The sequence below is a fragment of the Pseudomonas sp. MF6396 genome, assembly GCF_002018915.1.
In the GTDB taxonomy this organism is placed as follows: Bacteria; Pseudomonadota; Gammaproteobacteria; order Pseudomonadales; family Pseudomonadaceae; genus Aquipseudomonas; species Aquipseudomonas palmensis.
The window spans coordinates 227,580-283,679 of the sequence record NZ_MVOK01000004.1 but is presented as its reverse complement, the minus strand read 5'-3'; the positions used below and the strand labels follow the sequence as shown (position 1 = coordinate 283,679).

51 protein-coding genes, 2 tRNA genes and 1 pseudogene (2 of these 54 running past the window's edge) are annotated in these 56,100 nt (G+C 64.6%); 23 read left to right on the top strand and 31 right to left on the bottom strand.

Annotated elements, in window-relative coordinates:
- From urtA to MF6396_RS06090, 6 genes are all read left to right on the top strand, one after another.
- A protein-coding gene (gene urtA, locus MF6396_RS06115; protein ID WP_043863487.1) for an urea ABC transporter substrate-binding protein crosses the window boundary here: on the top strand, positions 1-78 show its end. Its footprint begins 1,188 nt before the window's first position; only the last 78 of its 1,266 coding nucleotides appear in the window; its start codon lies beyond the left edge, outside the window; it ends in the stop codon at positions 76-78.
- A gap of 127 nt (positions 79-205) precedes the next feature.
- Complete coding sequence (gene urtB / locus MF6396_RS06110; protein ID WP_043863488.1) at positions 206-1,708, top strand: urea ABC transporter permease subunit UrtB; 1,503 nt, start codon at positions 206-208, stop codon at positions 1,706-1,708.
- Positions 1,708-2,787 carry an urea ABC transporter permease subunit UrtC gene (gene urtC, locus MF6396_RS06105; protein ID WP_043863489.1) on the top strand — a complete coding sequence of 360 codons (1,080 nt, stop codon included), beginning with the start codon at positions 1,708-1,710 and terminating at the stop codon, positions 2,785-2,787. The genes urtB and urtC overlap by 1 nt, the downstream gene beginning before the upstream one ends.
- Positions 2,784-3,644 carry an urea ABC transporter ATP-binding protein UrtD gene (urtD, locus tag MF6396_RS06100; RefSeq protein WP_167400197.1) on the top strand — a complete coding sequence of 287 codons (861 nt, stop codon included), beginning with the start codon at positions 2,784-2,786 and terminating at the stop codon, positions 3,642-3,644. Before urtC ends, urtD begins: the two co-directional genes overlap by 4 nt.
- A gap of 91 nt (positions 3,645-3,735) precedes the next feature.
- The gene (urtE, locus tag MF6396_RS06095) at positions 3,736-4,434 is read left to right on the top strand and encodes an urea ABC transporter ATP-binding subunit UrtE (protein WP_043863491.1); all 699 of its coding nucleotides are present in this window, start codon (positions 3,736-3,738) and stop codon (positions 4,432-4,434) included.
- 32 nt (positions 4,435-4,466) lie between these two features.
- Positions 4,467-4,988 (top strand): GNAT family N-acetyltransferase, encoded by a 522-nt coding sequence (locus MF6396_RS06090; protein ID WP_078479886.1) that lies wholly within the window; start codon positions 4,467-4,469, stop codon positions 4,986-4,988.
- A 99-nt stretch (positions 4,989-5,087) separates the two neighbouring features.
- Here MF6396_RS06090 and MF6396_RS06085 read toward each other — a convergent pair whose 3' ends face one another.
- Both MF6396_RS06085 and cbpA read right to left on the bottom strand, forming a co-directional pair.
- On the bottom strand, positions 5,088-5,393 hold the full coding sequence (locus MF6396_RS06085) for a chaperone modulator CbpM (protein ID WP_043863493.1): 306 nt from the start codon (positions 5,391-5,393) through the stop codon (positions 5,088-5,090).
- Between the two features lie 2 nt (positions 5,394-5,395).
- Positions 5,396-6,358 carry a curved DNA-binding protein gene (cbpA, locus tag MF6396_RS06080; RefSeq protein WP_043863494.1) on the bottom strand — a complete coding sequence of 321 codons (963 nt, stop codon included), beginning with the start codon at positions 6,356-6,358 and terminating at the stop codon, positions 5,396-5,398.
- Positions 6,359-6,524: 166 nt separating this feature from the next.
- Here cbpA and MF6396_RS06075 point away from each other — a divergent pair, with 166 nt between their 5' ends.
- Genes MF6396_RS06075 through MF6396_RS06065 form a run of 3 tightly spaced genes read left to right on the top strand, consistent with a single transcriptional unit; the run spans position 6,525 to position 9,667 of the window.
- Positions 6,525-7,790, top strand: a complete 1,266-nt coding sequence (locus MF6396_RS06075) for an Hsp70 family protein (protein WP_043863495.1) — start codon at positions 6,525-6,527, stop codon at positions 7,788-7,790.
- A gap of 27 nt (positions 7,791-7,817) precedes the next feature.
- The gene (locus MF6396_RS06070; RefSeq protein ID WP_078479885.1) at positions 7,818-8,732 is read left to right on the top strand and encodes a hypothetical protein; all 915 of its coding nucleotides are present in this window, start codon (positions 7,818-7,820) and stop codon (positions 8,730-8,732) included.
- Positions 8,729-9,667: a hypothetical protein gene (locus MF6396_RS06065; RefSeq protein ID WP_078479884.1), complete on the top strand. Its 939-nt coding sequence runs from the start codon at positions 8,729-8,731 to the stop codon at positions 9,665-9,667. The genes MF6396_RS06070 and MF6396_RS06065 overlap by 4 nt, the downstream gene beginning before the upstream one ends.
- Before the next feature lie 44 nt (positions 9,668-9,711).
- Here MF6396_RS06065 and MF6396_RS06060 read toward each other — a convergent pair whose 3' ends face one another.
- Positions 9,712-10,719, bottom strand: a complete 1,008-nt coding sequence (locus MF6396_RS06060; protein WP_054916161.1) for an AI-2E family transporter — start codon at positions 10,717-10,719, stop codon at positions 9,712-9,714.
- Positions 10,720-10,885: 166 nt separating this feature from the next.
- On the opposite strand from MF6396_RS06060, the gene MF6396_RS06055 reads away from it, so the two are divergent.
- Positions 10,886-11,437 (top strand): hypothetical protein, encoded by a 552-nt coding sequence (locus MF6396_RS06055; RefSeq protein WP_078479883.1) that lies wholly within the window; start codon positions 10,886-10,888, stop codon positions 11,435-11,437.
- Positions 11,430-12,374: a hypothetical protein gene (locus tag MF6396_RS06050; protein ID WP_043863500.1), complete on the top strand. Its 945-nt coding sequence runs from the start codon at positions 11,430-11,432 to the stop codon at positions 12,372-12,374. Before MF6396_RS06055 ends, MF6396_RS06050 begins: the two co-directional genes overlap by 8 nt.
- Before the next feature lie 14 nt (positions 12,375-12,388).
- On the opposite strand, the gene MF6396_RS06045 is transcribed toward MF6396_RS06050, so the two are convergent.
- Together MF6396_RS06045 and MF6396_RS06040 are read right to left on the bottom strand one after the other, a co-directional pair.
- Positions 12,389-12,673, bottom strand: coding sequence for a PsiF family protein (locus MF6396_RS06045; RefSeq protein ID WP_043863501.1), 285 nt, complete (start codon positions 12,671-12,673; stop codon positions 12,389-12,391).
- A gap of 75 nt (positions 12,674-12,748) precedes the next feature.
- Entirely contained in the window at positions 12,749-13,534 is a 786-nt protein-coding gene (locus MF6396_RS06040) for an AraC family transcriptional regulator (RefSeq protein ID WP_043863502.1), read from the bottom strand.
- A gap of 113 nt (positions 13,535-13,647) precedes the next feature.
- Here MF6396_RS06040 and MF6396_RS06035 point away from each other — a divergent pair, with 113 nt between their 5' ends.
- Positions 13,648-14,559 (top strand): DMT family transporter, encoded by a 912-nt coding sequence (locus MF6396_RS06035; RefSeq protein ID WP_043863503.1) that lies wholly within the window; start codon positions 13,648-13,650, stop codon positions 14,557-14,559.
- Here the strand turns inward: MF6396_RS06035 and MF6396_RS06030 are convergent.
- Entirely contained in the window at positions 14,519-15,409 is an 891-nt protein-coding gene (locus MF6396_RS06030) for an esterase/lipase family protein (RefSeq protein ID WP_078479882.1), read from the bottom strand. The two genes, MF6396_RS06035 and MF6396_RS06030, sit on opposite strands and share 41 nt — an antisense overlap.
- Positions 15,410-15,543: 134 nt before the next feature.
- On the opposite strand from MF6396_RS06030, the gene osmE reads away from it, so the two are divergent.
- Positions 15,544-15,888, top strand: coding sequence for an osmotically-inducible lipoprotein OsmE (gene osmE / locus MF6396_RS06025; protein ID WP_043863505.1), 345 nt, complete (start codon positions 15,544-15,546; stop codon positions 15,886-15,888).
- An 85-nt stretch (positions 15,889-15,973) separates the two neighbouring features.
- Positions 15,974-16,504 (top strand): ferritin-like domain-containing protein, encoded by a 531-nt coding sequence (locus MF6396_RS06020; protein ID WP_043863506.1) that lies wholly within the window; start codon positions 15,974-15,976, stop codon positions 16,502-16,504.
- A gap of 64 nt (positions 16,505-16,568) precedes the next feature.
- Here MF6396_RS06020 and MF6396_RS06015 read toward each other — a convergent pair whose 3' ends face one another.
- Positions 16,569-18,641 (bottom strand): AsmA family protein, encoded by a 2,073-nt coding sequence (locus MF6396_RS06015; protein ID WP_043863507.1) that lies wholly within the window; start codon positions 18,639-18,641, stop codon positions 16,569-16,571.
- Between the two features lie 177 nt (positions 18,642-18,818).
- Between MF6396_RS06015 and MF6396_RS06010 the strand changes: the two are divergent.
- From MF6396_RS06010 to MF6396_RS06000, 3 genes and pseudogenes are all read left to right on the top strand, one after another.
- Positions 18,819-19,094, top strand: a pseudogene (locus MF6396_RS06010) (phage infection protein); the annotation flags it as partial.
- Between the two features lie 112 nt (positions 19,095-19,206).
- On the top strand, positions 19,207-19,839 hold the full coding sequence (locus MF6396_RS06005) for a TetR family transcriptional regulator (RefSeq protein ID WP_043863508.1): 633 nt from the start codon (positions 19,207-19,209) through the stop codon (positions 19,837-19,839).
- Between the two features lie 90 nt (positions 19,840-19,929).
- Positions 19,930-21,039, top strand: a complete 1,110-nt coding sequence (locus MF6396_RS06000) for an AGE family epimerase/isomerase (RefSeq protein ID WP_054916168.1) — start codon at positions 19,930-19,932, stop codon at positions 21,037-21,039.
- Between the two features lie 66 nt (positions 21,040-21,105).
- Here MF6396_RS06000 and MF6396_RS05995 read toward each other — a convergent pair whose 3' ends face one another.
- From MF6396_RS05995 to MF6396_RS05970, 6 genes are all read right to left on the bottom strand, one after another.
- A complete protein-coding gene (locus tag MF6396_RS05995; protein ID WP_043863510.1) occupies positions 21,106-21,870 on the bottom strand; it encodes an SDR family oxidoreductase in 765 nt (254 codons plus the stop codon).
- A gap of 804 nt (positions 21,871-22,674) precedes the next feature.
- Positions 22,675-23,391: an ABC transporter ATP-binding protein gene (locus MF6396_RS05990; protein WP_043863511.1), complete on the bottom strand. Its 717-nt coding sequence runs from the start codon at positions 23,389-23,391 to the stop codon at positions 22,675-22,677.
- Positions 23,388-24,263: an ATP-binding cassette domain-containing protein gene (locus MF6396_RS05985; RefSeq protein ID WP_054916169.1), complete on the bottom strand. Its 876-nt coding sequence runs from the start codon at positions 24,261-24,263 to the stop codon at positions 23,388-23,390. The genes MF6396_RS05990 and MF6396_RS05985 overlap by 4 nt, the downstream gene beginning before the upstream one ends.
- Positions 24,260-25,543 (bottom strand): high-affinity branched-chain amino acid ABC transporter permease LivM, encoded by a 1,284-nt coding sequence (gene livM / locus MF6396_RS05980; protein ID WP_043863512.1) that lies wholly within the window; start codon positions 25,541-25,543, stop codon positions 24,260-24,262. The genes MF6396_RS05985 and livM overlap by 4 nt, the downstream gene beginning before the upstream one ends.
- A gap of 2 nt (positions 25,544-25,545) precedes the next feature.
- A complete protein-coding gene (locus MF6396_RS05975; RefSeq protein ID WP_043863513.1) occupies positions 25,546-26,460 on the bottom strand; it encodes an ABC transporter permease subunit in 915 nt (304 codons plus the stop codon).
- A 162-nt stretch (positions 26,461-26,622) separates the two neighbouring features.
- Positions 26,623-27,759 carry a branched-chain amino acid ABC transporter substrate-binding protein gene (locus MF6396_RS05970; protein ID WP_043863514.1) on the bottom strand — a complete coding sequence of 379 codons (1,137 nt, stop codon included), beginning with the start codon at positions 27,757-27,759 and terminating at the stop codon, positions 26,623-26,625.
- A gap of 458 nt (positions 27,760-28,217) precedes the next feature.
- Here MF6396_RS05970 and pncB point away from each other — a divergent pair, with 458 nt between their 5' ends.
- Together pncB and nadE are read left to right on the top strand one after the other, a co-directional pair.
- Positions 28,218-29,420, top strand: a complete 1,203-nt coding sequence (gene pncB, locus MF6396_RS05965; protein ID WP_043863515.1) for a nicotinate phosphoribosyltransferase — start codon at positions 28,218-28,220, stop codon at positions 29,418-29,420.
- Positions 29,421-29,423: 3 nt separating this feature from the next.
- Complete coding sequence (gene nadE, locus MF6396_RS05960; RefSeq protein ID WP_043863516.1) at positions 29,424-30,251, top strand: ammonia-dependent NAD(+) synthetase; 828 nt, start codon at positions 29,424-29,426, stop codon at positions 30,249-30,251.
- Between the two features lie 101 nt (positions 30,252-30,352).
- Here nadE and azu read toward each other — a convergent pair whose 3' ends face one another.
- From azu to rnr, 11 genes are all read right to left on the bottom strand, one after another.
- Entirely contained in the window at positions 30,353-30,799 is a 447-nt protein-coding gene (gene azu, locus MF6396_RS05955; RefSeq protein ID WP_043863517.1) for an azurin, read from the bottom strand.
- A 295-nt stretch (positions 30,800-31,094) separates the two neighbouring features.
- A complete protein-coding gene (locus MF6396_RS05950) occupies positions 31,095-31,997 on the bottom strand; it encodes a transglutaminase family protein (RefSeq protein ID WP_058541585.1) in 903 nt (300 codons plus the stop codon).
- Positions 31,997-34,468: a circularly permuted type 2 ATP-grasp protein gene (locus MF6396_RS05945; RefSeq protein WP_078479881.1), complete on the bottom strand. Its 2,472-nt coding sequence runs from the start codon at positions 34,466-34,468 to the stop codon at positions 31,997-31,999. Before MF6396_RS05945 ends, MF6396_RS05950 begins: the two co-directional genes overlap by 1 nt.
- A gap of 180 nt (positions 34,469-34,648) precedes the next feature.
- A complete protein-coding gene (locus MF6396_RS05940) occupies positions 34,649-36,952 on the bottom strand; it encodes a YgiQ family radical SAM protein (RefSeq protein WP_043863520.1) in 2,304 nt (767 codons plus the stop codon).
- Positions 36,953-37,053: 101 nt separating this feature from the next.
- The gene (dnaB, locus tag MF6396_RS05935) at positions 37,054-38,451 is read right to left on the bottom strand and encodes a replicative DNA helicase (protein WP_043863521.1); all 1,398 of its coding nucleotides are present in this window, start codon (positions 38,449-38,451) and stop codon (positions 37,054-37,056) included.
- Positions 38,452-38,561: 110 nt separating this feature from the next.
- Positions 38,562-39,008: a 50S ribosomal protein L9 gene (rplI, locus tag MF6396_RS05930; protein ID WP_043863522.1), complete on the bottom strand. Its 447-nt coding sequence runs from the start codon at positions 39,006-39,008 to the stop codon at positions 38,562-38,564.
- A 21-nt stretch (positions 39,009-39,029) separates the two neighbouring features.
- A complete protein-coding gene (locus MF6396_RS05925; RefSeq protein WP_043863523.1) occupies positions 39,030-39,920 on the bottom strand; it encodes a hypothetical protein in 891 nt (296 codons plus the stop codon).
- Positions 39,921-39,956: 36 nt separating this feature from the next.
- Positions 39,957-40,187 (bottom strand): 30S ribosomal protein S18, encoded by a 231-nt coding sequence (gene rpsR / locus MF6396_RS05920; protein ID WP_003171373.1) that lies wholly within the window; start codon positions 40,185-40,187, stop codon positions 39,957-39,959.
- A gap of 28 nt (positions 40,188-40,215) precedes the next feature.
- Positions 40,216-40,641 (bottom strand): 30S ribosomal protein S6, encoded by a 426-nt coding sequence (gene rpsF / locus MF6396_RS05915; protein WP_043863524.1) that lies wholly within the window; start codon positions 40,639-40,641, stop codon positions 40,216-40,218.
- A gap of 264 nt (positions 40,642-40,905) precedes the next feature.
- The gene (gene rlmB / locus MF6396_RS05910; protein WP_043863525.1) at positions 40,906-41,658 is read right to left on the bottom strand and encodes a 23S rRNA (guanosine(2251)-2'-O)-methyltransferase RlmB; all 753 of its coding nucleotides are present in this window, start codon (positions 41,656-41,658) and stop codon (positions 40,906-40,908) included.
- On the bottom strand, positions 41,655-44,294 hold the full coding sequence (gene rnr, locus MF6396_RS05905) for a ribonuclease R (RefSeq protein ID WP_078479880.1): 2,640 nt from the start codon (positions 44,292-44,294) through the stop codon (positions 41,655-41,657). Before rnr ends, rlmB begins: the two co-directional genes overlap by 4 nt.
- 264 nt (positions 44,295-44,558) lie before the next feature.
- Here rnr and MF6396_RS05900 point away from each other — a divergent pair.
- The 4 genes from MF6396_RS05900 (at position 44,559) to MF6396_RS05885 (ending at position 47,616) form a co-directional block, all read left to right on the top strand.
- Positions 44,559-44,645, top strand: a tRNA-Leu gene (locus MF6396_RS05900).
- Between the two features lie 83 nt (positions 44,646-44,728).
- Positions 44,729-44,815: transfer RNA gene (locus MF6396_RS05895), tRNA-Leu, on the top strand.
- Positions 44,816-45,037: 222 nt separating this feature from the next.
- Positions 45,038-46,051, top strand: a complete 1,014-nt coding sequence (locus MF6396_RS05890; protein WP_043863527.1) for an extracellular solute-binding protein — start codon at positions 45,038-45,040, stop codon at positions 46,049-46,051.
- The gene (locus MF6396_RS05885; RefSeq protein WP_078479879.1) at positions 46,051-47,616 is read left to right on the top strand and encodes an ABC transporter permease; all 1,566 of its coding nucleotides are present in this window, start codon (positions 46,051-46,053) and stop codon (positions 47,614-47,616) included. Before MF6396_RS05890 ends, MF6396_RS05885 begins: the two co-directional genes overlap by 1 nt.
- An 87-nt stretch (positions 47,617-47,703) precedes the next feature.
- On the opposite strand, the gene MF6396_RS05880 is transcribed toward MF6396_RS05885, so the two are convergent.
- The 7 genes from MF6396_RS05880 to hfq form a co-directional block, all read right to left on the bottom strand.
- A complete protein-coding gene (locus MF6396_RS05880; protein ID WP_043863529.1) occupies positions 47,704-49,638 on the bottom strand; it encodes a methyl-accepting chemotaxis protein in 1,935 nt (644 codons plus the stop codon).
- A 199-nt stretch (positions 49,639-49,837) separates the two neighbouring features.
- Positions 49,838-51,127, bottom strand: coding sequence for an adenylosuccinate synthase (locus MF6396_RS05875; RefSeq protein WP_058541589.1), 1,290 nt, complete (start codon positions 51,125-51,127; stop codon positions 49,838-49,840).
- 54 nt (positions 51,128-51,181) lie between these two features.
- Complete coding sequence (locus tag MF6396_RS05870; RefSeq protein WP_043863531.1) at positions 51,182-52,369, bottom strand: ATP phosphoribosyltransferase regulatory subunit; 1,188 nt, start codon at positions 52,367-52,369, stop codon at positions 51,182-51,184.
- 278 nt (positions 52,370-52,647) lie between these two features.
- Positions 52,648-53,517: a protease modulator HflC gene (hflC, locus tag MF6396_RS05865; protein WP_043863532.1), complete on the bottom strand. Its 870-nt coding sequence runs from the start codon at positions 53,515-53,517 to the stop codon at positions 52,648-52,650.
- Positions 53,517-54,683: an FtsH protease activity modulator HflK gene (hflK, locus tag MF6396_RS05860; RefSeq protein ID WP_043863533.1), complete on the bottom strand. Its 1,167-nt coding sequence runs from the start codon at positions 54,681-54,683 to the stop codon at positions 53,517-53,519. Before hflK ends, hflC begins: the two co-directional genes overlap by 1 nt.
- 66 nt (positions 54,684-54,749) lie before the next feature.
- Entirely contained in the window at positions 54,750-56,081 is a 1,332-nt protein-coding gene (gene hflX, locus MF6396_RS05855; protein WP_043863534.1) for a ribosome rescue GTPase HflX, read from the bottom strand.
- A gap of 12 nt (positions 56,082-56,093) precedes the next feature.
- On the bottom strand, positions 56,094-56,100 hold the 3' end of the coding sequence (gene hfq, locus MF6396_RS05850; protein ID WP_043863535.1) for an RNA chaperone Hfq. The gene runs 254 nt beyond the window's last position; only the last 7 of its 261 coding nucleotides appear in the window; its start codon lies beyond the right edge, outside the window — the gene reads right to left on this strand; the stop codon is at positions 56,094-56,096.

The following is a 56,100-nucleotide window of genomic DNA, read 5'->3' as shown; positions in this document are numbered from 1 at the left end:
CCGCTGCGCGCGCAGCCGTGGAGCCCGTTCATTCCGGGCAACGACAAGCGGCCGGATTATGCCGTGAAAGGCAACTGAGGCAGGGGGCCGCCGTGCGGCCCATCGCGGGTCAAGCCCGCTCCCACAGGGATCACCGAACTCTGTAGGAGCGGGCTTGACCCGCGAAGAGGCCCTGACAGTCACCTAACCTTTCGAGGAAGCCGCCATGCCCAAGGCACTCCACTCGCTGTTGCTCGCCCTGCTCCTGCTGCTGCCTCTGGCAGCCCGGGCCGCTGGCGACGCCGACTACTTCATCGCCGCCAAGCCCAACGAGCAGGCCAGCCTGCTGCAGGGCTGGGCGGCGCAACCCGACCCCGCGCGCCTCGAACTGCTGAGTTCGCTGCAGCAAGGCCGCCTGGGCCCGGACGACAGCCGCAAGCTGCGCCTGAACAACCGCCTGCGCGGCCTGGTGGACAACGCCCTGGCCAGCCATCGACTGCTCAGCGATGACGCCAGGGTCCGCCTGGCCGCCGCCCAGCAACTGCAGAAAAGCGCGCAGCCCGCTCAGGTCGCCTTCCTCGACCGGCGCTTTGCCAGCGAGCCCGACGCCGCCGTGCACGCAGCCCTGGGCCTGGCCCTGGCCAACCTGCAACTGGTCGCGACAGACCCCGCCGTACGCCTGGCCGCCGTGCGCCTGCTGGGCGAAACCGGCGACCCGATGGCCCGCACCCGCCTCGAAAGCCTGCTCGACCCCAGTGTGGAAACCGACCCCACGGTGCGCACCGCCGCCGAAACCAGCCTGGCCCAGGTCAAGCGCAAGCTGCTGATCGGCGAGCTGCTCGGCCAGGCCTTCAGCGGGCTGTCGCTGGGTTCGATCCTGCTGCTGGCAGCCCTGGGCCTGGCGATCACCTTCGGCCTGCTGGGGGTGATCAACATGGCCCACGGCGAAATGCTGATGCTCGGCGCCTACAGCACCTACGTGGTGCAAGTGCTGGTGCAGCGCTACGCCCCCGGCGCGCTGGACTTCTACCCACTGCTGGCACTGCCGGTGGCCTTCGGTGTGAGTGCCGGGGTCGGCATGCTGCTCGAACGCACGGTGATCCGCCACCTGTACGGGCGCCCGCTGGAAACCCTGCTGGCCACCTGGGGCATCAGCCTGATCCTGATCCAGGCCATCCGCCTGCTGTTCGGCGCGCAGAACGTCGAGGTGGCCAACCCGGCCTGGCTCTCCGGCGGCCTGCAGGTACTGCCCAACCTGGTGCTGCCCTACAGCCGCCTGGTGATCATCGGTTTCGCCCTGTGCGTGGTGCTGCTCACCTGGCTGCTGCTCAACCGCACCCGCCTGGGCCTGAACGTGCGCGCCGTCACCCAGAACCGCAACATGGCCGCCTGCTGCGGCGTGCCCACCGGGCGCGTGGACATGCTCGCCTTCGGCCTGGGTTCGGGTATCGCCGGCCTTGGCGGCGTGGCCCTGAGCCAGATCGGCAACGTCGGCCCGGACCTGGGCCAGAGCTACATCATCGACTCGTTCCTGGTGGTGGTGCTCGGTGGCGTCGGGCAACTGGCCGGCAGCCTGTGGGCCGCGTTCGGCCTGGGCATAGCCAACAAGTTGCTGGAGCCGCAGATCGGTGCGGTGCTAGGCAAGATCCTCATCCTTGCGCTGATCATTCTGTTCATCCAGAAGCGTCCGCAAGGCCTGTTCGCCCTCAAGGGACGGGTAATCGACTGATGAACCAGCCACTGCTTGTCACTGCTACACAAAAGGCCGGCCCGCGCCTGACCCTGGCCGTCGGCGCCCTGGTGCTGCTGGTGCTGATCGCCCTGCCACTGCTGTCGTTGCTGCCAGCCGGCCACAGCCTGCAGGTGTCGGCCTACACCCTGACCCTGGTGGGCAAGATCCTGTGCTACGCCATCGTTGCCCTGGCGCTGGACCTGGTGTGGGGCTACGCCGGGTTGCTGTCGCTGGGCCATGGCCTGTTCTTCGCCCTGGGCGGCTACGCCATGGGCATGTACCTGATGCGCGAAGCGGCCGGCGACGGCCTGCCGGCGTTCATGACCTTTCTGTCGTGGAGCGAGCTGCCGTGGTACTGGGCCGGCACCCAGCACTTTGCCTGGGCACTGTGCCTGGTGGTGCTGGCGCCGGGGCTTTTGGCGCTGGTGTTCGGCTACTTCGCGTTCCGTTCGCGGATCAAGGGCGTGTACTTCTCGATCATGACCCAGGCCCTGACCTTTGCCGGCATGCTGCTGTTCTTTCGCAACGAGACCGGCTTTGGCGGCAACAACGGCTTCACCAACTTTCGCAGCATCCTGGGTTTCGAGATCACCGCCCAGGGCACCCGCGCGGTGCTGTTCCTGCTCACCGTGGCCTTGCTGGCGGGCAGCCTGTACCTGGGCTGGCGCCTGGCGCGCAGCAAGTTCGGGCGCGTGCTCACGGCGCTGCGCGACGCCGAGAACCGCCTGATGTTCTGCGGCTACGACCCGCGCGGCTTCAAGCTGTTCGTGTGGGTGCTGAGCGCCGTGCTGTGCGGCCTGGCGGGTGCGCTGTACGTGCCGCAGGTGGGCATCATCAACCCCAGCGAGATGTCGCCCACCAATTCCATCGAGGCCGCCGTGTGGGTAGCCCTGGGCGGGCGCGGCACGCTGATCGGGCCGCTGCTGGGCGCCGGCGTGGTCAATGGCATGAAGAGCTGGTTCACCGTGGCGTTCCCCGAGTTCTGGCTGTTCTTTCTCGGTGCGCTGTTCATTCTGGTAACGCTTTACCTGCCCAGAGGCGTGGTCGGCCTGCTGAAGAAAAGGGGTGAACAATGAGAAGCGTACCGCTGCCTGCCGTACACCCCGAGTTCATGCTCGAACCGATCATCGACGCCGGCAGCGGTCGCGATGCCATCGGCCTGGGCCAGGCACGCCAGCCGGGGCTGGACGTGCGCCACGGCACGGTGCTGACGCTGGAGGACATCAGCGTGAGCTTCGACGGCTTCAAGGCGCTGAATGCGCTGAACCTGTACATCGGCGTGGGCGAGTTGCGCTGCATCATCGGGCCCAACGGGGCGGGCAAGACCACGCTGATGGACGTGATCACCGGCAAGACCCGCCCCACCACCGGCAAGGCCTGGTTCGGCGAGACCCTGGACCTGACGCGCATGAGCGAGGTGCAGATCGCCCAGGCCGGCATCGGGCGCAAGTTCCAGAAGCCGACGGTGTTCGAGGCCTTGAGCGTGTACGAAAACCTGGAACTGGCGCAGAAGGCCGACAAGTCGGTGTGGGCCAGCCTGTGCGCGAGACTCGGCGGCGAACAGCGCGACCGTATCGACCAGGTGCTGCAGACCATTCGCCTGACCGGGTCGGCGCAGCGCCCGGCGGGGTTGCTGTCCCATGGGCAGAAGCAGTTTCTGGAGATCGGCATGCTGCTGATGCAGGACCCGCAGTTGCTGCTGCTGGACGAACCGGTGGCGGGCATGACCGACGCCGAGACCGAATTCACCGCCGAGCTGTTCAAAAGCCTGGCCGGCCGGCATTCGCTGATGGTGGTGGAGCACGACATGGGGTTTGTCGGCAGCATTGCCGACCATGTGACGGTGCTGCACCAGGGCAGCGTGCTGGCAGAGGGTTCGCTGGAACAGGTGCAGGCCGATGATCGGGTGATCGAGGTTTATCTGGGGCGCTGAAAAGCTTCGCCGGCAACGCCGGCTCCTACAGAGACACCGCGGTTCTTGTAGGAGCCGGCGTTGCCGGTACAGACAAAAAAGGACAAGGTACATGCTGAAAATCGACACCCTGCACCAGTACTACGGCGGCAGCCACATCCTGCGCGGCCTGTCGTTCCAGGCCAAGGTCGGTGAGGTAACCTGCCTGCTGGGCCGCAACGGCGTGGGCAAGACCACCCTGCTGCGCTGCCTGATGGGCCTGCTGCCCGCCCGCGAAGGCAGCGTGCACTGGGAGGGCCAGGCCATCACCACGCTCAAGCCGCACCAGCGCGTGCACGCCGGAATCGCCTACGTGCCCCAGGGCCGCGAGATTTTCCCGCGCCTGACGGTGGAGGAGAACCTGCTGATGGGCCTGTCACGCTTCGGCGCCAGCCAGGCGCGGGAGGTGCCGGCCTTCATCTACGAACTGTTCCCGGTACTGCTGCAGATGAAACACCGCCGCGGCGGCGACCTGTCCGGTGGCCAGCAACAGCAACTGGCCATCGGCCGCGCCCTGGCCAGCCGCCCGCGCCTGCTGATTCTCGACGAGCCCACCGAAGGCATCCAGCCATCGGTGATCAAGGAGATCGGTGCGGTGATCCGCCAACTGGCCGCGCGTGGCGACATGGCGATTCTGCTGGTGGAGCAGTTCTACGACTTTGCCGCCGAGCTGGCCGACCAGTACCTGGTGATGTCCCGCGGCGAGATCGTGCAGCAGGGCCGCGGGGAAAACATGGAGGCCGAAGGTGTACGCGGCCTGGTTACGATTTAATCTGTGCGCCTGTCCCGTTTCGAGAGCCTGTCATGAACCACATCCGCGACGCCGTGCACGCCGACCTGCCGGCCATCCGTGATATCTACAACGATGCGGTGCTCAACACCCTGGCGATCTGGAACGAGCAGACGGTCGACCTGGGCAATCGCCAGGCGTGGTTCGCGGCGCGCCAGGGGCAGGGTTATCCGATTCTGGTGGCGGTGAATGAGGCAGGGGACGTGCTGGGCTATGCCTCGTTCGGCGACTGGCGCCCGTTCGAGGGGTTTCGCCACACCGTGGAGCATTCGGTGTACATCCGCAGCGACCAGCGCGGCCAGGGCCTGGGGCCGTTGCTGATGCAGGCGCTGATCGAGCGTGCCAGGGGCTGTGGCAAGCATGTGATGGTGGCGGCGATCGAGAGCGGCAATACGGCGTCGATCCGCCTGCACGAGCGGCTGGGCTTCACCCTGAACGGACAGATGCCGCAAGTGGGGGTGAAGTTCGGCAAGTGGCTGGACCTGACCTTCATGCAACTGATGCTGGCACCGGGGGCGCAGCCCCCACAGGGCTGAGGGCCTCATCGCGGGTCAAGCCCGCTCCCACAGGTACAGCGCTGGCTTGGAGGCCAACGGCGTATCGGTGGGAGCGGGCTTGACCCGCGATTGGGCCGGTCAGCCCTGCACAAACCTTCCCAGGCGCTGCTTCAACATCGAGTTCTCACTGCGCAACTGCTTCACTTCCTCCAGCAGCTCCAGCGCCAGCGCCACCCCTTCCCACTCCAGTTCCAGCTCCTGGTGCAGCTTGGCCGCGCGCTTGGCCAGCACCGGGGCACGGTCGTCGAACACCCATTCCTCCGGCGTTCGCCCCGAAGGTTCAACGATGCCGTGCTCGACGATCTCGATCACGTAGGCTGCCGGTACATCGGCCTCCTGACAAAGGGTTCGCATGTCCAGTTGAACGATCAGGGTACTGCTCATGGTCACTTACTCCATTGAGTTCGCGGGTTGAACCCGGCCTTCTCCGACAGTTTGGTCCACAGTTCGCGGGCTTCGGCGCTCGATTGCGTCGGCATCACCACCTTCAGCTGCGCATACAGGTCGCCACGCTGGCCTTGCTTGTTGCTCAGGCCCATGCCCTTGATGCGCAGGCGCTGGCCGCTCTGGCTGTCGGGGCGGATGGTCAGGTTGACCTTGCCGGTCAGGGTCGGCATCTCGACCTTGGTGCCCAGCGCAGCCTCCCACGGTGCCAGCGGCACGGTGATGATCAGGTCATGACCTTCGACATCGAACAGCGGGTGGGGTGCCAGGCGAATGATCAGGTACAGGTCGCCATTGGCGCCGCCGCCCACGCCCGGTGCACCCTGGCCCTTGAGGCGGATGCGCTCGCCGTCGGTCACCCCGGCAGGGATCTTGACGTTGAGGGTCTTGGTGGTGTCGCCCGTGCGCTGCCCGGCCGCGTTGTACTGCGGCACCTGGAAGCTGATCTTCTTCGACTCGTTGGCCAGGGTTTCCTCGAGGAAAATCGCCAGTTCCATTTCCACGTCCTGCCCTCGCCGACCGGCACTGCGTTGCTGGCCACGGCCAAAGGGGTTGCCGTTGCCACGTCCGGCCGAGCCGAAAATGGAACTGAAGAAGTCCGAGAAGTCGCCGCCGCCAAAGTCGGCACCGCCACCGCCACCGCCACGGCTTTCCCAGCCCGGCGGGCCCTGGAAGGGCCGGCCGTGCTGGCCGTACTTGCGCAGCTCGTCGTATTCGGCGCGCTTTTCAGGGCTGCTCAGGGCCTCATAGGCCTCGTTCACTTCCTTGAAGTGGTTTTCGGCGTCGCGCTCTTTGCTGACGTCCGGGTGATACTTGCGCGCAAGCTTGCGGTAGGCGGTCTTGATCGCCTTTTCATCCGCCGTGGGCTCTACGCCAAGGATCTTGTAATAGTCTTTGAAGTCCATCTTTACGATTCACCATCGGTTATCGAATGCATCACTGCTGTGAAGATTGGGGTCAAGCATAGCCTTTCAAGTCGGACAAAGGATTGCTGTCGAGCAGATATTCGGTCTTGATTCTGCCGATGGCTGGCATAAACTGCGCGGCCGTTTTTCCCCCGGAAGCACACCCATGAGTCACGCATCCCCGGCCCGCGCCTGCGGTATCGACTTCGGCACCTCCAATTCCACCGTCGGCTGGCACCGTCCCGGCGTGGATTCGCTGATTGCCCTGGAAGACGGCAAGATCACCTTGCCCTCGGTGGTGTTCTTCAATATTGAGGAGCGGCGCCCGGTCTATGGCCGGCTGGCCCTGCACGAGTACCTGGAGGGCTACGAAGGCCGCCTGATGCGCTCGCTCAAGAGCCTGCTGGGCTCCAAGCTGATCAAGCACGACACCAGCGTGCTGGGCACCGCGCTGCCGTTCAAGGACCTGCTGGGCATGTTCATCGGCGAGCTGAAGAAGCGCGCCGAGGCCAATGCCGGGCGCGACTTCGACGAGGTGGTGCTGGGCCGCCCGGTGCATTTCGTCGACGACGACCAGGCCGCCGACCAGGAGGCCGAAGACACCCTGGCCGAGGTGGCGAAGAAGATCGGCTTCAAGGACGTGTCGTTCCAGTACGAACCAATCGCCGCAGCCTTCGACTACGAGTCGAGCATCCAGGGCGAAGAGCTGGTGCTGATCGTCGACATCGGCGGTGGTACCTCGGACTTCTCGCTGGTACGCCTGGCCCCCGAGCGCCACATGCTCGATGACCGCCACGCCGACATCCTGGCCACCGGTGGCGTGCACATCGGCGGTACCGACTTCGACAAGCAGCTGAGCCTGCAGGGCGTGATGCCGCTGTTCGGCTATGGCAGCCGCATGAAAAGCGGTGCCTTCATGCCCACCAGCCACCACATGAACCTGGCCACCTGGCACACCATCAACTCGGTGTACTCGCAGAAATCCCAGCTGGCGCTGGGCAGCATGCGCTACGACATCGAGGACACCGACGGCATCGACCGCCTGTTCAAGCTGATCGAACAGCGCGCCGGGCACTGGCTGGCGATGGAAGTGGAAGCCACCAAGATCGAGCTGACCCACAGCGACAGCCGCCTGGTCGACCTCAAGCGCGTGCAGCCCGAGCTGAGTGTGGAGTTGACCCGTGCGCTGTTCGAGGCGTCCATCGACAGCCTGCTCGAACGTGTGCGTGGCAGCGTCGGCGAGCTGCTGAACAAGGCCGGTGTAGGGGTGGCGCAGGTCGACACGGTATTCTTCACCGGCGGCTCCAGCGGCATCCCTGCCCTGCGCCAGAGCGTGGCGGCCATGCTGCCCAACGCGCGCCACGTCGAGGGCAACATCTTCGGCAGCATCGGTAGCGGCCTGGCGATCGAAGCCCGCAAGCGTTACGGCTAGCCCGCCGCCCCACAAGGACGTGAACAGATGAGTTTCAAACCCCTGGCGCTGATCAGCGCCTTGCTGCTGGCCGGTTGCAACGACGACCTGATGACCCTGCGCTTCGAGGACTCGGCCGGCTCGTCGGGCACCGGCCTGGACGCGCGCAAGCAGCAGATGATCTACGAGGCCCTGGTGCAACGCCAGATCGACCCGAAAAGCCTGCGCTGGCGGGTCGACCTCGAAGACCAACACCTGGTGTACGTGAGGGAACTGCAGCCGCTGAGCGAGGCGCAGCGCAAGGCGTTGCGCGAACCATTCGACGAGATCCTGCAGGCACGCGCGGCGAACACGCTGCAGATCGAACTCACCCTGGACATCACCCCCGAGCAACGCCAGGCCCTGAGCGCGGCAGAGCGCCAGCGGATCGACGCGCTGCCGCAACCGTTGTTGATCCCGCTGGAGCTCAGCCCGACGGTGCTGACCATGGCGCTGATGCCCAGGGACGACGACAACGTGCCGCGGGACGTGACCGAACGCATCAACTCCAAGGTCACCTGCCAACTGCAGGCGCTGCCGGTAAAGCCGTTGCCGGAAGGCATCACCGGCCTGTGGCAGATGACGCTGGACACGGCCAATCAGGTCAGCGTCGAGCTGGGCGAAGCGCACTACCCGGCGCATTACCGGCTGACCGACGCCGGCCTGCAAGGCAGGATCGACAAAGGCGAACTGTGGCTCGTCGAGCCGAACTACCTGTCGGTGGACCCACTGGTGGTGATGCTGGGCTTTTCGGACCTGGGGCAACAGCGGCTGTACCGCAGTTTTCCGTTGCAACCCAATGCTTCGCAGCTGATCCATTCGTGCGAAAGCGCTGCCAACCACTTGCCACGCCCCCTGAGCTTTCGGGTCGGGGACGGCCTGGACCGGCTCGAATCGGTGACCTACAAGGAAGAAACCCAATGAACCTGGCCAGAACCCTGGCACTGTCGAGCGCGCTGCTGCTGGGCGGCTGCGGCGATGAAACATTCATGAGCGTGCGCTTTCAGACCGACGTCGGCACCGCCCGCTGGGGGCTGGACCCGATCAACCTGCAGATGATCGGCGAGGCCCTCGAACAGCGCCAGGTCGACCCCAAGCGCCTGCGTTTCGACGTGGATGCCGAGGACAAGCGCCTGGTGCATGTGGTGCTGCTGCAACCGCTGGATGAACAGCAGCAGGCCGCCTTGCGCGGGCTGTTCGAGGACATCGTGCAGGCGCGCAACGCTGTCACCTTCGCTATCGAAGTCACCCTGCAACCCACCGCCGCCGAGCGCCAGCGCCTGACCCCAAGCCAGCTGCAGGCCCTGGAGGCGATGCCCGCCTCGTTCACCCTGCCCGCCGAACCGGGCGACGAAGTGAGCACGGTGGCCGCGATGCCGGAGCAATGGCCGGGCACCACGATGGATGTCAACGAACAGGTGCAGGCCGAGGTCAGTTGCCTGCTGTACATCAGCCCGCGCCAGTATTACCCGGGCATGACCGACGTCTACGCGGCCAAGGGCGATGACCCGCAGCGGGTGGTGCTGGAGTTTGCCGAAACAGGCGAAGCGAATGCCTTCAGCCTGTGGAAGGTGAGTGCCCGCTACCGCTTCAAGCAGGCCAGCCTGCAGCAGCAGGTCGACAAGGGTGAACTCGCGCTGCTGCCGGCTGACGAGCAGAACCGCAAGAGCCTGAGCATCGCGTTCAAGCTGGCGGACCTGGGCGAGCACGAGCTGATGCGTGCCTACCAGATCGACTATCGGGTCAAGGCGCTGAACAGCCAGTGCTACGCCGAGCAGATGAAGCTCGGGCGGCCGTACACCTTCTTCATGGGTGCGGGGCTGGATCGGGTGGAAGCGGTCACTTATCCACAGAAATGAGTTGGCCTCTTCGCCAGCAAGGCTGGCGAAGAGGCCCGTCGGCCTTACACCAGCTCGGCCCGGCGCAACTCGCTCTTCAGGTACGCATAGTAGATCGGCCCCGCGACCACGCCCGGCAAGCCGAACGCCGCCTCGAACACCAGCATCGCCAGCAGCAGCTCCCACGACTTGGCGCGAATCTGCCCGCCCACGATGCGCGCATTGAGAAAGTACTCGACCTTGTGGATCACGATCAGGTAGCCCAGCGCCGCCACCGCCACCCAGATCGACAGCGACAGGCCGACGATGGTGATCAGCGTGTTGGACATCAGGTTGCCGATCACCGGCAGTAGCCCCAGCAGGAAGGTCAGCACGATCAGCGTCTTGGTCAGCGGCAGGTGCACCCCGAACAGCGGCAGCACCACCGCCAGGAATACCCCGGTAAAGGCGGTGTTGAGCAGCGAGATCTTGATCTGCGCGAACACGATGTTGCGAAACGCCTGCACCAGCAGCGACAGGCGCTCGAACAAGGCCGCGGCCAGCGGTTTGCGCTGGGTCAGGTCGGGGATGCGCTGCAAGGCCACGATGGCGCCCAGGATCATGCCGATCAGCAAGGTCACGAACATGTGCGCCGCGCCCTTGCCCACCAGTTGCAGGTCGGCCAGGTGGGTGCGCAACCATTCGCCGATGGCCACCTTGAACTCCGCCGCACTGGCCGGCAGGTAGGCGTCGATGAACGGCGGCAACTGCCCGCGCGCCTGGTCCACCAGCAGCATGAACTTGTCCAGCGACGCGCCGGGATTCTCCGCCTCGTGCAGCAGAAAGCTGATGGCCCCGGCAAACAGCAGGCTCAGCACGCTCACGATCAGCGTGCCCAGCAACGCCACCGCCACCCAGCGCGCACGCTGCCCGGCAATCAGGTGCTGCAGCTTGGGCGTGAGCATGTTGACCAGCTCGAACACCAGCAGGCCGGCCAGCAGGCTGGGCAGCAGCTTGAGCGGCAGCGCCAGCAGCAACCCGGTGAACACGATGAGCCAACTCGCCAGGACGATCTGGCGCTGGGTAAATGTCATACAACCTCGGAGGCAGAAAGACCACAAAGACGGCAGTCTGCCAGCCTTCTACGAGCAGGCATAGGGGCACGCGGGGCGCGGCGCGCTGGCGTTGCCAGGGCAATCTTTCTATGATGCCCGCCCTCACGGAATGACCGCGCGCCCATGCGCAATCGCAGGAGCGTGCATGCGCGAAAAAGATATCCTCGAAATACTGGTGCCGATTCTCTGCGTGCTGATTGTCTGGCGCATCACGCCGATCTTCTGGACGTTCTTCATGACCTGGCTCAACCGCGTCAGGTACCTGCGCCGCGCCACCCCGATACGCCAGCTGAACGACGGCGAGCGCGAGGCCCTGGCGTTTCTCGGCGGCCCGGCCTACATGCTGCGCAAGCTGGTCGGCACCACCGACCTGCCCTGGAAGAAACTGGCCCACGTCACCGGCAAGCGCGCCGCGGTGTACCGCCTGCAAGGCCCGCTGGACACCTGGGGCTACTCGCTGCAGCACTTCGGCGAAATACACCACCGCATCCAGGGCATCGCGGTGCACATGCCGCTGGAGGACATCGAGGAAAAGACCGACCCGCACAACGAGGTGGAGGTGATGTTCAGCCGGGGCGTGGCCATCATTCTTAGCGTCAATGGTCGGCCCACCCTCATCGAAACCCTGCGCCTGTGGCAGCCTCGCCTGCTGCCGCAGCAGGAACACGCCGACACGGCCAAGGAACCCCATGCGTAAGGTACTGCTGTGCGCGCTCGCGCTGTTGCTCGCAGGCTGTGACAAGGACTTTCTGGTGCTGCACTTCCAGGCGCCGGTGGGCGACCTGTACTACAGCCGGGACGTGCATTACAGCTACCGCGAATCGATCTTCGCGCTGCTGGCCGCGCACCACATCCCCACCGACAGCCTGGTGATGGAGATGGACGAGTACAACGACAAGGTGGTGCACCTGCGCCTGACGGACGACTCACTGAGCCCACAGCAGCTGGACGAGATTCGCGAGGTGTTCGAAGCCATCATCCCGGCACGCAATGCGGTGACCCTGAACATGAAGCTGCGGTTCGACGCCGACCAGGCCCAGGGGCTGACCGGCCAGCGCCAGGGCACCGGCGCGCCGCCGCGTCACTTCGACACCACCGTGCTGACCCCGCAGAACCTGCACATTGCCCTTGGCCAGGGCATCGGTACCCCGCCGCACAGCAACCCCTACCTCAAGGTGCTGCCGCAGGCCGATGACCAGATGCTCTGCACCCTGGAGGCCGGCATGACTCCGACACTGCCGTTCTACATGCTCGCCACCGGGCCAGGCGAGCTCGGCTCGGGCCGTCAGGGCCTGCTGCACGTGCGCAACCGCGACTTCCAGGCTGCCCAGGTGCCAGTGCACCTGCAGTTCGAAGACGCGGCGCTGCGCCGACTGGTCGATAACGGCACCCTGCAGGTGGCGTTCAGCACCCGCAACTGGCTCGACTACCTGAACCCCGACAACATTCACCTGCACTTCGTGATCGGCCCGCCACTGGTATCGGCGCCGATGGCCGAGATGACCCATGCGCGTGCCCGGGAACTGCACGCCGAGTGCAACCAGCGCATGGACGCACTGGGGCGGCCGTTCTCGTTCTTCTTTGGCGAGGGCGTGGACCGGCTGGTGTATGTGGGCCTGCCGGCACGCGACTGAGCCTCAGCGGGGGCTCATTTCTTCTTCAGGCAGGTACTCATGAACGCCTTGCGCTCGTCGCCCTTGAGCGCCTGGGTGGTGGCGTCGGCATTGCAGGTCTTCATCTTCTCCTGCTGGGTCGCGGGCTCGGCCTTTTTCAGGCAGGTGCTCATGAACGCCTTGCGCGCGTCACCCTTGAGCGCCTGGGAGGTGGCGTCGGCATTGCAGGTCTTCATCTTCTCCTGCTGCGCGGTGGCGGCGAACCCCTGCGAACACATCAGGACGCCAAGCAGCAGCAACGGCACACGCAACATTTTCATGGGGCATTCTCCTGGTCGCCACGCCATCCGCGCAGCCTCGACACCAGTGTAGACAAGAATTTTTACAAACCCCTGTCAGCCGCGGCGCGCCTGGCGTCGGTACTGCTCCGGGGTGCACTGGGCCTGGCGCTGGAACATCGCGATAAAAGCCGATGGGCTGCCGTAGCCCAGGTCGAAGGCGATCTGCTGGATGCTCTGCTCGCCCTCCAGGGCCTCGATGGCCCGCAGAAACCGCAGGCGCTGGCGCCATTCACCAAAGCTGATACCCAGCTCGCGGATGAACTGGCGGGCCAGGGTGCGCTCGCTCACGTGCACGCTGGCCGCCCAGTCGCCCAGCGGACGGTTGTCCCCAGGGTTGCGCTGCAGGGCCTGCAGCACGCTGCGCAGGCCCGGGCCCTGGGCATACGGCAGGTAGCCGGTGTGCACCGGCGCGCAGTGCAACTGGTCCACCAGCACCTGGGCCAGGCGCTGGTCGGCATCGGTGCGCGGCACCTTGACGTCACGCCGGGCAAAATCGCCGAGGATGGCCTTGAGGATGTCGCTGATCACCAGGCTGCACGGCTGCGCAGGCAGGCTCTGGCTCAGCTCGCGGGTGATGTACACCGAGCGGTACACCACGGCCTGGGGGTTGTAGCAACCATGCTCGGTGTCCGGCGGCACCCATACCGCGTAGTTGGGCGGCGAGAAAAAGCGCCGACCGTCGATCTCCAGCTGCATCACCCCGTGGGCGGTGTAGTTGAGCTGGCCCCAGGCGTGACGGTGCGCGGCGCTGTGGGTATCGGCGCCGAACTCGTCATAGCGGAAGTACACCGGTGCCGGTAGCGCGTCCAGCTGCGGGATGTCGAGGTATTTGCGTGCCATGCTGTCGGTCGAATGCTGTCTGGATCAATGGGCGGGTTGTCTGGATCGCAGTATAAACATCCAGACAGACAGGCGGATAATGACCGCCGTCATCTTCAAAGAGTCCCTGTTGCATGAATTATGCGTTCCCCCTGCTGGCCATTCTGATCTGGGCCGGCAACACCGTGGTCAACAAGCTGGCCGTCGGCGCCATCTTCCCTGCCGAGATCGGCTTCTACCGCTGGGTGCTCGCCGGCCTGCTGCTCAGCCCGTTCCTGCTGCGGGCAGTGCTGCGCAACCGCGCGGCGATCCGCCCGCACCTGGGCAAGATCGTCATCCTCGGGGTGCTGGGCATGGCGGTGTACCAGAGCCTGGCGTACTTTGCCGCCGCCATCACCAGCGCCACCAACATGGGCATCATCCTGTCGCTGATGCCGCTGATGTCGCTGGCCCTGGCCATCGCCACCCTGGGCCAGCGCCTGAGCGCCGGCGCGCTGCTGGGTGCACTGGTGTCGTTCGCCGGGGTGCTGGTGGTGGTGTCCGGCGGCGACCCGGCCGCGCTGCTGGCCCACGGCCTGAACCTGGGAGACGCGATGATGCTGATCGCCACCCTGGCCTATGCGGTGTACAGCACCCTGCTGAAAAAGTGGCAGCTGCGCCTGCCGCCGCTGCAACTGCTGTACCTGCAGGTGCTGGTGGCGATCGTGGTGCTGTTGCCGCTGTATCTGTTCTCGCCCAAGGCCGGGCTGAGCGTGGACAACATCGGCCTGGTGCTCTACGCCTGCGTGCTGGCCTCGATCGTGGCGCCACTGGTGTGGATGCAGGCGGTGGTGCGCCTGGGGCCCAGCCGCACCACGCTGTTCTTCAACCTGCTGCCGGCGCTGACCGCGGTGATCGCGGCACTGGTGCTCGACGAACGCCTGGCGCCGTATCACCTGGTGGGCGGCGTGCTGACCCTGGCCGGGGTGATTCTGGCCGAACGCTGGACCACCCCGCTGCGCCGCCTCAAAGCCCCGCCGCCTTCAGACGCGCCGCGTGCTCGGTAAACAGCCGTACCGGGTCGGCGCCCTTGCCCACCGCGCCGAGTGACTGGTTGACGATATCCAGGTGATCCAGCGGGTAGTCGTCGCCGATCACCTGGCCCAGGTGCGAGCTGAACCGCCCGACCATGCCGTCGCACTGGCCCGGTTCACGCACGAAGGTGCGCGCGAACAGGCGGCAGAAGCGGTTGCTGCCATCGAAGCGGTTGCGCCCGCTGTCGGTGATGCCCGGCTGCAAGGTGCCCGACCACGAGTAGTAGCGCACCCCGTCGACCTCGGCTGGCCCCTGGCCACCCCAGGTCAGCGGCAGGCCCTGTGGATAACGCTGGTTGAACAGGGCCACGCCCTCGAATGTCAGCGACTGGTGCGAGGCGTGCACGTCGATGGGCAGGCCTGCCCCGCGCCAGCCGGTTTCCAGCCAGCCCATCAGCCGTGCCAGCCCGTGCAGCACCAGTTTGAGAAGGCGCCCGCGGACGGAATCGCCGGGGTAGTGCTTGTCCAGGTAGTCGGCCAGTTCGGAGCCGTGGTTGGGGCCCGCGATGGAGGTGACCGAGGCCACCCATTCCGGGCGCCTGGCCGCCGCATAACGGGCGGTCAGCGCACCCTGGCTGTGGCCCAGCAGGTGAACCTTGTCGGCGCCGGTGCGGCGGCGCAGGTCGTCGATGATGCGCAGCAGCTGTTCACCGCGCACCTCGTTGCCGTGGATCGGCGAGACCTGCACCGGGAACACCGTGGCCCCGCCCCGGCGCAGGGCCGCGACAATGCCGAACCAGTACGGGTACAGAACCAGGCGCACGAAGCCGAGCATGCCCGGCACCAGTACCAGTGGATAACGCGTTGCAAGCGCTTGCGACATGGCGGCCCCTCCCGATCCGTGGCAGTGCGCACCACCCTACAGGCACAACAATGGCAACTGCAATCGAACTCCCGGCGTGCGCTGCGGTTCCAACCCTTATCAGGCCATGACGGCCTTCACAAGGGAGCGAGACCATGTACAAGCACGCCCTGGCAGCCCTGCTGGCAAGCGCCACCCTGGTAGGCTGCGGCAGCAACCGCCCTGAAAACCCTGTGGACTACGTGACCTACCGCGAACAGCCGCTGGTCAAGCAGGTGGGCAACGGCATGACCATGCAGCAGGTGATCGCCATCGGCGGCAGCCCTTCCTCCGTCATCGACCTGCCCCACGGCGGCACATGCAACAACTACGTGCTAAACCATGAAGGCAAGCAACAGGCTTACTACGTGCGTTTCGATGCCACCGGGCATGTGGATGCCAAGGGCTTCAAGACGTGCGAGCAACGCCAGAAGGACGAACAGGCCCTTCCCGGCGCGTAAAACTTTTAGCGCGCCAATCAATCACACACTGTGCACCCGACGCGCCGTCAGAGCGTGAAACCCCGTTTTCAGCTTGGAGAACATGATGAGCAACGTTGAACTGACCGATGTACAAACCCTGCGCCACCGCGCCCGCCAGCACGTGGAAGACGGTGCGGTGACCGAAGGCTACACCGCCGACCGCGAAAAGATCCTGCGCCTGCTGAACGAGTCGCTGGCCACCGAGTGGGTGTGCGTACTGCGCTACAAACGCCACTACTTCATGGCCGAGGGGATCAAGGCCAACGTGGCCGCCGAAGAGTTCCTGGAGCACGCCAACCAGGAGATGGAGCACGCCGACAAGCTGGCCGAGCGCATCGTGCAGCTGGGCGGCGAACCGGACTTCAACCCCGACAACCTGAGCAAGAACTCCCACGCGCAGTACGTGGCAGGCAAGACCCTCAAGGAAATGGTGCTCGAAGACCTGGTCGCCGAGCGCATCGCCATCGACAGCTACCGCGAGATCATCCAGTACATCGGTGACAGCGACCCGACCACCCGGCGCATCTTCGAAGACATCCTGGCCCAGGAAGAAGAGCACGCGGACGATATGGCGGATCTGCTCAAAGGGCTGTAAACGTAGCGCCCCCTTCGCCGGCAAGGCCGGCTCCTACAGGAGCCGCCTTACCGGCAAAGCTTTTTCAGCCAGCCTTGACGGTCTTGGGCGCCTTGCCCGAACGCATCTGCTCCAGCAACGGCGTGCACTGGTTCTCGTCCCCGCCGCTGGGCGCCACCAGCGCCAGCAACGCCGCCGCCGGCGCTACCGCCACCCCCAACGCCACCATCCCGGCCCCGCGCAACGCCAGCGGAATCGCCTGCACGCCCGCACTCGGCTTGGCGAACGGCCCGCGCACGTACAACGGCGAGCGCAGCGAGAACAGGCGCAGGCCCTTGGACTCGGGGTTGATCTTCAGGTCCAGTTGCTCGGTGGCGAAGTTGGCCGTGCCATCGATGTAGATGATCGCGTTCTCGGTGTCGAACACGAACAGGCGCGTACTGGCCAGGCCGTCCTTGATGCCGAAGTCCGCCGCCGCGCAGTTGATCTTCACCTCGTTGTCGCCAAACAGCTTGCCCACCACGTAGTTGCCCACGTTGAGCCCGGCGATCTCCATCAGGCCACGGCTGATCGCGCCATCGTTGATCAGCAGCCGCAGGTCGCCATTGGAGGTGCCCAGCAAGGCCGCCACCGAGTTGCCGCGGCCACTGATGTCGGCATCGCCATTGAGCGCACCGAAGCTGGTCTTCATCGGTTCGAAGGTGGGGAACAGCTGCTTGAGCTTGAAGTTGCGCGCACTCAGGCGCGCACGCCCCTGCATCGGCACCGCGCGGCCATCCAGGCGGATCTGCGCATCCAGCTTGCCGCCGGCCACGCCGAAACTCAGCGGCTCCAGGCGCAGCACGCCGTCATCGAGCACGAAGTGCGCGGCCAGGTCCTTGAAGGGCAGTTCTTCGCTGTGCACGATGCGCTTGCCGCTGAAGCTCACGTCGGCGTCCATGGTGCGCCAGCGCTCGGTGCGAAACTCCTCCACCGGCAGCACCTTGCCGGCCGGCTGCTTGCTCGCGCCACCACGGGCCTTCTGTTCGGCGTTGGAGTCGGCGCCGATCAGCGGGCCAAGATCCTTGAACAGCAGTTGGTTGGACACCAGCTTGCCGGTGAGCTTTGGCCGCGGCTGGCTGGCGACGAAGGCCAGGTCGCCATGGATATCGCTGTCGCCGATCTTGCCGTTGAAGCCCTCGTAGCGGAACACCGCCCCGCCCGGCTCGTGCAGCTTGGCGATCAGGTGGCCGTCGGTGGAATAGGCCGGCGAGTCGGGCAGGGTCACGCCGGTCAGTGGGTACAGATTGCCCAGGCTTGCGCCCGACAGGCGCAGGCGCAGGTCGAGCGCGCCAAGGTTGCGCGGGTCGGTCAGGGTGCCGGCCACCGCGACGCGCGTGTCGGCGATGCGCACGTCAGCCTGCAGCGGAAACGGCTGCGTGGCGTCCTGCAGTGCCAGCAGCCCGCCGATCTTGCCGCTGCCATTCAACGGCTGGCCCTTGTAGCGGCCGTCGACCTTGAAGCCGAAGGCGTAGTCCTGGGGCGCCGAACCCTGGCTCGCCGCCTTGTCGGCGCTGGCCTTGCCGACGATGTCAGTGAACGGGATGGGCTTGCCCAGCGGGTCGACCTGCACCTTCACCACGGTCTTGAGGGTCTGGTCGTCGAAGGCCACCTCGCCCTTGTCGAAGCCGATGGCGCCGATATCCAGCACCCATTTGGACGGCTCGGCGTTCTCGTCCTTGGGCCCGAAATCGAAGGTCCAGTTGGCGCGGCCATCGGCCAGGCGCTTGAGGCTGGCCACCGGCAGGGTCAGGTCGATACGCGGGATCACGATGCGCTGGGCCAGCAGCGGCAGCGGCGAGAGGCGAAACTCCACGCGCTGCAGGCCGACCATCTGCGGCGCCTTGAGCCACTCGGGGTTGCCCAGGGTCAGGTCCTGGGCGATGAAGCGCGGCCATGGCACCCAGGCGCGCCAGCCGCCCTCGTCGCGATCGCGCTGCCAGCGCACGGCCAGGTCGCCATTGATCGCAAAAGGTCGGTGCAAGGCCTCGGAGACCTTTTCGTTGAGGGTGGGCTTGATGCGGTTCCAGTCGAAGGTGGCGATGACGATGATCAGGACCGCCAGCAACAACAGCACAGTGGCGAAGGTCCAGGTGAGAATTTTGGCAGGGCGCGTCATTGCACGAATCTCCTGATGACAGCATGGCGAACAGCCATGCCCGTTGAGGGCACTTAACACTTCCGACTATCAATGCCGTCGATTGTTACCATTATCTTTATGAACTTCTTTATCTGACCCCCAAGCGTAGCATTGGCGCCGTACTCACTTACCAGCCCTCCCAAGGAGCGCCAGATCATGAAACGCCCATTGCTGCTCAGTTTTGCCCTCAGCCTGCTGGCTGCCAACGCCTTCGCCGTACCCGCCACCGAACAGAACCTCTCGGCCGAAGCCCGCGACAGCGACAGCGTCATTGCACAGCCCCTCAAGACCCTGGCCGAAGGCGGTTCTGACCGCCTGATCGAGCGCAGCAACCGCGTTGCCGAAGGTGGTTCCGACCGCCTTGTCGAACGCAGCACTCGCATCGCCGAAGGCGGCTCGGACCGTCTGATCGAACGCAACAGCCGCGCGAGCTGAGCCCATGCGCCAGTGCCCGCGCCCACAGCCCGGTCCATCGACCGGGCTTTGTTTTTTGCGGCCCAGGCCCTAGAGTGCAGGGCTGTATGACTGTGAACCGATACTCGCCATGCTGCCGCGCGCCGAACAAAAGCTACAGACCCGACAGGCCCTGCTGGATGCCGCCCGCCACCTGATGGAGAGCGGCCGAGGCTTCGGCAGCATCAGCCTGCGCGAGGTAGCCAAGACCGCCGGCATCGTGCCCACCGGCTTCTACCGCCACTTCTGCGACCTGGACCAGCTGGGGCTGGCACTGGTCAACGAGGTGGACGAAACTTTCCGCCAGACCATCCGCCTGGTGCGCCACAACGAATTCGAACTGGGCGGCATCACCGATGCTTCGGTGCGCATCTTTCTCGATGTGGTGGCGGCCAACCGGGCGCAGTTCCTGTTCCTGGCCCGCGAGCAGTACGGTGGCTCGCAGCCGGTGCGCCAGGCCATCGCCAAGCTGCGCGAAGGGATCAGCTCGGACCTGGCGGCGGACCTCAAACGCATGCCGCGCTGGCGGCATCTGGACGACGCGGCACTGGGGGTGATGGCCGACCTGGTGGTCAAGACCGTGTTCGCCACCCTGCCCGAGCTGATCGACTCGCCGGCCGAGCCGGTACCGGGGCAGTTGAGCGCGCAGGCGAAGATCACCCAGCAGTTGCGCTTCATCTTTGTCGGGGCCAAGTACTGGCAAGGGCTCGGCGATCTGCGCTGAGCCCTTGGCTTGCCAGCGAAGGGGTGCTCAAGCCGAACCGCAATTCCTGCTACCATGCGCCACAAACGCCCACCGCGACGACGCCTCTCCATGCCCGACCTTCGTACCGCCCAGCCTGAACTCCCTGCCCTGCTCGACAGCGTCCAGCAGCACTTCGCCCAGCGCATCGTGCCGCTGTGGCAAGGCCCGGGCTGGAACGCGGACATGGCCCTGCCATTCGAAGCCCTCGACCCGCAGCACCGGCCCCTGCCGGTACAGCGCTACCGTGCCATGGCCTGCGCGCGCCAGCTGTACCTGTTCAGCAGCCGCATCGAGCAGCCTGGCGCCGCGGAACGTGCCGCCGCCCTGCTGCGCACCCTGCAACGCCACTTTCACGACGCCGAGCACGGTGGCTGGTTCTACAGCATCGACGCCCAGGGCAACCCGCTGGACCGCACCAAGGACCTCTACACCCACGCCTTCATCGTGTTCGCCTGCGCGCATTACTGGGGCAAGGTGAACGAAGCAATGGCCGAGTCGACCTTGAATGCAGCCCTTGAAGTGGTGCTGGAGCGCTTTGCCACCGAGCACGGCCTGTACGAGGCGAGCCTGGCCGAAGACTGGTCGACGCTGGGCAGCGGGCCGTTGCAGAACCCGCTGATGCACCTGGCCGAAGCTTTCCTCGCCACCCTGTCGGTGCGTCACGACGCGGTGGTACAGGACGCGCTGGTGAACCTCACCGAGGCCATGCAGGCGCACTTCATCGACCCGGCACATGGGGTGATGCTGGAGAAACCGCGCGGGGCTGTGGATAACTGGTTCGAACCCGGGCACCAGTTCGAGTGGTTCTATCTGCTCGAATCCTCACCGCTGCTGCGCGGCGGCGCGCTGCATGGCTCGTTGAGCCGCGCATTCGGCTATGCCGAGCAACAGGGGGTAAAGAACGGTGCGGTGCTGGCGATGCTCAATGTCGACGGCAGCGTGCGTGACGCCACCCAGCGCATCTGGGCCCAGGCCGAATACCTGCGTGCGTTGGCGCTGCGGCCCGACAGCGCGGGCAAGGTGCTGGCGCAACTGCAGGCATTGCAGCAGAACTTTCTGCATGACGGCGGCTGGCATGAATGCCGCGACGCCAGTGGCGCGGTGAGCCGGCACGATATGCCGTCGACCACGCCGTACCACCTGGCGACCTGCCTGGAAGGGTTGCAGCGCGCCCTCTGACGCCTTCGCCAGCAACGCTGGCTCCTACATGAGTTGCAGGAGCCGGCCTTGCCGGCGAAAGTGCACTCAGGCCTTCGAACGATCGATCGAGAACCCCGCCCACGCCTGGCTCACCGGCATCAGCTCGAGGCTGTTGATGTTGATGTGCGCCGGCTGGTTGAGAATCCAGAAGATGGTCTCGGCAATGTCCTGCGGCTGGATCGGCTCGGCACCGGCATAGGTGGCGTCGTAGCGCGCCTTGTCACCCCCGAAGCGCACCAGCGAGAACTCGCTCTCGCACAGCCCCGGCTCGATGTTGCTGACCCGCACGCCCGTGCCCTGCAGGTCGCAGCGCAGGCTCAGCGAGAACTGCCCGACGAACGCCTTGGTACCGCCATACACATGGCTGCCCGGGTACGGATAGTTGCCCGCCACCGACCCGACGTTGAGGATCGTCGCGCCACGCCCGTGGGCGATCAGGCGCGGCAGCAGCAGGCGGGTGCTGTACATCAGGCCCTTGATGTTGGTGTCGACCATGGTCTCCCAGTCGTCCAGGTCGCACTTGGGCGCCGGGTCGGCACCCAGGGCCAGGCCGGCGTTGTTGATCAGCCCGCGCAGCTTGGCAAAGGTCGGCGGCAAGCCTTCGATGGCCGCTTCCATGGCCTTGCGGTCACGCACATCGAGTACCAGGCCATGCACTTCGGTCTGCTTGGACAGCTCCGCACACAGCGCCTCCAGGCGCTCCTGGCGCCGACCGGTCAGCACCAGCGACCAGCCCGCTTCGGCGAAGCGACGTGCGCAGGCTTCGCCAAAACCGGAGGTGGCGCCCGTGATGAATACGGTGGAAGTCATGGAAAATCTCCTCGGGAAAACGTGCCCACGGGCAACTGATCGACAGGGCGTGCAGCATGCCCCGCCACGGCGCTGCGCAGCAAGCCGAAAATCAACTGTACAAAAAACGATCAAAACCCTGAAAGCCTTGCCCCGCAAGGCCCGGCGCGAGCTGTACGCACGTTATCCACAGGCCCTTCCACACAGACTGGGGGCAACTGCACAGGCTGCGGCCCACGGTTTGAGCGGGCTGTGGCCTGGCGTGGGAAGTATTTCGCTTGACCTGGCGGCCGCCCCTTGAACAACGCGACAGTCAGAGATGCAAAAGGATAACTGCAGTGATGGCCCGAGGCCTTTGATCTCGCTGCCTGCGCCAGTCTTTCCAGTGCTTGCCCACAGAGTTATCCACAGGCTGCACAGGTGAAATGAGGGGCAATCGACCTCGCCATAAAAGCCTTGACAAATGCCCGCTGCAGCGTCAGAAAAACCGCTGCTCAAAAAACAACCATACCTCTGTAAGCCTTGTATTACATGGTCTTCAGCCATGTACTACCAAGTTACCCACAGTCGGTTCCACACGAATCGGGGACAACTTCAATGCCTTTGAAAACAAGTGCCTGGAGCGACGTTGTGTCGCGTTACCTGCACACCTTCAAATAACTTTTCCACAATCTGCCGCAAGGCCGATCTGCGGCCCGATCGCGGGTCAAGCCCGCTCCCACAAGGTTCACCGCTACCCCTGTGGGAGCGGGCTCGACCCGCGATTGGGCCGTAATACGCACAGAAAAAACCCCGGCAAGCCGGGGTCTTCTTTAATGTTCGCCGTCAGTGCCCACCCAGATACGCGTTGCGCACCTCCTCGTTGACCAGCAGTTCCTGGCCGGTGCCGGTCATGCGGATCTGCCCGTTGACCATCACGTAGGCGCGGTCCGACAGCTTGAGCGCATGGTTGGCGTTCTGTTCCACCAGGAAGATGGTCATGCCGGTCTTGGCCAGCTCGCGCAAGGTCGAGAAGATCTGCTTGACCACGATCGGCGCCAGCCCCAGCGACGGTTCATCCAGCAACAGCAACTTGGGCCGGCTCATCAGCGCCCGGGCAATCGCCAGCATCTGCTGCTCGCCACCGGACATGGTCATCGCCCGCTGGTTGCGCCGTTCCTTGAGCCGCGGAAACAGCTCGAACATGCGCTGCATGTCCTCGCCGGCGAACTTGTCGCCAATCGGGATGGTGCCCATCATCAGGTTCTCTTCCACCGACATGTCCGGGAACACCCGGCGCCCCTCCGGCGACTGCGCGATGCCGTTGGAGGCGATGTAGTGGGACGACTTGTGGGTGATATCGGTGCCCCGGTAGAGGATCTGCCCCGACGCCGCGCGCGGCTGGCCGAAGATCGACATCAGCAGCGTGGACTTGCCCGCGCCGTTGGAGCCGATCAGGCTTACCGTCTCGCCTTCGTCGATGTGCATCGAGACCTTTTTCAGCGCCTGGATCGGGCCGTAGAACACGTCCAGGTCCTTCAGTTCGAGGATCGGTACGCTCATGCCAGCTCCTCTTCATCGGCGCCCAGGTAGGCCGCGATCACCGTCGGGTTGTTGCGGATCTCCTGCGGCGCGCCCTCGGCGATCACGTTGCCGTGGTCCAGCACCACGATATGGTCGGAAATGCTCATTACCATGCCCATGTCATGTTCGATCAGTACCACCGTCAGGTCATGCTCGTCGCGCAGCACGCGGATCATGCGGCTGAGCGCTTCGGTTTCCTGCGGGTTGAGGCCGGCGGCGGGTTCGTCCAGGCAGATGATCTGCGGGCGCGTGCACATGGCCCGGGCAATTTCCAGGCGGCGCTGCTGGCCATACGAGAGTTCGCCGGCCAGGCGGTTGGCGCAGTCCACCAGGTCGACCACCTCCAGCCAGTAGAAGGCATGGTCCAGGGCGTCGCTCTCGGCCTGACGGTAGGCCTTGGTGTTGAGCACCCCGGCCAGCAGGTTGCGGTTGACCCACATGTGCTGGGCCACCAGCAGGTTCTCCACCACCGACATTTCCTTGAACAGGCGAATGTTCTGGAAAGTACGCGCCAGCCCCGCCCGGTTGACCAGGTGGGTGCCGCCGAACATCTTGTAGTACAGGCGGCTGGCAAAGCTTCTGGGCGACACGAAGTCGGCCGCCTGGAAGCGTTCGCCCAGCAGCTGGATGACATTGGTGCGGGTGCCGCGCAGGTTCAGCTCGATCTTGCCGCCGCTGGCCTTGTAGAACCCGGTAAGGCAGTTGAACACGGTGGTCTTGCCCGCGCCGTTGGGGCCGATAAGCGCGAAGATGGCGTTGCGCCGGACCTTCAGGCTCACGTCGCTGAGCGCCTTGATGCCGCCGAACTGCATCATCAGGTTGTCGACCGAAAGAATCACTTCGTCGCTCATGGCGCCACTCCTTTACGCGGGACCACACCGGTGCGGCTGATGCGGATCAGCCCACGCGGTCGCCAGATCATCATCAACACCATCAGCACGCCAAACAGCAGCACGCGGTACTCGGAGAAGCTGCGCAGCAGCTCCGGCGCCACGGTGAGCACGAAGGCGGCGATCACCACCCCGACCGTCGAGCCCATGCCGCCGAGCACCACGATGGCCAGGATCAGCGCCGACTCGAAGAAGGTGAACGAGGACGGGTTGACGAAGCCCTGGTAGCTGGCGAAGAACACCCCGGCCAGGCCTGCGGTGGACGCACCCAGGGTGAACGCCGAGAGCTTGACCAGCACATGGTTCAGGCCCATCGAGCGGCAGGCGATCTCGTCCTCGCGCAGTGCTTCCCAGGCGCGCCCCACCGGCATGCGGGTGAGCCGGTGCTTGATGTACAGCACCGCCAGCACCACCAGGAACAGCACGATGTAGATGAACAGGAATTTCACGTTGGGGTTGTAGTCGATGCCGAAGAACTCGTGGAACGGCACCCCGCCGTCCTTGGCCCGGCGCCCGAATTCCAGGCCCATGAAGGTCGGCGACGGCACCGGCATGCCGTTGGGCCCGCCGGTGAACGACAGCCAGTTGTTGAGCACCAGGCGGATGATCTCGCCAAAGCCCAGGGTCACGATGGCCAGGTAGTCCCCGTGCATCCTCAGCACCGGAAAGCCCAGTATGCAGCCGGCCAGTGCCGCGGCGATCGCCGCCAGCGGCAGCACCGTCCAGAAGCCCAGCCCCAGGTACTGGTAGCCCAGCGCCAGGCCATAGGCACCGATGGCGTAGAACGCCACGTAGCCCAGGTCGAGCAGCCCGGCCAGGCCCACCACGATGTTCAGCCCCAGGCCCAGCAGCACGTAGATCAGCCCCAGGATGACCACGGTAAGCAGGTACTTGTTGGCGAAGAACGGGAACACGATGGCAATCACGATCAGTGCCGGGATGATCCAGCGCAGGCGCGACTTGTAGTCCGGCGCCAGCACATGCACACCCGAGCCACTGCTCTCGAAGCCCTGCAGGATGGCCTGGCCCTTGCTGGTCTGCAGGAACAGGCTGAGCACGAAGCGTCCCAGCATCACCCCCGCCACCAGCCAGGCGACACGCGCGGGCTGCATGTTGAAGCTGTAGCCGTCGAGCACCACGCCGACGATGGGGCCGAACACGATCAGGGAAATCAGCCCGGCGAGAACCATATCGACCAGGCTGCGCTTGATATCGATGGAAGCGTTTTTGGCAGCAGACATACTTACACCTTGGCCACGAGTGGGCGACCCAGCAGGCCTTGGGGACGGAAGATCAGGATCAGTACCAGCAGCGAGAAGCTGAACACGTCCTTGTAGTCGGAGTTGATCAGCCCGGAGAACAGCGACTCGGAAATCCCCAGGATGATGCCCCCGAGCATCGCGCCCGGCAGCGAGCCGATACCGCCCAGCACCGCCGCGGTGAAGGCCTTGATGCCGATGATGAAGCCGGCATAGAAGTCGAAGGTGCCGTAGTTCATGGTGATCAGCACGCCGGCCAGCGCGGCCATCACCGCGCCGATGACGAACACGTAGGAGATCACCCGGTCGGTGTTGATGCCCAGGATCGAGGCCATCTTGCGGTCCTGCTGGGTGGCCCGGCACATGCGCCCCAGCTTGGTGAACTTGATGATGTAGGTGAGCGCGGCCATGCCGACGAAGGCTGCCACCAGGATGAAGATCTTGGTGTAGGTCAGTTGCACGAAGCCGGTGCCCACTTCAAGGCGCCAGGCGCCTTCGAGCAGGGTCGGTACGCCCTGTTGGCGGGCGCCCTGGCTGATCTGCGCGTAGTTCTGCAGGATCAGCGAAATGCCGATGGCACTGATCAGCGGTGCCAGCCGGGTGGAGTTGCGCAGGGGTTTGTAGGCGATGCGTTCGATGGTCCAGCCATACACGCCGGTGACCACCACCGTGAAGATCAGCGTCCCGAGCATCAGCAGGGGAAAGGACTCGATACCGAAATACGCCAGCAATGCCAGGCTGATAGCCGCCAGGTAGGCGGAAATCATGTACACCTCGCCGTGCGCGAAGTTGATCATGCCGATGATGCCATAGACCATTGTGTAGCCGATGGCGATCAGACCATAGACCGACCCCAGGGTCAGACCATTGATCAGTTGCTGCAGGAAAATACCATCCATAACGCAATCTCACGTATTTGAGATTGCACAAGCGCCGACCACGTTGCACTGCCGTTGAGGCGGTACAAGCGGCGCCGGGTTGTGCAGATCTACGAGAAAAGACAGGTACGGCAAAAACCGGGGCGCGCCCCGGGCAGCGAGTGCCCGGGGTGCCGGCCGTTGTTATTTTTGTTTTTCCAGTTGGTGATACTTGCCGTCCTTGTCCCACTGGTAGACCACGTAGTCGGACACGGTCAGGTCACCCTTGGCGTCCCACTTCTTCTCGCCCATCACGGTCTGCACCGGGTTGGCCTTGAGCCACTTGGCAGCGTCTTCACCCTTGTTCGACTTGGAACCGTTGAACGCGGCGGCCAGGGCCTGGATCGAGGCGTAGGCGTACAGGGTGTAGCCTTCGGGCTCGGTACCGGCCTTGCGGAACTCGTCCACCACCGCCTTGCTGTCGGGCAGCAGGCGCGGGTCGGCGCCAAAGGTCATGTACACGCCATCGACGTACTGCTTGCCGCCGGCGGTCGACACCAGTTCGTCGGTGACGATGCCGTCGTCGGACATGAACTTGACGTCCTTGAGCCCCTGCTCGCGCAACTGGCGTACCAGCGGGCCGGCTTCGGGGTGCAGGCCGCCGAAGTAGACCACGTCGGCACCGGTGGAGCGGATCTTGGTGACCACGGCGCTGAAGTCCTTCTCACCACGGGTCAGGCCCTCGTACAGCACCGGGGTGACGCCGCGCTTGGTCAACTGCGCCTTGGTGGCGTCGGCCAGGCCCTGGCCATAGGTGTCCTTGTCGTGCAGCACGGCAACCTTCTTGCCCTTGAGCACATCGACGATGTAGTCGCCGGCCACGATGCCCTGCTGATCGTCGCGCCCGCACATACGGAACATGGCGCTCAGGCCACGTTCGGTGACCTGAGGGTTGGTCGAGCCGGGGGTGATGGCGATGACCCCGGCCTCGTCGTACACCTCCGACGCCGGGATGGTGTTGGACGAGCAGAAGTGCCCGACCACGCCGATGACCTTGTCCTGGTCGACCAGGCGGTTGGCCACGGCCACCGCCTGCTTGGGCTCGCAGGCATCGTCGCCCTTGACCAGCACGATCTTCTCGCCGTTGATGCCGCCCGCGGCATTGATCTTGTCGGTGGCCGCCTGCGCACCTTTCATGTATTGCTCGCCAAACGCCGCGTTGGCACCGGTCATCGGGCCCGCTACACCGATCTTGACGTCGGCCTGTACATACGAAGACACGCCCATCGCCGTGGCAACGGCGAGGGCCAGAAAGCCTTTCTTGTAAAACGTCTGCGACATGAGGTGGTGCTCCTGAGTTTTTTTGGTTGGCACTACAACGTTCAGCAATTGCGATGAGCAAGGGCCGTGCCATTGGATTTTTATTCTGTAAAAACTCGCGATCAGGTTCGGCAGGCGCCGCTTCCGCGCCTTTTCCACGGGCCGTGCAACCTCCTGCCCTGCACCTGGCGCCACCCACGAACCGCTTGAAGCGCAACCCTTGAGTGCCATCATTGCAACCCTGACCTGTGTTTACGTGCAACCAGCCTGTAACAAGATACGTAACCGAACTGCACATCCTTGGTGCGCATCTGCTACAGCGGGCACCATAAGAGGCTAGCTGGCCAATGCGAAAACCGCCGCTACCCATAGCCTGCTACCGAATAACCCCGTCGGCGCCGGCCTCAGCGGCAAAAAGACTGGCACAATGGGCTGCATTGGCGGCCCCGGATGGGCGCACGCCCGACCTGGAGTCCTTTATGAGCGAAAGTGCCTTCGCCAACCGCATCGTGCAGAGCCTGCTCGATACCGATTTCTACAAGCTGACGATGATGCAGGCGGTGCTGCACAACTACCCCAACGTGGATGTGGAGTGGGAGTTCCGCTGCCGCAACGGCGAAGACCTGCGCCCCTATCTGGCGCAGATCCGCGCACAGATCGAGCGCCTCAGCGAGCTGAGCATCAGTGCCGAGCAGTTGGGCTTCCTGGAGCAGATCAGCTTCATGAAGCCGGACTTCCTGCGCTTTCTGGGGCTGTTTCGCTTCAACCTGCGCTACCTGCACCTGGCCATCGAGCACGACGAACTGGTATTGCGCCTGCACGGTCCGTGGCTGCACGTGATCCTGTTCGAGGTGCCGCTGCTGGCGATCATCAGCGAGGTGCGCAACCAGCACCGTTATCCACAGATCAAGCTGGTGGATGCACGCGACCAGCTGTACCGCAAGTTCGACTGGCTGCGCGCCAATGCCAGCAGCGAGGAGCTGGCCGAACTGCAGGTGGCCGACTTCGGCACCCGCCGACGCTTCTCCTACAAGGTCCAGGAACAGGTGGTGAAGGTGCTGACGGCGGAGTTCCCGGCGCGCTTCGTGGGCACCAGCAACGTGCACCTGGCACGCAAACTGGATATCAAACCGCTGGGCACCATGGCCCACGAGTGGATCATGGCCCACCAGCAGCTCGGCCCGCGGCTGATCGACAGCCAGATCGCCGCCCTGGACTGCTGGGTGCGCGAGTACCGCGGGCTGTTGGGAATAGCACTGACCGACTGCATCACCATGGATGCATTCCTCGGCGACTTCGACCTGTACTTCGCCAAGCTCTTCGACGGCCTGCGCCATGACTCCGGCGATCCGGTGCAATGGGCAGAGAAGGCCATCGCGCATTACCGCAAGCTGGGGATCGACCCGATGACCAAGACGCTGGTGTTCTCGGACGGGCTGAACCTGACCAAGACCCTGGAGATATTCCGCGCCTTGCGCGGGCGCATCAATGTCAGCTTCGGCATCGGCACCAACCTCACCTGTGACATTCCCGGGGTGGCGCCGATGAGCATCGTACTTAAAATGACCGACTGCAACGGCCAGCCGGTGGCGAAGATTTCCGATGAAGCGGCCAAGACCCAATGCCGCGACGCCAACTTCGTCGCCTACCTGCGCCACGTATTCAAAGTGCCCAAGGAGTAACCCATGCAAGCCGTCCAGCGAGAGATTGCGCAGCAGCTCAAGGTTCAGCCGCCGTTCGCCGACGCGGCCGCGCTCGAGGCCGAGAAGGCCCGGCGCGTGGCCTTCATCCAGCAATGCCTGAAGAACGCCGGGCTCAAGACCCTGGTGCTGGGCATCAGCGGTGGTGTCGACTCGCTGACCGGCGCCCTGCTCGCCCAGCGCGCGATCAACGAGCTGCGCGAACAGACGGGCGATGTGCATTACCGCTTCATCGCCGTACGCCTGCCGTATCAGGTGCAGCATGACGAGCATGACGCCCAGGCGTGCATCGATTTCATCCAGCCTGACGAATGCCATACGGTGAACATCGCGCCGGCGGTGCAGGCGCTGGCGGCCGAGGTCGAGGCGCTCAGGGACGGCAAGCCGGCGCTGGTGGATTTCGTGGTGGGCAACACCAAGGCGCGCATGCGCATGGTGGCGCAGTACACCATTGCCGGGGCACGTGGCGGGCTGGTGATCGGCACGGATCACGCGGCCGAGGCGGTGATGGGGTTCTTTACCAAGTTCGGTGACGGGGCCTGCGACCTGGCGCCGTTGAGCGGGCTGGTGAAACATCAGGTGCGCGACATTGCACGCAGCTTTGGCGCGCCGGAATCACTGGTGGAGAAGGTGCCGACCGCCGACCTGGAAGACCTGGCGCCGGGCAAGCCGGACGAGGCATCGCATGGGGTGACCTATGCGCAGATCGATGCGTTTCTGCACGGCGAGGCAGTGAGCGAGGAAGCGTTCGAGATCATCAGGCGCACGTACGAGAAGACGCATCACAAGCGCGAGATGCCGTTCGCCCCGTAAAAGCATCGCGGGTCAAGCCCGCTCCCACAGGTACATCACTGCCTTCAAGACCAGTGTTGTACCTGTGGGAGCGGGCTTGACCCGCGATTGGCAACGCCGCGTTACTTCAGGGTAACAGTGCCTTTCATCATCGAGATGTGGCCAGGGAACGAGCAGAAGAAGCCGTACTTCTCGTCAGCCTTGAGCTTGGAAACATCGAAGGTCACCGAGTCCTTCTCACCAGCACCGATCACCTTGGTGTGGGCGATCACGCGGTCATCACCTTCCTTCAGGTAATCCTTGTCGATACCGGCGCTCAGGCCGTCGGTGGCGATTGGCTGCATGTCAGCTTCTTTGCTGATCACCAGGTTGTGGCCCATGACGTTCTTCGGCAGGTTGCCCGAGTGGGTCAATTCGACGGTGAAAGTCTTGCAGCTCTTGTCGATCTCAATGGCCTTGGTGTTGAAGGACATCTGGTCGGTGGAATCGACCGTGACCTTGCAATCGGCAGCGAAGACCTGGGCACTGGCGAGGGTCAGCAGGGATACCGCAACAGCTTTGGCAAACATCGTGAATCTCCTTGGCAGGGGTTTTTTATCCGTTTCTATACTGCCCCAGAGCGTCCCCCACCGGCCTGATATGAGTCAAGGGGCAGGTTAGGCGCGCTGGTAGTAAATTTTCGCTATGGATTGTATACACAAAATCCGCGGGACCATCATGCGCCATTCAGGGACGATGAGACAACCTCTCAATTAGGAGTACAGGACATGTCCCTTGGTAGTCTGATGCGCAGCCTGCTGGCTGCCTATGCCTGCGGTGCCACTGGCAGCAACGTCGAATTCGCGCGGCCGGAGTGATGAGCCGTCACGCCGGGCCTTCATCCAGCGGCAACACCGTCACCTGCACCTGCGGGTCATGGCTGCCCCCGCCCAGAATCACCCCACGCAGCGGTGACACATCGGAAAAATCCCGGCCCCAGGCCAGGGTGATGTGCTCCAGCGCCGGCAGCAGGTTGTTGGTGGGGTCGAAATCCACCCAGCCGTTGACCGGGCAATACACCGACACCCACGCATGCGAGGCATCGGCCCCGATCAGCCGGGCCTGCCCGGGCGGCGGGCGCGTCAGCAGGTAGCCGCTGACATAGCGCGCCGCCAGCCCGCGCGAGCGCAGGCACGCGAGCATCAGGTGGGCGAAGTCCTGGCACACGCCGCGGCGACGCTGCAGCACCTCAACCAGCGGGGTGGCCACCTGGGTGGCACCGGCATCGAAGGTGAACTGGCTGAAAATCTGCTGCATCAGGGCCTGCACGCACAGCAGCAACGGCTGGCCCGGGGCGAAACACGGCTCGGCAAACACGACGAAACGCTGCTTCAGCCGCACATACGGCGATTCGAAACGAAAGCGGCACGCCTCCAGCGTGGCCGCAGTCAGCGCCTGCCCCGAATACGCCAGCGCCTGGCACACCTGTTCCCACGGCGGCGAGGCAGCCAGCACCGGCGCGGCGCGCGACAGCACGTTCACCTGCACCCGCGTCACCACGCGCAGTTGATCATGCTGGCGCTCCAGCGCCAGCCGGGTCAGCGGGTTGCCGAAGCCGTCGAGCTCGTCGCGCCGCCGGGTCGGCAGCGGGTCGACCTGCAATTGCCGGTCTTCGCACTGCTGCCAGGCACAGGCCCGTGGCCACAGATGCACCAGTTGCTGGGCCAGGGACACCGGGCTGTCATAGCGGTAATGGGTGTCGTGCAGTACCTGGTAGCGCGCGCTCATCAGGCCGACACCGTCTGCTGGCTGATGTCATCGACATGCACGAAGTGGCGCAGCGCCAGTCGCTCGGAGGCCTGCAGGCTGGCCTTGGCGATCTCGCCCAGCAACTCGGCCAGGCCATCGAGCACCGCGCGTACGCTGGCCTTGCCGAACAGCGCGTGCTCCAGGCTGCCCAGGTCGAAGTGGTACAGGCGCTCGGCCAGCAGGGCCAGGGTCGGGTCTGGCGGGCTGCCGAACTCATCGCTGGATCGCTCCAGGGCACGCACCAGCAGCTTGAGCTGGAACAGCACCGCATGGGGGTTCTGCTGGTCGAGCAGGAGCAGGTCCAGCACCGGGATCAACTGCGCCACCGCCAGGTAGCGCGAGCGGTAGGTGATGCTGCTGTTGCCCAGTTCAAGCAGCCATTCCAGGCCCGCCTGGTCGAAGGCGCCGGGGCCGCGCAGAAAACTGGCCAGGCTCAGGCTCAAGCCCTGCAGGCGCTCGATGCGCCGCCCGATCATCAGAAAGCGCCAGCCTTCATCGCGGGTCATGTCGTCCAGGGCAAAGCCGGACAGCGCCGCCAGCGACATCACCAGGCGGTTGAGAAAATCCAGCAGCTCGCCGAAGTCTGCCGTCTGCCCGCCCAGCGCCTGGGCTTCGTGCTGCAACTCCACCAGCGCCTGCCAGTTCTCCCGCGAGAGCTTGCCGCGCACCTGGGCGGCGGTCCACTGCAGGCGCTGCAGGTTGGCGCGCAGGCTGAACGCCCAGTCGGCATCGAGCAAGGCGGCGCGCAGGCGCTCGGCCAGGGTGCCCTCGGGGGGCAGCAGCTCAAGCTCTTCGGCCAGGGCCACCGCCGCCTGCCAGGTGGACGGATGTTCGCCATCCAGGTAGCGGCTGAGCAGGATGCGCAGCAGGCGCGCGCTGGTGTCGCAGCGCTCGCAATAGCGGCCGAACCAGAACAGGTTTTCCACGACCCGCGACGGCAGGTACGGGTCCTGGCGGATCAGATCGGCCACGCCAAGGGTGCGGCTGGCCTGCCACTGTTCGCCGACCGGGGCCGCCTCGCCGAGTACCCAGGTGTCCTTGCTGGCCCCGCCGCGCTGCATCGACACCACCTCGGCATCGGCCAGGGCGGCCACCCGGGTCAAGCCGCCGGGCAGCACCCGGTAGCCATCGGCGGTGGCCACCGCATACACCCGCATGCCGCTCGGCCGCGCCTGCAGCGTGCCCTGCCATACCGGCGCCTGGGACAACTGCGCCAGTTCCTGTGCCACGTAGGCATACGGGCGTGCACGGATGCGCCCGGCCAAGGCATCGCGCGCCGCCTCGTCCAGGTCGCGCCCGAACAGCGCAGCGAAACTCTGCGAGGGGAACGCCGGCTTGATCAGCAGCTCCGGCAGCCTGGCCAGGGCCTGCTCCAGCGCAGGCGGCTCGCCGCACCACCAGGTGGCGATCGACGGCAGGCTCAGGGCCTCGCCGAACAGGTGCTGGTTGATGGCCGGCAGAAAGCCGAGCAGGCCGGGAGATTCGAGCACCCCGCTGCCCAGCGCATTGGCCACCAGCACGCGGCCCTGGCGTACCGCGTCGAGCAGGCCGGGCACGCCGAGGGCCGAGTCGGTACGCAGTTCCAGCGGGTCGCAGAAATCGTCGTCCAGGCGGCGCATGATCGCGTGCACCCGGCGCAGCCCGCCCAGGGTCTTGAGGTAAACCGTGGCATCGCGCACGGTCAGGTCGCTGCCTTCGACCAGCGGGTAACCCAGCGGGCGGGCGAGGAACAGGTGCTCGAAATAGCTTTCGTTGAAGCGCCCCGGGGTCAGCAGCACCACCAGTGGCGGTTCCTGACCGCTGGGTGCCAGGCGCAGCAGGCTCTGTTGCAGGTTGCGAAAGAAGCCGGCCAGGTGCTGCACGTGCAGGTCGCGGTACAGGTCCGGCAGGGTGCGCGTGACCAGCGTGCGGTTCTCCAGCGCGAAGCCGGCCCCGGAGGGCGCCTGGGTGCGGTCGGCGGTGACCCACCAGCGCCCATCGGGGCCGCGGGCAAGGTCGGCAGCGTACACATGCAGGAAGGTCGAGCCGGGCGGCGTGATGCCCTGGCACGGCCAGAGAAAATTGTTGTGGCCGAACACCAGCTCGGACGGCAGCAGGCCTTCGCCGATCAGGCGCTGCGGGCCATAGATGTCGGCCAGTACCGCGTTGAGAAGGTGCGCGCGCTGGGCGATGCCCGCCGCCAGCGCCTGCCACTCCTGCGCGGGGATCAGCTGCGGCAGCAGGTCCAGCTCCCACGGGCGATCGGTGCCGTCGGGGTCGGCGTAGATGTTGTAGGTGACGCCGTTTTCCTGCAGATGGCGCGCCAGTTGGGCCTGGCGCTGGGCCAGCTGGGTGGGGCCGCTGCGTTGCAGGTGCTGGTGCAGGCGCTGCCAATGCGGGCGCACGCTGCCATCCGCCGCGAACATCTCGTGGTAGGAGGCAGGGCTTGGTGAGGCCAGCGGGTCAGCCATGGGCGTGCTCGGTGACGGCAGGTGATGCAGGGTAGCGTGTGGCGGGGATGGGGAGAAGGATGGATGTGGCCTTGTGGGCCTCATCGCGGGTCACGCCCGCTCCCACAGGATAGTCAGTGGCCTATGGATCTGCACTGTACCTGTGGGAGCGGGCTTGACCCGCGATGGACGCGACGCGTATCAGCGTGGCAACACCGGCTCGCGGGTCTTCTTGCCCTTGCCCTTGCCACCCTTGGCGGCATCCTTGCGTGCCTTGGCCGCTTCCTGGTTACGCGCAAAGGCGGCCGCCTTGGCCTGCTCGCGCTTGTCCCACGGCTTGGCACCGTCGCTGGCACGCGGCGGCAAGCCGGTGTGCTGGGTCAGGATCTTGGTTTCCTTGGCCACCTTGTGGCTGCCCGCCGGCGTCGAGTTCTTGCGCCGCGCACTCTGATAGCTGTCGGTCGCCGGCTGGTGCAGCGGGATCAACTGGTGCTTGGCCGGCCCGATCAGGTCGGCACGCCCCATGCGCTGCAGGGCCTCGCGCAGCATCGGCCAGCCCTTGGGGTCGTGGTAACGCAGGAACGCCTTGTGCAGGCGGCGCTGCTCCTCGCTCTTGACGATGGTCACCGCGTCGCTCTTGTAGGTGACCTTGCGCAGCGGGTTCTTGCCCGAGTGGTACATGGCAGTGGCCGAGGCCATCGGCGACGGGTAGAACGCCTGCACCTGGTCGGCGCGAAAGCCATTGCCCTTGAGCCACAGGGCCAGGTTCATCATGTCTTCGTCGGTAGTGCCCGGGTGCGCCGCGATGAAGTACGGGATCAGGTACTGCTCCTTGCCCGCCTCCTTGGAGTACTTCTCGAACATGCGCTTGAAGCGATCGTAGCTGCCGATACCAGGCTTCATCATCTGGTTCAGCGGGCCTTCCTCGGTATGCTCCGGGGCAATCTTGAGGTAGCCGCCCACGTGGTGGGTGACCAGCTCCTTGACGTACTCCGGCGACTCGACTGCCAGGTCGTAGCGCAGGCCCGAGGCGATCAGGATCTTCTTCACCCCCGGCAGGTCACGCGCACTGCGGTACAGCTGGATCAGCGCCGAGTGGTCGGTGTTCAGGTTGGGGCAGATGCCGGGGAACACGCACGACGGCTTGCGGCACGCAGATTCGATTTCCGGGCTCTTGCAGGCAATGCGGTACATGTTGGCGGTCGGCCCGCCCAGGTCGGAGATGACCCCGGTAAAGCCCGGCACCTTGTCGCGGATTTCTTCGATCTCGCGAATGATCGAGTCGTGGGAACGGTTCTGGATGATGCGGCCTTCGTGCTCGGTGATCGAGCAGAAGGTGCAGCCACCGAAGCAGCCACGCATGATGTTCACCGAGAAGCGGATCATGTCGTAGGCCGGGATCTTCTCCTTGCCATACGCCGGGTGCGGGACGCGCGCATAGGGCATGCCGAACACGTAGTCCATCTCTTCGGTGGTCATCGGGATGGGCGGCGGGTTGAACCACACGTCCACCTCGCCGTGCTTCTGCACCAGCGCACGGGCGTTGCCCGGGTTGGTTTCCAGGTGCAGCACGCGGTTGGCGTGGGCGTACAGCACCGCATCGCTGCGCACCTTCTCGTAGGACGGCAGGCGGATCACGGTCTTGTCGCGGGTCATGCGCGGGCTGGCCAGAATCTGCACCACCTTGGCTTCCTGCGGGTCTTCGACCGGGCCCTTCTCCTGCTCGATGGCGCAGGCCTGGGTGTCCTGGGTGTTCACGTACGGGTTGATGATCTTGTCGACCTTGCCCGGCCGGTCGATACGCGTGGAGTCCACTTCGTACCAGCCCTGCGGGGTATCGCGGCGCACGAAGGCGGTGCCGCGGATGTCGGTGATGTCTTCGATCTTGTGGCCGTAGGACAGGCGCTGGGCGACTTCGACGATCGCGCGTTCGGCGTTGCCGTACAGCAGGATGTCGGCGCAGGCGTCGATCAGGATCGAGTGCCGCACCTTGTCCTGCCAGTAGTCGTAGTGCGCGATGCGGCGCAACGAGGCCTCGATGCCACCCAGCACGATCGGCACGTGCTTGTAGGCTTCCTTGCAGCGCTGGCTGTAGACCAGGCTGGCACGGTCGGGGCGCTTGCCGGCCAGGCCGCCCGGGGTGTAGGCGTCGTCCGAGCGGATCTTCTTGTCGGCGGTGTAGCGGTTGATCATCGAGTCCATGTTGCCGGCCGCGACACCGAAGAACAGGTTCGGCTCGCCCAGCTTCATGAAGTCGTCTTTGCTCTGCCAGTTCGGCTGGGCAATGATGCCCACCCGGAAGCCCTGGGCTTCGAGCAGCCGGCCGATGATGGCCATGCCGAACGACGGGTGGTCGACGTAGGCGTCACCGGTCACGATGATGATGTCGCAGGAATCCCAGCCGAGCTGATCCATCTCCTCCCTGCTCATCGGCAGGAATGGCGCTGGCCCGAAGCATTCGGCCCAGTACTTGGGATAGTCGAAAAGTGGTTTGGCTGCTTGCATGTCAGTGACCGGTTCTTGGTATCAGGGAAATCGCGGGCGCGGAATATAGCACAAATTTTGACCAATTCCGACGTCAGAAGTCGGAATTGGCCATCGGCACCTTATTCGTCGTCGTCGAAGTTGTAGCTGCCCGGTGCCAGGTTCTCGAAGCGCGTGTACTTGCCGATGAACGCCAGGCGCACGAAGCCGATGGGGCCGTTACGCTGCTTGCCGATGATGATCTCGGCGATGCCCTTGTGCTCGGTCTCGGGGTGGTACACCTCGTCGCGGTACACGAACATGATCACGTCGGCGTCCTGCTCGATCGCACCCGATTCACGCAAGTCGGAGTTCACCGGGCGCTTGTTGGGGCGCTGCTCGAGGGAGCGGTTGAGCTGCGACAGGGCGATGACCGGGCAGTTGAATTCCTTGGCCAGGGCCTTGAGCGAGCGCGAGATCTCGGAAATCTCGTTGGTACGGTTGTCGCCGCTGGAGCCCGGGATCTGCATCAGTTGCAGGTAGTCGATCATGATCATGGCGATCTCGCCATGCTCACGCACCAGGCGCCGGGTACGTGCGCGCATTTCCGACGGGCTGATGCCGGCGGTGTCGTCGATGAACAGCTTGCGGTCATTGAGCAGGTTGACCGCCGAAGTCAGGCGCGGCCAGTCGTCGTCGTCCAGCTGGCCGGAACGCACCTTGGTCTGGTCGATGCGCCCCAGCGAGGAGAGCATACGCATGATCAGCGATTCGCCTGGCATCTCCAGGGAGTACACCAGCACCGCCTTGTCGCTGCGCAACACGGCGTTCTCCACCAGGTTCATGGCGAAGGTGGTCTTACCCATCGACGGACGGCCGGCCACGATGATCAGGTCGGCCGGTTGCAGGCCGCTGGTCTTCTCGTCCAGGTCGGTGTAGCCGGTGGAGATACCGGTGATGGCGCTGTCGGAGTTGAACAGCGTGTCGATGCGGTCGATGGCCTTGGTCAGCAGTTCGTTGACCCCTACCGGGCCACCGGTCTTGGGCCGTGCTTCGGCGATCTGGAAGATCTGCCGTTCGGCCTCGTCGAGAATCTCGGCGGCGTTGCGGCCCTGGGGGTTGAACGCGCTGTCGGCGATCTCGCTGCTGATGCTGATCAGCTGGCGCAGTGTGGCGCGCTCGCGAATGATCTGCGCATAGGCCTTGATGTTGGCCACCGACGGGGTGTTCTTGGCCAGCTCGCCCAGGTAACCCAGGCCACCGACCTGGGAGCTCAGGCCTTCCTTGTCGAGCTGCTCGTGCAGCGTCACCACGTCGAACGGGGTGTTGAGGTCGGCGAGCTTGTAGATGGCGCGGAAGATCAGGCGATGGTCATGCCGGTAGAAGTCGCCGTCGGAGACTTGATCGAGCACGCGCTCCCAGGCGTTGTTGTCCAGCATCAGGCCACCGAGTACGGCCTGTTCGGCCTCGATGGAATGCGGCGGCACCTTCAGGGCAGCGGTTTGCAGATCATATTGCTCGGGGGCGGTTATCTCGTTCATGGCCACTTGGGAATCAGGGTGTTGAAAAAGACAAAGGGCACGACCTGCAATGCAGGATCGTGCCCGATGTTAACCGGCTGGCACCCAGGGTGCCAGTCGATTGGTCCAGCTTAGGCTGCGACGACAACCACGCGAACGGTGGCTTCTACGTCGCTGTGCAGGTGCACGGCTACGTCGAATTCGCCAACGTTGCGGATGGTGCCGTTCGGCAGACGCACTTCAGACTTGGCCACTTCAACGCCGGAGGCGGTCAGGGCGTCAGCGATGTCGTGGGTGCCGATCGAACCGAACAGCTTGCCTTCGTCACCGGCGGTGGCAGTGATGGTCACTTCCAGCTCGGCCAGTTGGGCAGCGCGGGTTTCAGCCGAAGCTTTCTTGTCAGCAGCCAGTTTTTCCAGCTCGGCGCGACGCTCTTCGAACGCAGCCAGGTTGGCAGCGGTCGCAGCGGTAGCCTTGCCGAATGGCAGCAGGAAGTTACGACCGTAACCGGCCTTAACATTTACCTTGTCGCCCAGGTTGCCCAGGTTGGCGACTTTTTCCAGCAGGATCAGTTCCATTAGGTATAAACCTCTTAACTTTTAACCTTCACCGTTCGCGTCACCGGCATCTTTCGATGCAGAACGACCGCGAAAATCAATCAGGCTGTCGACAATGGCCAGAACCACGAGCAACGGATAAATCAGCTGCATGAACAGCACCAGCGTCACGTACATCCCCACCAGCCAGAACCTGGCCAGGCGCTTCTGCGCGACCAGCCCGTGAATCAGGGCCAGCCCGGCGAACACCAGCGGTACGCTGCACAACGGTGTCAACATCGCCAGTTCGCTGCCGAAATTCGGCGCTATCAGCATGCACACCAGCAGCAACAGCGCCGGTACCAGCGGGAGCCGTATGGCGCGAAACTCGCTGCCAAAGCCTCCCGGGTTGTACAACGCGGCTTGCCAGTAGCGACCCAACATCAGGGCCAGCAGACTGACTGCCTGCAGCAATGCCGCAATCAGGCCGGTAAGCACCGGTGCGATCACGCTCCCCAGGCGGGCCCGCTCTTCTACCGTCAACTGCTGGTAGAGACCGTCGAGCATCTGCGGCAGGGCTTTTTCAAGCACCTGCGCCAGCGCTTCGATCGGTTCGCGGAACACCGAACCCAGGATGACGCCATACACCAGGCCCCAGGCGATGCTGAACAACAGCACCCGGCTCCAGGACTGTCCGGCGCGTAGCAACGCAGCCAGACCGAAGGTTCCCAGCAACACCATCAAGGTGCGCGGTTCACCGAAGAACCACCAGACCAGCGCGGGCAGCAATGCCCAGGCGAGGATCCCGGAGGCGTCCTTGAAACCGCGCCGCAGGAACACCAGGCTCCCGGCGGCGGCACTCAACCAGAACAACAGCGGCAATGCCGCACAACCGACCACTACCAGAGTGGCCTGCACGCGACCGCGCATGATGAAATCAGCTAACGCTCGCATGCACTTTATCCCTTGCTACCTGTCGACGACCCGGTCTCAGCGGCCGTGGCTGTCGGTGTAGGCCAGCAGGGCCAGGAAGCGGGCGCGCTTGATAGCGGTAGCCAGCTGACGCTGATAACGAGCTTTGGTACCGGTGATACGGCTTGGAACGATCTTGCCGGTTTCGGATACATAAGCTTTCAGGGTGTTGAGATCTTTGTAATCGATCTCTTTCACTTCTTCAGCAGTGAAGCGGCAGAATTTACGACGACGGAAGAAACGTGCCATGTAATAGGCTCCTCAAAAGGTCCGTGGATTACTCGTCAGCGTTATCGCTGTTGTCGCTGTTGTCGCTGTCATCGCCTTCGGCGTTGTCAGCGTGCTCAGGACGGTCGCGACGCTCACGGCGCTCACTGCGGTTTTCTTCAGCCTTGAGCATCTCGGACTGGCCAGTAACGGCTTCGTCGCGACGGATGACCAGGTTACGGATCACGGCATCGTTGTAGCGGAAGTTGTCTTCCAGCTCGGCCAGGGCCTTGCCGGTGCACTCAACGTTCAGCATCACGTAGTGAGCCTTGTGAACATTGTTGATTGCATAGGCCAGTTGACGACGGCCCCAGTCTTCCAGACGGTGGATCTTGCCGCCGTCTTCTTCGATCAGCTTGGTGTAACGCTCAACCATGCCGCCGACTTGCTCGCTCTGGTCAGGGTGGACCAGAAAGATGATTTCGTAATGACGCATGAATGCTCCTTACGGGTTGTAGTCTGCCACCAGGGTGGTCAGACAAGGAGTGAATGACACTGTTTGTCTTGCCTTGTGCGGTGGGCGCATGCGCGCCTGCCAGCGGGGCAAGGGGCGCAATTGTAGAGAAGCGCCGGGGCGCACGCAAGGCAATTGGTGATTATTTGAACAGCTTTAAAAGCATCGCGGGCCAAGCCCGCCCCCACACAGGCCACCGAAAACCCTGTGGGAGCGGGCTTGACCCGCGAAAGTGGCAACGCCTTATCAGGCCTTGCGCTTTGCCTGACGCTGACGCACCGCCTCGAACAGACACACGCCCGTGGCCACCGACACGTTCAGGCTGCTGACGCTGCCGGCCATCGGCAGCTTCACCAGAAAATCGCAGTGCTCGCGGGTCAGGCGGCGCATGCCCTTGCCCTCGGCGCCCATGATCAGGATGGTCGGGCCGGTCAGGTCCTGCTGATACAGCTCCTGTTCGGCCTCCCCCGCCGTTCCCACCACCCACAGGCCGCGCTGCTGGAGCTTCTCCAGGGTACGCGCCAGGTTGGTCACGGCCACCAGCGGGATCACCTCGGCAGCGCCACACGCCACCTTGCGTACCGCCGGGGTCAGGGTCGCCGACTTGTCCTTGGGCACCACCACTGCCAGCGCACCGGCCGCATCGGCGGTGCGCAGGCAGGCGCCCAGGTTGTGCGGGTCGGTCACACCGTCCAGCACCAGAATCAGCGGCGCGCCTTCGGTACGGTCCAGCAGCTCTTCGAGCATCGCCTCGCCCCACACCTGGCTCGGGCTGACCTCGGCGACCACGCCCTGGTGCACGCCCTCGACCCAGGCGTCCATCTCGCGGCGTTCAGCCTGGCCGACCGTCACTCGGTTCTGTGCGGCCAGCTCCAGCAGGGCCTGCACGCGCGGCTCGCTGCGGCTGTCGGCCAGCCAGATCTGCTTGACCCGCTTGGGGTGGTGGCGCAACAAGGCCTCCACCGCATGCACACCGTAGATCTTTTCCAGCTGACTCATGACTTGCCCTTGGGTTTACGTGAAGCGGAACCGGCTTTTGGCGGCCCCTTGCGGTGCTTGCTCGGTTTCTCCGAAGACGTCTTCGAGCCCTTGGCCGCAGGCTTGCCCACGGCGTTCTTGGCATCGGACAGCAACGCCTTCTTCATTTCCCGGCTCTTGCGCACTTCGGCGTTCTTGGCTGCGGCATCGGCCGGGAAATAGGCTTCGGAGGTTTCGTTCTTGCGGCTGCGGCGCGGCGGCTCGGCCGGCGCCGCTTCGACCTTGGCGGCCTTGGCCGGCGCGCTGTAGGGCTTGGCGGCACCATTGGACTTGGCCGGGGCAGCGCCCGTCTTGCCCTTGGCGGCATGCTCGGCACCACGCTGCTTGCGACCGATCGGCGCATTCAGGGTGTTTTCGGCCATCTCGAAATCGATCTTGCGCTGTTCGAGGTCCACGCGCATCACGCGCACTTCGACCGTGTCGCCCAGGCGGAAGCTGCGACCGGTGCGCTCGCCCGCCAGGCGGTGGTGTACCGGGTCGAAGTGGTAATAGTCACCCGGCAAGGCACTGACGTGCACCATGCCTTCGACGTAGATGTCGGTCAGTTCGATGAACAGGCCGAAACCGGTCACCGCGGTGATCACACCCGGGAAGCTTTCGCCCACGCGATCCTTCATGTACTCGCACTTGAGCCAGTTGGTCACGTCGCGGGTGGCTTCGTCGGCGCGTCGCTCGCTCATCGAGCACTGCTCGCCCAGCTGCTCCAGGGCCGCCTCGTCGTACGGGTAGATGCGCGCCTTGGGAATGCTCATCGCGCCGGCCCGCTTGACGTGCGGGGTTTCCTGGCGCGAACGGATCACGCTGCGGATGGCACGGTGGGTCAGCAGGTCGGGGTAACGCCGGATCGGCGAGGTGAAGTGGGTGTACGCCTCGTAGTTCAGGCCGAAGTGGCCGTTGTTGTCGGCGCTGTACACCGCCTGGCTCAGCGAGCGCAGCATCACGGTCTGGATCAGGTGGAAGTCAGGGCGACCGGCGATCTGCGACAGCAGCGCCTGGTAGTCCTTGGGCGACGGACCATCCTTGCCCTTGTGCAGCGAAAGCCCCAGCTCGCCGAGGAAGGCGCGCAGTTTTTCCAGGCGCTCCGGCGGCGGACCGTCGTGCACGCGGTACAACGCAGGGATCTCGTGCTTCTTGAGGAACTCGGCCGTCGCCACGTTGGCCGCGAGCATGCATTCTTCGATCAACTTGTGCGCATCGTTGCGCACGGTCGGGCGAATTTCCGCGATCTTGCGCTCGGCACCGAAGATGATGCGGGTTTCCTGGGTTTCGAAGTCGATCGCGCCACGGGTGTGACGGGCCGCCAGCAACACCTTGTACAGCGCATACAGCTGCTTGAGGTCCGGCACCACGTGGCTGTACTGCTCGCGCAGCGCCTTGCCTTCACGGGTACGGGCATGTTCGAGCATGCTGCTGACCTTGTTGTAGGTCAGGCGCGCGTGGGAGTGGATGACCGCTTCGTAGAACTGGTAATCGACCATCTGGCCGGACTTGTTGATGGTCATTTCACAGACCATCGCCAGCCGGTCGACGTTCGGGTTCAGCGAGCACAGGCCGTTGGAAAGCTCCTCGGGCAGCATCGGGATCACCCGCTCGGGGAAGTACACCGAGTTGCCGCGCACCTGGGCTTCGTTGTCCAGGGCAGAGCCCAGGCGCACGTAGCTGGACACGTCGGCAATCGCCACGAACAGGCGCCAGCCACCGGAGAACAGGCGCAGCTTGCCCAGGCTTTCGCAGTACACGGCATCGTCGAAGTCACGTGCGTCTTCGCCGTCGATGGTGACGAACGGCAGGTGACGCAGGTCGATGCGGTGTTCCTTGTCCTTCTCTTCGACTTCAGGCTTGAGCTTGCGCGCTTCCTTGATGACCGCCTCGGGCCATACATGGGGAATGTCGTAGCTGCGCAGCGCCACGTCGATTTCCATGCCCGGCGCCATGTAGTTGCCGATCACTTCGACGATATCGCCCTGCGGCTGGAAGCGCTGGGTCGGCCAGTGGGTGATCTTCACCTCGACGAACTGGCCGACCTTGGCGCCGGCATTGCGGCCCGGGGTCACCAGCACTTCCTGCTGGACCTTGGGGTTGTCGGGGGTCACGAAGCCCACCCCGCCTTCCTCGAAGTAGCGCCCCACGATGCTTTCGTGGGCACGGGAGATCACTTCGACCACCACGCCTTCACGCCGGCCGCGCCGGTCAAGCCCGGACACGCGCGCCAGCGCTCGGTCGCCATCGAACACCAGGCGCATCTGCGCCGGGCTCAGGAACAGGTCGTCGCTGCCATCGTCGGGGACGAGAAAACCGAAACCGTCGCGGTGGCCCGAGATGCGACCCAGGATCAGGTCCAGCTTGTCTACCGGGGCATAGGTGCCGCGCCGGGTGTAGATCAGCTGGCCGTCACGCTCCATGGCGCGCAGGCGGCGACGCAAGGCCTCGATCTGGTCCTCGGTCTGCAGGCCGAACTCTTCCACCAGTTGCTCGCGGGCGGCGGGAGAGCCGCGCTCGTCAAGGCGCTGGAGGATCAGCTCACGGCTAGGAATGGGGTTTTCGTATTTTTCCGCTTCACGAGCGGCCTCGGGATCGAGGGTCTGCCAATCGGCCATTAGTAGGGGTTCACCTTGTCTATATAGGGTTAGTTTGGCATAGCCGTATTGAAACCGGAAATCCGAGGCTTTGACAGCCCCGTCAGGGCCCTTGAGTGGTGCCAAAACAGCCCAAGGAACAACGACTTGAAATTTTTGAGATTTTTTCTGAACGGGGCTTTACAGCCTTCGAGGGCATCCGTATAGTGCGCACCACAACGACGGACAGCGTCGTTATAGTTGAGAAGCGGCGCGATGTGAAGCATCATGAAGCCTCGACGATATGCCCAGATGGTGAAATTGGTAGACACGCCAGCTTCAGGTGCTGGTGACCTTACGGTCGTGGAAGTTCGAGTCTTCTTCTGGGCACCAATTTTCAAGTTTCAGATTAGCTTGCCTGTCTGGAATTTACGCAACACACGCTACACCGTTTCATGTTTCAATGCTTCAACTTTGCCCAGATGGTGAAATTGGTAGACACGCCAGCTTCAGGTGCTGGTGACCTTACGGTCGTGGAAGTTCGAGTCTTCTTCTGGGCACCATATTCTAGAGAAACCCGCGAAAGCGGGTTTTTTTATGCCTGCGATTCGAACTCACCCCACTGCCGCCCATTCGGACGCTGCGTTGCCACCCCGCCCTGCCCAACAAATCAAGTGAGTTAACCGATAGTCAGCTCATGAATTTTTCCTCATGGGCGTACTTGAGAAACTATATCGTTTATCATTGTTTCAAGATTTGTAGCCCGCAAGCGAGGAACCACCCGCATGACGATCCGCATCAACCCGATTTTGCGCGGCCTGGCCGTTTCCGTGTTCAGCCTGGTGCTCGCAGCACCCGCCGCCATGGCCGCCGACCCTGTGACGCTGACCCTGTACAACGGCCAGCACAAGGAAATCGGCGAAGCCATCGCCAAGGCCTACGAGGCCAAGACCGGCATTCACATCAATATCCGCAAGGGCAGCAGCAACCAGCTGGCCAGCCAGATCGAGGAAGAAGGCGCACGCTCCCCGGCCGACGTCATCTATACCGAAGAATCGCCGCCGCTGAACAACCTGGGCGAGAAGGGCCTGCTGGCCAAGATCGACGATTCGACCCTGCAAGTGCTGCCCAAGGAATACGTGGCCAGCAACGGCACCTGGATGGGCGTGACCGCTCGCACCCGCGTGGTGGCCTTCAACCCCAAGGTGATCGACGAAAAAGACCTGCCACAATCGGTGATGGACTTCGCCGACCCCGAGTGGGACGGCAAGGTCGGCTTCGTGCCCACCAGCGGCGCGTTCCAGGAACAGGCCGTGGCCATCCTCAAGCTGCACGGGCGTGAAGCGGCCGAAGAATGGCTGACCGGCCTCAAGGCCTTCGGCAAGACCTACACCAACAACATGGTTGCCCTCAAGGCCGTGGAAAACGGCGAAGTGGCTGCCGTACTGGTGAACAACTACTACTGGTACGCCCTCAAGAAAGAGCGCGGCCAGCTGGACTCCAAGCTCTACTACCTGGCCGACGGCGACGTCGGTGGCCTGGTGACCATCTCCAGCGCCGCGGCGGTCAAGGCCAGCAAGCACCCCAAGGAAGCCCAGGCCCTGCTCGCCTGGATGGCCAGCGAAGAAGGCCAGCGCGTGATCACCCAGACCACCGCCGAGTATCCGCTGCACAAGGGCATGGTCTCGGACCAGGGCCTGAAGCCGTTCGAAGACCTGCGCCCGCCGAAGATCACCCCGGCCGACCTGGGCAATGCCGAGGAAGCCCTGGAACTTGAGCGCGAGGTCGGCCTGCTCTGATGGAAGCCGTGCTGCCTGCGCCGTCTGTGGCGCGTTATGTTCCGCGCCGCAAGCGCCCCTCGATCTGGGTGGTGCTGCCGGTGCTGCTGCTGGTGGGCCTGAGCCTGCTGCCGTTGCTGTACGTGGGCCTCAAGGCCTGGCAGGCCGGCTGGCGCGAGGCGTTGTACCTGCTGTGGCGGCCCTTCGTCTGGGGCCTGATGAAGAACACCCTGCTGCTGATGGCCGGGGTGACCGTGGCCTGCGCCGTGGTCGGCCTGGCCCTGGCCTGGCTGCTGGAGCGCAGCGACCTGCGCGGGCGGCGCTTGTGGGGCGTGATCCTGTGCCTGCCGTTTGCCGTGCCGGCGTTCGTCAGCGGCTTCACCTGGGTCTCGCTGAGCCCGCGCTTCGAGGGGCTGGGCGGGGCGATCCTGGTGATGGCGCTGTCCAAGTATCCACTGGTGTTCCTGCCGGTGGCCGCGACCCTGCGCAACCTCGACACCTCGCTTGAAGAATCGGCCCGCACCCTGGGCTACAACCGCTGGGGTGTGTTCCGCCGGGTCACTCTACCGCTGCTGTGGCCATCGATCCTGGGCGGCAGCCTGCTGATTGCCTTGCACATGCTGGTGGAATTCGGCGCGCTGTCGATCCTGGGCCTGCAGACCTTCACCACCGCGATCTACCAGCAGTTCGAGCTGGAGTTCAGCAACGCCAATGCAGCGATGCTCTCGGCGGTGCTGCTGTTCATGTGCCTGTTGCTGCTGTGGTTCGAGCTGCGGGTACGCGGCAAGGCGCGGCACGTGCGCATCGGCCAGGGCGTGGCACGCCGCGCCAAGCCGATCCGCCTGGGTGGCTGGAGCGTACTGGGGCAGTTGAGCTGCCTGCTGCTGGCAGTGCTGGGCAGCGGCATCCCGCTGGGCATGCTGGGCTACTGGCTGAGCGTGGGATCGTCGGCGGCCTTCCCGGTGACCGACATCAGCCGGGCGCTGTTCTCGTCGCTGTCGCTGGCACTGGGCGGCGCGGGAGTGAGCCTGCTGCTGGCGTTACCGGTGAGCTTTCTGGTGGTGCGCTACAAGGGCCGCCTGGCGATCTGGGCCGAGCGCCTGCCCTACTTGCTGCACGCGCTGCCGGGGCTGGTGATTGCGCTGACCCTGGTGTATTTCGCCCTGCACTATGTGCCGGCGCTGTACCAGACCACCGGCCTGCTGTTGCTGGCCTATGCGCTGCTGTTCTTGCCGCTGGCGCAGGCGCCGGTGCGTACCGCGCTGACCAAGGCCGCACCACAGCTGGAAGAGGCGGCGCGCACCCTGGGCGCGACGCCGTTCAAGGCGTTCTGCAAGGTGACCCTGCCGATCATCTTCCCGGCCCTGGCGGCAGCGTTTGCGCTGGTGTTCCTGGATGCGATGAAGGAGCTGACCGCCACCCTGCTGCTCAGCCCCACCGGCATGACCACGCTGGCGACCGAAGTGTGGGCGCATACCGCCAACGTCGAATTCGCGGCGGCGGCGCCCTATGCGGCGCTGTTGATTGTGGTGTCGGGGTTGCCGGTGTACCTGCTGACGACGCGGATGTACCTGAACCGCGCCTGAAAGGCATCGCGGGTCAAGCCCGCTCCCACAAGGATCGATGAGGCCCTTGTGGGAGCGGGCTTGACCCGCGATACAAACGACACTATCTCAGGCCCTGAACTGCCCCAGGCTGGCCTTCAACTGCGCCGCCAGGTCATCCAGCACCTTGCTGCTGGCCGTGGTCTGCATCACCACCTGCGCTGCACGCTCGGCCTGGGCATGAATCGTCTCGACCCGCCCACGCACCGCCTGCGCCCCCTGCGCCTGCTGCTCGGCCGCCCGGGTGGCCAGGCCGATCGCCGCATGCACCTGCTCCACCGACACCTGCACCGACTGCTGCAGGCGCGCGTTGTCCTTGAGCACGGTCAAGCCTTCGCTGGCCTGACGCCCGGCCTGGCTGATGGCTGCCACCGCCTCCCGCGCGCCCTGCTGCAAGGCACCGATGTGCGCCTGGATATCGCCGGTCGAGCTCTGGGTCTTGCTCGCCAGCGCCCGCACTTCGTCGGCCACCACGGCAAACCCGCGCCCGGTCTCGCCAGCCCGCGCCGCCTCGATGGCGGCATTGAGCGCCAGCAGGTTGGTCTGCTCGGCAATGCCGTGGATCACCTCCAGCACCACCTCGATCTGCTGGCTCTGCTCGGCCAGCCGCTCGATCACCTTGGAGCCCGCCCCCACCTGCCCGGCCAACGCTTCGATCAGCTTGGCCACCTGGGCCGAGGTACGGCTGTTCTCGTCGGTGGCCTGGCGAATGTCCACCACCTGCTGCAACGCTGCCTGCATGGCCTGGCTTTCGGCCTGGGCTTCATCGGCCATGCTCGACAGGGCGCGCAGGCTCTCGGCCACCTCATCGCGCTGCGAAGCGGCCGCCGCATCGGCGCCCGCGTTGTTCTGCGCCATGGTGCCGATCTCGACCCCGGTGCGCTGCGCCACCTCGCCCGCTTCGCGCACGATGGGCTGCAGCTTGTCGACGAACTGGTTGACCGCCGCAGCCATGTCGCCGATCTCGTCTCGGCTGTCGATCGGTACGCGCTTGGTCAGGTCGCCGTCGCCGGCCGCCAGGTCGTTGAGCGCGGCAATCAGCAGGCGCAGCTTGCTCAGCACGCGCCGGCCGAGTACCACGGCCACCACCAGCAATACGCCGAAGCCCACCGCCACCAGCCCCAGGCCGATGTTCCAGCGCAGGGTCGCCGCCGCTTGCTGCACGGTCTGCGAGGTGTTGGCCTGCATCGCCGCGGCACTGGCCTGGGCCGCCTGCAGGCGGGCGCTCAGGGCCTTGTTGCTGTCGGCCGCAGCGCCCACCAGGCTATCGCCGACCAACTGGTCGCCGCTGGCGATCAGGGCCGAGAAGCGCGCGTCCAGCGCCTTGAGCTCGTTGTCGACCGACGCCGTGGAGACGCCCATCACCACCTTGCCGATCTCGGTGCCGTTGGGGTTGATCGAGGCTTCGATCATGTACACCGCCGGGTCGTTGCGCGCCGCATCCAGCACCTTGTCGAGCGCCCGTTCGCCCTGGCCCTTTTCCATCAGGGCCTGGTTGATCGGGTTCTGCCGGTTCAGGTAGCGGGTCAGGTGCTGGCCCTGGGCGTCGTCGTAGACCACGAAGAGCACGTTGGCATTGCGCTGGGCGCGCCGGGAAAACTCCGACAGTGCTGGTATGTCGTCATCCCAGATGGCCCGTGGCGCAACCGATGCCAGCAGTTCGGCCATGTGATTGGCCGACTCCTTGAGGCTTTTTTCGAGGGTGACGCGCAGTTGCGCCTGCTCCTCCTGAAGGCGTGCGGATAGCCCGGCGGACAAACGCTGGCGGGTACTGGCCGAAAGGCTGTCCAGGCCCGAGCTGAGCTCACGCCCGGCCTGTTCCAGTTCACCCGACAGTTTCTGGCTGTCTGCACCCAGGCGATTACCCAGATCGGCCTCCAGCGCAGTCACCGTGCTCCGCGTCAGCGCGACCGCAACCAGCACCTGCACCAAAAGAGCGATACCCAACGCAACAAAGACAGGCCGCAACAGGCGGCTTCGTAACAATGAGAGAACGGCCGACACACAAGAACCCTCCGTATCGCGGGGCCATTATAGTGATGGCACCTTATAGGACGATTCTTACAGCAAAGGCCGTGCCGGGCAGCAGGCATACCGGTCAAATTCATAGCCAGGGCTGACCTTTATGACCCTTTCACCAACTGGCCAAAAAAAACGCCGCTGGCCCGGAGGGACAGCGGCGTTCTTTACTGCCTACAGCGAATCAGGCAAACGGATGGCGCAGCACGATGGTCTCGTTGCGGTCCGGGCCGGTGGAGACGATGTCGATCGGCGCACCGATCAGCTCTTCCACACGCTTGATGTAGGCACGGGCGTTGGCCGGCAGTTCTTCCAGGGTCTTGGCGCCCACGGTCGACTCGCTCCAGCCCGGCACTTCTTCGTACACAGGCTGCAGGCCCACGTAGCTGTCGGCGTCGGTAGGGGCAACGTCCTTGCCCTCTGCGTCCTTGTAGCCGACGCAGATGTTGATGGTTTCCAGGCCATCGAGCACGTCCAGCTTGGTCAGGCAGATGCCCGAGATGCTGTTCACGTCGATGGCGCGACGCAGGATGACGGCGTCGAACCAGCCGCAACGACGGGCACGACCGGTGGTTGCGCCAAATTCGTGGCCCTGCTTGGCCAGGTGCGCACCAACGTCGTCAAACAGCTCGGTCGGGAACGGGCCCGAACCCACGCGGGTGGTGTAGGCCTTGGTGATGCCCAGGATGTAGTCCAGGAACATCGGACCAACGCCCGAACCGGTCGCAACGCCACCGGCGGTGGTGTTGGAGCTGGTCACGTAGGGGTAGGTACCGTGGTCGATGTCCAGCAGCGAACCCTGGGCACCTTCGAACATGATGTCCTTGCCGGCGCGACGCAGGTCGTGCAGCTCGGCAGTCACGTCCAGCATCAGCGGCTTGAGCAGTTCGGCGTATTCCTTGCACTCGGCCAGGGTCTTTTCGAACTCGATGGCCGGCTCTTTGTAGTAACCCACCAGCATGAAGTTGTGGTAGTCCACCAGCTCGCGCAGCTTGTCTTCGAAGCGTGGCATGTTGAGCAGGTCGCCCACACGCAGGCCACGACGCGCAACCTTGTCTTCGTAGGCCGGGCCGATGCCGCGACCGGTGGTGCCGATCTTCAGCTCGCCACGGGCCTTTTCACGGGCCTGGTCCAGGGCCACGTGGAAGGACAGGATCAGCGGGCAGGACGGGCTGATGCGCAGGCGCTCGCGCACCGGTACGCCCTTCTCTTCCAGCTTGGTGATCTCGCGCAGCAGGGCGTCGGGAGCAACCACCACACCGTTGCCGATCAGGCACTGCACGCCTTCGCGCAGCACGCCCGAAGGGATCAGGTGCAGCACGGTCTTCTCACCGTCGATCACCAGGGTGTGGCCGGCGTTGTGGCCACCCTGGTAGCGCACTACGGCGGCAGCATGTTCGGTCAGCAGATCGACGATCTTGCCTTTGCCCTCATCACCCCACTGGGTGCCCAGGACTACGACATTCTTACCCATAACACTTGTCCTCATTCGCGCAAACTTGGCGCCGGCTCGTGCCGGCGTGGAATCTCAAATGGCCAGCGGCAGAACCTGCCAAAGCCCGTTTTGCTGAATCAATTGCCGATCGCAATCCGCCTCGACGGCGGCGGTCAGCGGCTGCCCAGGCAAGGCCTGAACCACCCGCTGGCCCTCACTGCGCAATTGGCAGACCAACTGCCAAAGTGCTGCATCGCTGCTGTCGGGCATCCAGATCCCGCCAGACGGCAACACCACCTCGGCTCGCCCCAGTGTGACCAGGGTCTTCAAATCCGTGGAGAAACCGGTAGCCGGGCGTGCCCGGCCAAAGTCCGCTCCGATGTCGTCATAGCGACCGCCCTGGGCGATCGACTGGCCGACGCCTGGCACGAAGGCGGCAAACACCACACCGGTGTGGTAGTGGTAGCCGCGCAACTCGCCCAGGTCGAAATACAGCGGCAGCTCGGGGTAACGCGTGGCGAGGCGCTCGGCGATCGCCATCAGGTCATCCAGCGCCGCCAGCACTGCGGCCGGGGCACGGCCCAGGCGCACACGTGCCTGCTCGAGCACTTCGCGCCCACCGCACAGCTCGGTCAGCGAACGCAGCATGCCGGCCAGGTCAGCCGGCAGCGTGGCGGTCAGCTCGATCACTTCGTCGATGGCCTTGCGCTGCAGGGCGTCGAACAACTGCTGCTCGACCGCGCCCGACAGGCCGGCCGCACGGGCCAGGCCGCGGTAGATACCGACATGCCCGAGGTCCATGTGCACATCCGGCACGTCGGCCAGTTGCAGCATGGCCAGCATCAGGCTGATGACCTCGACGTCGCTGACCGGGCTGGCATCGCCGTACAGCTCGGCGCCCAGCTGAATCGGGCTGCGCGAGGTCGACAGCGCACGTGGCAAGGCGTGCAGCACGCTGCCGGCATAACACAGGCGGCTCGGCCCTTCACGGCGCAGGGTGTGCGCGTCGATGCGCGCCACCTGTGGCGTGATGTCGGCCCGAAAGCCCATCTGCCGCCCGGATTGCGGGTCGATGACCTTGAAGGTGCGCAGATCCAGGTCCTGGCCGGCACCGGTGAGCAGCGATTCCAGGTACTCGATATGCGGGGTCACGACAAACTCGTAACCCCAGCTCTGGAACAGGTCCAACACCTGACGACGCGCGATCTCGATGCGCGCCGCCTCAGGTGGCAGTACTTCTTCGATGCCATCTGGCAGCAGCCAGCGGTCTACCGTTGCCATTACGCCATTTCCCCTATGGTCCGGGCGGCCTGCCCGCGGGCGAGCCTTGAGTGAAGCAGCTATCGGCACACAATGACGGGCAGCGCTGATTCCAGCGAAACCGCAGTACCGATACCCTCGTAAAACCTGAAGTGCGCCACAAGCCCGGGCCCGATAAAGGCCAATCGATCTTGCAGACGCAAAAAAGCCGGGAATTTCCCGGCTGCCGCATCATACACCCGTTTTCTCGCGGGAGGCACCCCGCCCGACGTTTTAGCCGCCGGGCGGGGTGTGCATGCTTACGGTTTGGTCTTGCCCATGAAGCGGAAGAACTCGCTGCTCGGGTCCAGCACCAGCACGTCGCTCTTGTCGGCGAAGCTCTCGCGGTAGGCCTTCAGGCTGCGATAGAACGCGTAGAACTCCTGGTCCTGGCCATAGGCCTTGGCGTAGATGGCTGCTGCCTGGGCATCACCATCACCACGGGTTTCTTCCGACTCGCGATAGGCTTCGGCCAGCAACACGCGGCGTTGACGATCGGCGTCGGCACGGATGCCTTCGGCCAGCTCGTTACCCTTGGCGCGGTGCTCGCGAGCTTCACGCTCACGCTCGGTGCTCATGCGTTCGAACACGCTGCGGTTCACTTCCTTGGGCAGGTCGATGGCCTTGACGCGAACGTCGACCACTTCGATGCCCAGCTCCTTGCTGGCCATGCGGTTCAGCGAAGCGGTGATGTCAGCCATCAGCGCGTCACGTTCACCGGATACCACCTCATGCAGGGTGCGCTTGCCGAACTGGTCGCGCAGGCCGCTTTCCAGACGGCGCGACAGACGTTCGTCGGCGATCTGCTTGAGGCCCGAAGTCGCGGTGTAGAAACGCTCGGCGTCCTGCACGCGCCACTTGGCGTAGGCATCGACCATCACCGCTTTCTTCTCCAGGGTCAGGAACCGCTGGGTCGGTGCGTCAAGGGTCATCAGCCGCGCGTCGAACTTGCGCACCTGGTTGACGTAGGGAACCTTCACATGCAGGCCAGGCTGCACATCGGCCTGTACCACACGGCCGAATTGCAGCAGCACGGCGCGTTCGGTCTGGGCCACGATGTAGAAGCTGTTCCAGGCGACGATCGCCAGCACCACGGCGACGATCACGGCGATCAGGGATTTATTGCTCATCAGCGGCTCTCCCTGGAGCGCGTCTCGCGCTGTTGCTGTTGCAGGTCTGCGGCGGCACGGTTGGCGGCGTCATTGGCCGACGGCGTGACGCTGGTGACCGGGGTGCTGCCACTGCGGCGGCTGTCGATCATCTTGTCCAGCGGCAGGTAGAGCAGGTTGCTCTGACCGTCCTTGCCGGATACCAGGACCTTGCTGGTGTTGCTATACACTTCCTGCATGGTGTCCAGGTACAGACGCTGACGGGTCACCTCTGGAGCCTTGCGGTACTCGGCCACCAGCTTGGTGAAGCGGTCGGCCTCACCCTTGGCACGCGAGACCACTTCATCGCGGTAGCCGTTGGCATCCTCGATGATGCGCTGCGCCTGACCACGGGCTTCCGGCACCACGCCGTTGGCGTAGGACTCGGCCTGGTTGCGCGCACGCTGCTCGTCTTCACGGGCACGGATCACGTCGTCGAAGGCTTCCTGCACTTCACGCGGGGCTGCCGCGCTCTGCACGTTGACCTGGGTCACGGTGATACCGGTGCGGTAGGTGTCGAGGAAGCGTTGCAGACGCTCCTTGATTTCCACGGCCATCTGCTCACGACCTTCGGTCAGCACCTTGTCCATCGAGGTGGAACCCACCACGTGGCGCAGGGCACTGTCGGTCGCGTGCTGCAGGCTGACTTCAGGCTGATCGACGTTCAGCACGAAATCCTGCAGGTTGGTGATCTTGTACTGCACGGTCAGCGGCACTTCGACGATGTTCTCGTCTTCGGTCAGCATCTGGCCCTGCTTGGTATAAGCACGCTCGCGGGTGACGTTCTCCATGTACTTGCGATCGATCGGCGGGAAGTAGATGTTCAGGCCCGGCCCTACGGTTTCGTAGTATTTGCCGAAGCGCAGCACCACGGCCTGCTCCTGTTCGTCCACCACGTACACGGCGCTGTACAGCCATATGGCCGCCAGTACGGCCAGGCCGATACCCAGCAGACCGAAACCGGCACCCTTGCCGGAGCCGCTGTCGCCGCCCCGTTTCTTGCCACTGCCGAACATGCCGTTCAGGCTATCCTGCAGCTTGCGGAAGGCCTCGTCGAGATCCGGTGGTCCCTTCTTGTCGCCGCCACCACGGCGCCCACCCCAAGGATCCTGATTGTTCGAGTTGCCACCCGGCTCATTCCAAGCCATAGCGCTCTCCATCTGATAAAGCAAAGACGCGCCCACGGCGCGCCGTCCAATGCTACAGAATGCCTGTCACGGCTGCCCGACCGCGAGGTCGGGCTTGTATTGCAAAGTGTGTTGCTCGATGAACTCCAGCGGTTTCATCCCCTCGCGGCTTACCAGGCGATTGAACTCGACCCGGGACAAGCGTACCGCCAGCAGGGTGTTGCCGTCTTCGTCATGGTCTTCGCTCTGCACCGCCCCCAGGTCGAAGAACAGCGCGCGCAACCGCGCGAAACGCTGTTCCAGGCGCAGGGTACCGATGAACAGGTCATCCCCCAGCAGTTCTGCAATCGCCTGCCCCACCAGCTCCAGGCCACGACCGTCACGGGCCGATACCCATACCCGCTGCGGCTTGCCGTCGGCATCGCGCTGTATCTGCGGCTCGACCCCTTCGAGCAGGTCGAGTTTGTTATACACCTCGAGGATCGGCAAGCCTTCGGCACCGATCTCGCCGAGCACCGCCATGACCTGCTCGATCTGCTCCATGCGCTCCGGCTCATGGGCGTCGATCACGTGCAGCAGCAGGTCGGAGTTGCTCGACTCTTCGAGCGTAGCCCGAAATGCCTCGACCAGCTTGTGCGGCAGGTGACGGATGAAGCCCACGGTGTCGGCCAGCACCACCGGCCCGACGTCATCCAGCTCGAGCCGACGCAGGGTCGGGTCGAGGGTGGCGAACAGCTGGTCGGCCGCATACACCTCGGACTGGGTCAGCGCATTGAACAAAGTGGACTTGCCGGCGTTGGTGTACCCCACCAGCGACACCGAGGGGATATCCGCGCGCTTGCGCCCGCGCCGTGCCTGCTCGCGCTGGCTGCGCACCTTCTCCAGGCGGCCCTTGATCTGGCGCAGGCGTATGCGCAGCAGGCGCCGGTCGGTTTCGAGCTGGGTTTCACCCGGCCCGCGCAGACCAATACCGCCCTTCTGCCGCTCGAGGTGAGTCCAACCGCGCACCAGGCGCGTGCTCATGTGCTCGAGCTGGGCCAGTTCGACCTGCAGCTTGCCTTCGTGGGTACGGGCCCGCTGGGCGAAGATGTCGAGAATCAGACCCGTGCGGTCAAGCACGCGACACTCGAAGACACGTTCGAGGTTACGTTCCTGACTGGGCGTGAGGGTGTGATTGAAAATGACCAAATCGGCCTGTTCGGCTTTGACCAGGTCGCGAAATTCCTCGACCTTGCCGCTGCCAATCAGGAACTTGGCGGTAGGCTGGTGTCGCGCCACATTGGCGAACGCGACAATATCGGCACCGGCCGACAGGGCCAGCTCGCGGAACTCCTGCGGGTCTTCGCGCGCCTCAGGGCTCTGACCTTCCAAGTGAACGAGGATTGCCCGTTCACCACCACCGTGGCGCTCAAAGAACAAAGCAGACTCCTATCAGGCG

What these genes read in the sequence shown, in the direction of transcription:
- urtB (WP_043863488.1), top strand. Translation starts at nt 206, where the DNA reads ATGCCCAAGGCACTCCACTCGCTGTTGCTCGCCCTGCTCCTGCTGCTG.
- urtC (WP_043863489.1), top strand. Translation starts at nt 1,708, where the DNA reads ATGAACCAGCCACTGCTTGTCACTGCTACACAAAAGGCCGGCCCGCGC.
- urtD (WP_167400197.1), top strand. Translation starts at nt 2,784, where the DNA reads ATGAGAAGCGTACCGCTGCCTGCCGTACACCCCGAGTTCATGCTCGAA.
- urtE (WP_043863491.1), top strand. Translation starts at nt 3,736, where the DNA reads ATGCTGAAAATCGACACCCTGCACCAGTACTACGGCGGCAGCCACATC.
- MF6396_RS06090 (WP_078479886.1), top strand. Translation starts at nt 4,467, where the DNA reads ATGAACCACATCCGCGACGCCGTGCACGCCGACCTGCCGGCCATCCGT.
- MF6396_RS06085 (WP_043863493.1), bottom strand. Translation starts at nt 5,393, where the DNA reads ATGAGCAGTACCCTGATCGTTCAACTGGACATGCGAACCCTTTGTCAG.
- cbpA (WP_043863494.1), bottom strand. Translation starts at nt 6,358, where the DNA reads ATGGACTTCAAAGACTATTACAAGATCCTTGGCGTAGAGCCCACGGCG.
- MF6396_RS06075 (WP_043863495.1), top strand. Translation starts at nt 6,525, where the DNA reads ATGAGTCACGCATCCCCGGCCCGCGCCTGCGGTATCGACTTCGGCACC.
- MF6396_RS06070 (WP_078479885.1), top strand. Translation starts at nt 7,818, where the DNA reads ATGAGTTTCAAACCCCTGGCGCTGATCAGCGCCTTGCTGCTGGCCGGT.
- MF6396_RS06065 (WP_078479884.1), top strand. Translation starts at nt 8,729, where the DNA reads ATGAACCTGGCCAGAACCCTGGCACTGTCGAGCGCGCTGCTGCTGGGC.
- MF6396_RS06060 (WP_054916161.1), bottom strand. Translation starts at nt 10,719, where the DNA reads ATGACATTTACCCAGCGCCAGATCGTCCTGGCGAGTTGGCTCATCGTG.
- MF6396_RS06055 (WP_078479883.1), top strand. Translation starts at nt 10,886, where the DNA reads ATGCGCGAAAAAGATATCCTCGAAATACTGGTGCCGATTCTCTGCGTG.
- MF6396_RS06050 (WP_043863500.1), top strand. Translation starts at nt 11,430, where the DNA reads ATGCGTAAGGTACTGCTGTGCGCGCTCGCGCTGTTGCTCGCAGGCTGT.
- MF6396_RS06045 (WP_043863501.1), bottom strand. Translation starts at nt 12,673, where the DNA reads ATGAAAATGTTGCGTGTGCCGTTGCTGCTGCTTGGCGTCCTGATGTGT.
- MF6396_RS06040 (WP_043863502.1), bottom strand. Translation starts at nt 13,534, where the DNA reads ATGGCACGCAAATACCTCGACATCCCGCAGCTGGACGCGCTACCGGCA.
- MF6396_RS06035 (WP_043863503.1), top strand. Translation starts at nt 13,648, where the DNA reads ATGAATTATGCGTTCCCCCTGCTGGCCATTCTGATCTGGGCCGGCAAC.
- MF6396_RS06030 (WP_078479882.1), bottom strand. Translation starts at nt 15,409, where the DNA reads ATGTCGCAAGCGCTTGCAACGCGTTATCCACTGGTACTGGTGCCGGGC.
- osmE (WP_043863505.1), top strand. Translation starts at nt 15,544, where the DNA reads ATGTACAAGCACGCCCTGGCAGCCCTGCTGGCAAGCGCCACCCTGGTA.
- MF6396_RS06020 (WP_043863506.1), top strand. Translation starts at nt 15,974, where the DNA reads ATGAGCAACGTTGAACTGACCGATGTACAAACCCTGCGCCACCGCGCC.
- MF6396_RS06015 (WP_043863507.1), bottom strand. Translation starts at nt 18,641, where the DNA reads ATGACGCGCCCTGCCAAAATTCTCACCTGGACCTTCGCCACTGTGCTG.
- MF6396_RS06005 (WP_043863508.1), top strand. Translation starts at nt 19,207, where the DNA reads ATGCTGCCGCGCGCCGAACAAAAGCTACAGACCCGACAGGCCCTGCTG.
- MF6396_RS06000 (WP_054916168.1), top strand. Translation starts at nt 19,930, where the DNA reads ATGCCCGACCTTCGTACCGCCCAGCCTGAACTCCCTGCCCTGCTCGAC.
- MF6396_RS05995 (WP_043863510.1), bottom strand. Translation starts at nt 21,870, where the DNA reads ATGACTTCCACCGTATTCATCACGGGCGCCACCTCCGGTTTTGGCGAA.
- MF6396_RS05990 (WP_043863511.1), bottom strand. Translation starts at nt 23,391, where the DNA reads ATGAGCGTACCGATCCTCGAACTGAAGGACCTGGACGTGTTCTACGGC.
- MF6396_RS05985 (WP_054916169.1), bottom strand. Translation starts at nt 24,263, where the DNA reads ATGAGCGACGAAGTGATTCTTTCGGTCGACAACCTGATGATGCAGTTC.
- livM (WP_043863512.1), bottom strand. Translation starts at nt 25,543, where the DNA reads ATGTCTGCTGCCAAAAACGCTTCCATCGATATCAAGCGCAGCCTGGTC.
- MF6396_RS05975 (WP_043863513.1), bottom strand. Translation starts at nt 26,460, where the DNA reads ATGGATGGTATTTTCCTGCAGCAACTGATCAATGGTCTGACCCTGGGG.
- MF6396_RS05970 (WP_043863514.1), bottom strand. Translation starts at nt 27,759, where the DNA reads ATGTCGCAGACGTTTTACAAGAAAGGCTTTCTGGCCCTCGCCGTTGCC.
- pncB (WP_043863515.1), top strand. Translation starts at nt 28,218, where the DNA reads ATGAGCGAAAGTGCCTTCGCCAACCGCATCGTGCAGAGCCTGCTCGAT.
- nadE (WP_043863516.1), top strand. Translation starts at nt 29,424, where the DNA reads ATGCAAGCCGTCCAGCGAGAGATTGCGCAGCAGCTCAAGGTTCAGCCG.
- azu (WP_043863517.1), bottom strand. Translation starts at nt 30,799, where the DNA reads ATGTTTGCCAAAGCTGTTGCGGTATCCCTGCTGACCCTCGCCAGTGCC.
- MF6396_RS05950 (WP_058541585.1), bottom strand. Translation starts at nt 31,997, where the DNA reads ATGAGCGCGCGCTACCAGGTACTGCACGACACCCATTACCGCTATGAC.
- MF6396_RS05945 (WP_078479881.1), bottom strand. Translation starts at nt 34,468, where the DNA reads ATGGCTGACCCGCTGGCCTCACCAAGCCCTGCCTCCTACCACGAGATG.
- MF6396_RS05940 (WP_043863520.1), bottom strand. Translation starts at nt 36,952, where the DNA reads ATGCAAGCAGCCAAACCACTTTTCGACTATCCCAAGTACTGGGCCGAA.
- dnaB (WP_043863521.1), bottom strand. Translation starts at nt 38,451, where the DNA reads ATGAACGAGATAACCGCCCCCGAGCAATATGATCTGCAAACCGCTGCC.
- rplI (WP_043863522.1), bottom strand. Translation starts at nt 39,008, where the DNA reads ATGGAACTGATCCTGCTGGAAAAAGTCGCCAACCTGGGCAACCTGGGC.
- MF6396_RS05925 (WP_043863523.1), bottom strand. Translation starts at nt 39,920, where the DNA reads ATGCGAGCGTTAGCTGATTTCATCATGCGCGGTCGCGTGCAGGCCACT.
- rpsR (WP_003171373.1), bottom strand. Translation starts at nt 40,187, where the DNA reads ATGGCACGTTTCTTCCGTCGTCGTAAATTCTGCCGCTTCACTGCTGAA.
- rpsF (WP_043863524.1), bottom strand. Translation starts at nt 40,641, where the DNA reads ATGCGTCATTACGAAATCATCTTTCTGGTCCACCCTGACCAGAGCGAG.
- rlmB (WP_043863525.1), bottom strand. Translation starts at nt 41,658, where the DNA reads ATGAGTCAGCTGGAAAAGATCTACGGTGTGCATGCGGTGGAGGCCTTG.
- rnr (WP_078479880.1), bottom strand. Translation starts at nt 44,294, where the DNA reads ATGGCCGATTGGCAGACCCTCGATCCCGAGGCCGCTCGTGAAGCGGAA.
- MF6396_RS05890 (WP_043863527.1), top strand. Translation starts at nt 45,038, where the DNA reads ATGACGATCCGCATCAACCCGATTTTGCGCGGCCTGGCCGTTTCCGTG.
- MF6396_RS05885 (WP_078479879.1), top strand. Translation starts at nt 46,051, where the DNA reads ATGGAAGCCGTGCTGCCTGCGCCGTCTGTGGCGCGTTATGTTCCGCGC.
- MF6396_RS05875 (WP_058541589.1), bottom strand. Translation starts at nt 51,127, where the DNA reads ATGGGTAAGAATGTCGTAGTCCTGGGCACCCAGTGGGGTGATGAGGGC.
- MF6396_RS05870 (WP_043863531.1), bottom strand. Translation starts at nt 52,369, where the DNA reads ATGGCAACGGTAGACCGCTGGCTGCTGCCAGATGGCATCGAAGAAGTA.
- hflC (WP_043863532.1), bottom strand. Translation starts at nt 53,517, where the DNA reads ATGAGCAATAAATCCCTGATCGCCGTGATCGTCGCCGTGGTGCTGGCG.
- hflK (WP_043863533.1), bottom strand. Translation starts at nt 54,683, where the DNA reads ATGGCTTGGAATGAGCCGGGTGGCAACTCGAACAATCAGGATCCTTGG.